The sequence below is a fragment of the Sphingomonas sp. VDB2 genome, assembly GCF_047946695.1.
GTDB classification, from domain to species: domain Bacteria; phylum Pseudomonadota; class Alphaproteobacteria; order Sphingomonadales; family Sphingomonadaceae; genus Sphingobium; species Sphingobium bisphenolicum.
Window position 1 is genome coordinate 113,509 of sequence record NZ_CP159615.1, and the last position, 55,705, is coordinate 169,213.

Consider the following 55,705-nt stretch of genomic DNA (forward strand, 5'->3'; position numbering starts at 1 on the left):
CAACCCTTCGACTTCGGGCATGAGGATTTCGATGCAGCCGTTCATTTCGGTGTCGCGGCGGATTGGCCCGGCGTCACGATGGATTTTCTGTTCCGCGAGGAAGCGGTGCCCGTTTGCGCGCCGGCCTGGCTGGCGGCACATCCGCTGCGCGAACCGGGGGACCTGCTGCGCGCGCCGCTCTTGAGCCAGACGTCGCGTCGCGATGCCTGGACCCGCTGGCTGACGGCGGCGGGCGTGGATGCGTCGGCACTGGCGCCTGGACCGGCCTATGAGCATTTCCTGATGCTGGCGCAGGCCTGCGCAGCCGGGGGCGGGGTGGCGCTGATCCCCAGTTTCCTGATCCAGCCGGAACTGGCGGCGGGCACGCTGGTCGTCCCCTTCGCCCGGCCGCTGTCGAGCGAACAGGCCTATTATCTGGTCTACCCGACCGGGGCGCTGATCGCGGGGGCGCTGGCCCAGTTTCGCGACTGGATGGTGGATCAGGCGCGAGGCGCCTGAACCTTCACATCTTCTTGGGCATGCAGTCCGCGCCGGCGGCCTTGATCGCGCCGCAGAGGCGCGCGGCGTCGTTGCTGCTGGCGAGCGGCCCGGCCTGGAGCCGCGTGACCGCGCCGGCCTTCACCAGATAGGGCTGATAGGCGGACAGGCCGCTGACCTTGCGGCTGAGCTGGCTCCAGAGCGTGCGGGCGCGCGCTTCTTCGCCGAACGCGCCGAGCTGTACGCGCCAGCCGCCCGAAGCGGCGGGGGCAGCGGCCATGGCAGCAGGACGCGCGGGTTCCGGCGCTGGCTTTGGCTTGGCGACAACGACCTGCGGTGCGGGCCGGGGCGGCGCCGGCGCGGGTTTGGGGGCGGGTTGGCTGGGCGTGGAGGGCGGCAATTGGGTGGTGCGGACGGCCGATGGGCCGCTGCGCGGCGGCGGCGGAGCCGCTTGCGCCAGCATGACGCTCTTGTCGCCCTTGTCCAGGCTGGCGGCGAGTGCCAGACCCTGCTTGCGTTGATCTTCTGGGATATATTTGTCCATCTGCTCCAGGCTGGTCGCGGCCTGCGGCAGGCCCGACGCGGAGGCGCGGGTCATCAGCGCATAGGCGCGGACCCAATCCTTGCCGAGCGTGTCGCCGTTGAACAGGGCGGTGCCGACGATATATTGCGCCCGCGGTTCGCCGCGCATCGACGCGCGCTGCAGATAGGGCATGGCGCCGGTGCGGTCGCCTTGCTGGAACATCAGCAGGCCCAGATTATCCTCTGCGCGCAAATGTCCCTGCACCGTCGCCTTGCGATACCAGTCTATGGCGGCGTTGAGGTCGGGCTGGACTCCGCGGCCCAGCTTGTAGGCCTGACCCAGATTAAACTGTGCATCGGGGTCGCCCGATTGCGCCAGCGGCCGCCATTCGGCGATCGCCTTCGCATAATCGCCCTGCTGCCAGGCGTCCACGCCGGCCTTCACATCCGCCAACGCGGGCAACGCAATGCCCAGCATCGCGACCAGCGCCGCGGTTCCCCAGATATGTTTCATATGCACAGGCTCCAGTGCGAAAATCGTCATGGGCAACCGCAATGGTCAAACAAGGTTAAAGTCCTGTTAGCGTAACGGTAAGATGCCGCACAGCAACTTAACCATGATGTCGCACGACCATCAAGTTTCGCGGGCAGTTAACCAAATTTTAGCGGCACTCGTGGCAATCCGGCCCGGAACTGGATTTTCTGGGGGGTGTGCGTGCGGATTTTGGCAATGGCGTCGCAAAAGGGCGGATCGGGCAAGACGACCTTGTCGGGCCATCTGGCCGTGCAGGCGCAGCGTGCCGGCGCCGGCCCGGTCGTGCTCATCGATATCGATCCGCAGGGTTCGCTGGCCGACTGGTGGAACGAGCGCGAGGCGGAGTTTCCGGCCTTTGCCCAAACCACGGTCGCGCGCCTCGCCGCCGACCTCGAGATATTGCGCCAGCAGGGTTTCAAACTGGCCGTCATCGATACGCCGCCTGCCATCACCATGGCGATCCAGAGCGTCATTTCGGTCGCCGAACTGATCGTCGTGCCTACCCGGCCAAGCCCGCACGACCTGCGCGCCGTGGGCGCCACCGTCGACCTTTGCGAACGCGCTGGCAAGCCGCTGATCTTCGTGGTGAACGCCGCCACACCCAAGGCGCGCATTACCTCGGAAGCCGCCGTGGCCCTGTCGCAGCATGGCACGGTCGCACCGGTGACGCTGCATCACCGTACCGATTTCGCCGCATCGATGATCGACGGCCGCACCGTGATGGAGGTCGACCCCAAGGGGCGGTCCGCCGCCGAGGTGGAGGCGCTCTGGTCCTATGTGTCGGACCGGCTGGAGAAGAATTTCCGCCGCACCGTCTTTTCCGTGCCGCAGGGCACCGTCGGCACGATCGCCAGCCGTCCATCGAGCGGGGGCTTCGGCCGCCGCGTGATCGGCCAGTAAGGAAAGCCAGGACCATGGCCGAACCCAAACCGCTTGCTTCGCTGACATCGGGCCTGCTGGCCCGCAAGGGCGCGGCCCAGCCGGCGATGCGCCGCCCGATGCTGGGCTTTGGCCGTGCATCGAGCGCGGCGCTGCAGCAGGATGACCTAGGCTGGAACGACATGGGCTTCGATGTCGAGCCGGTGCATGAACCGATGGAGGAACCGGCTGCGCCGATCGGCCTGACGCCGATGACGCCCGTCGTTCCCGTGCCGCCGGTGGTGGCGGAGCGCAAGGTTCTGGCCAAGCGCCTCGCCGCCAAGCCCGCATCGGTTCAGGCCGTCGCCCGCAACCGCAAGGCGGCGTTCACGCTGCGCCTGGATGCCGACCGGCATCTGAAACTGCGTCTGGCCTGCGCGATCACGGGCCGTTCGGCCCAGCAGATTGTGACGCAGGCGCTGGACGATCTTCTCAATGACCTGCCGGAAATCGACCGGCTGACTCAGCAGCTGCCGCATATGCGCGACGGCCAGTGAATGAAGGGTGGGTAAATTTATGAAACGCACGACATTCGGAAAGGCGGCGCTGTCTTCCCTGCTCGTCGCCACGACCATGGTCGGCTGCACCGGCGCGGCTTTTCGCCCGTCGGCTTCGGCCGTCCAGCAGAAGGGCAATCCGGGCAAGCTCGCCATCGCCGCCGAAAAGGCGCTGGCCGATCGCAACGCCGCCAAGGCGGTGGAAGCCGCTGAAGCCGCGGTGCAGCTTGCGCCGCAGAACGCCGCCTATCGCCAAATTTTGGGCCGTGCCTATGTGCTGGCCGGACGCTTCGCATCGGCCGAAACGGCACTGAGCGACGCCATGACGCTGGGTAATAGCGACGCCAGCACGATCGTCAGCCTGGCGCTGGTGCAGGTGGCGCAGGGTCGCCCCGACGCCGCGCGCAGCTTGCTGGTCGCCAATGCCGGCACGGTTCCAGCGGGCGACTATGGCCTGGCGATGGCGATGGCGGGGGATTCGGCCGAAGGCGTCCGCATCTTGTCCGAAGCCATTCACGATCCGTCGGCGACCGCGCGCACGCGCCAGAACCTGGCCTATGCCTATGCGCTGGCCGGCCGGTGGAAGGATGCGCGCATGATCGTGGGCATGGACCTGGAGCAACTGGCCGCGAACAAACGTATTTCCGACTGGGCGCAGATCGCCGAGCCGTCCCTGGCGCCGATGCGCGTCGCCGCGTTGATGGGCGTGACCATCAACGGGGGCGATGCCGGGCAGCCGGTCGCGCTGGCGCTGGCGCCTGCCGCCGCGTCGGTCGAAATGGCGCAGGCCGTGCCTGAAGTCGCGCCCTTGCCCGAGAGTCAGCCCGAAGCGCCGGTGCAGATGGCGCAAGCCGCCCCCGCGCCGCAGCCGGTGGTCGAGGCCGCGCCCGTCATCAGGGCCGAACGCGCGCCGGTGCGCGTCGCCGCCCGCGATTTCATCGTCGAGGATCGCAACGCCAAGCCGGTTCAGGCCAAGAGCCGCACCGCCAAGGCGCCGCCGGTCGTCGCCGCGCGGATGCAGCAGGCCGCCTTCATCAAGCCGGTCGCCAATGGCGCCAGCAACTGGGTGGTGCAATTGGGCGCCTATGACAATGCGGCGATCGCCAAGGAAAAATGGATGACCATGGCCGGGCGCAGCAGCACGCTGGCCGCTTTCCCGGTCCTCACCAGCCAGGCGACCGTCAAGGGCAAGGCCTATCACCGCCTCGCCATCAGCGGCTTTGGCAGCCGGGCAGACGCCATGACGGCGTGTCGCACGATCCGCGCCCAGAGCGGCCAGTGCTTCGTGCGCGAAGGCGCGCCGGGCGCGACGCCGCAGCGCTGGGCCGTCGCCACCAAGGGCCGCCAATACGCATCGCGCTGAACCTTCCCTCCCAAGCGTGACCCTGAACGCGCGAGGCCCACCGGCTTCGCGCGTTTTTTCTTGGCCAAAGACGGCATGAGGCGATTTGGCGCCAAACCATTGCTGATGCTGGGAAAAATGGCTCCCCGAGTAGGATTCGAACCTACGGCCATTCGATTAACAGTCGAATGCTCTACCGCTGAGCTATCGGGGAACGACCGGCTTTCGCCGGACAGGCCGCGCCTATGCATCGGCTGATTGGAAATGGCAAGAGCGTCGCGCGCCTGAAAATCGAAAAAAGGCTGGTGCAATATGACAGGCGGCAAGATGGCCCGGATGTGACGGGATCGTCGGGCGCGGCTCCGTGAGGGAGCCGCGCCGCGCGATCAGATTTTCCCGGACAGGGAGACGCCGAATACGCGCGGTTCGTTGAACACGGCCGCCATATAGTTTTCGATCACGCCCTTGAGGTTTTTCTCGTTGGTGATGTTGCGGGCGAACGCGGCGATCTCATATTTACCGTCCGGGGCGCTGTAGCCGACCCGCAGTCCGCCTTCGAAATCACCCTTCGAATAGAACTCCTTCGTCCGGTACAGGACGAAGTTGGTATAGCCCTGGATGTTCCAGTCGGTTGCGGCGAAGATCTTGCCGCCATTGCCCAGCGGCACGTCGTAGCGGGCCGAGACGTTGGCGGTATATTTGGGCGCGTTAGGCAGCGGATTGCCATCGATCTGGGCGAAGCTGTTGGCTCCGACCTTGATCGTCGGATCCTCCACCGTGCAGACGACCACGCCGTTCAGGACGCACACTTGAGCGTAGACATTCTTGTCCTTGATCTTGCTGTGCAGCAAGCTGAGGCCGGCCGACAGGGTCAGATTTTCGAACGGACGGGCTTCCAGCTCGGCTTCCATGCCGTACGCGTCGGCCTTGTCGGCGTTGAAGAGGACGCCGTTGCCATTCACATCGTTGCCATTGAGCTGGATATTCTTCACCCGGTATGTGAAACCCGACAGGTTGAAGCGCAACCGGTTGTCGAGCAGGCTGGACTTGAGGCCGGCTTCCCAGGACAGGATGGTTTCGGAGTCCGCGGTGGTGAAATCGCTGTTGAACACGGCGGAGCGGCCCTGGATGGTGGGACCGCGGAAGCCACGCGCGACGCGGGCGTAGACGCTGACGTCCGGGCTGATCTCATAAAGCGCGCTGACGTCCCAGCTGGGTTCTTTGCCGGTCAGCTTCACATAGCGGCGACCGCCATAGGTGACGGCATTTGCGATGGTATTGGCGGTCTTGACCAGCCGGGTTTCCTTGGTGTCCTTTGTGTAGCGGCCACCGGCGGTCAGGGTGAAGCCGGGCGTGATTTCATAGCTTGCCTGGCCGAACACGGCCCAACTGCTATTCTTGTCGCGCAGGCGCACCCAATTGTTGGGATTGTGCGCCGCGGTGGTCAGGAAGAAGGCGCGCTGGTAGAAATCGGTCGTGTCATGCTGGTCGAAATACATGCCGCCAACCTGCCATTTGAACGCCGTGTCGCCGTTGCTGGCGAAGCGGAGTTCCTGGGTCAACTGGTCGAGATCGCGGATATTGCCCTGGCTCTGACCGAAGCCGTTGGGTACGCCAGCGACCGGGAAATTGGCGCCTGCGCCGCCATCGGTATCGCCGCGGCTATAGCCCTGGGTCGTTTCATAGGCGGTGATGGAGGTCAGTGTGACCGGACCGAAGTCGATGCCGATATGCTCGGACGCGCCATAGGTCTTGTACGCCTGGGGGTTGTTGTGCGCTTCATCGAGCGCGACCGAACTACGCAGCGTATTCGCTACGCTGTTGGATCCCTTTGCCAGGCCTGCACGGTGGAAGATGGTCGATGTCCCGTCATAGTCGCGGGCATGGAAGCTGGTCAGCATCGAGAGGGTTTCATTGGGCGTCAACAGCAACTGGACGCGCACGTCCTTCTCGTTGAAGCCGCCCATGGCGTCCTTCCTGGGCGATACCGTGCCGTCGGCGCTGGGGCCGGAATAGCTGTTATCGACCCAGTCGTCGCGATGCTGGTAGAGCGCCGAGATGCGGACGGCGAGCTTGTCCGCCACGATCGGACCGCCGACGCCGCCGTCGAATGTCACGCTGTTATAATTGCCATAGCTGGCCGAAGCCCGGCCCTGCCAGTCCATGGTCGGACGGTTGGTATCGAATTTGATGATACCCGCGGTCGTGTTGCGGCCGAACAGCGAACCCTGCGGGCCGCGCAGCACTTCGACCTGCGCGACGTCGAACAGCGGATTCGATTTCAGCACGACATGCTCCAGCACGACATCGTCCTGGATGATGGATACCGGCTGCGAGGCGCCGAGGTAGAAGTCGATATTGCCCAGGCCGCGAATGTAGAAGCGCGGGAAAATGCGGCCGGTGGTGGTTTCGGCGTAGAGGCCGGGAACGCGCGCGGCCAGTTCCAATATGTCGCCGCCGCCGCTCTGCAACGCGCGCAACTGGTCGCCCTGAACGACGCCGACCGAAACAGGCACCTTTTGCAGATTTTCCGAGCGACGTTCGGCGGTCACGACGATTTCGTCGAGCCGGTCGTCTACCGCGGCTTCCTGCGCATGACTCGCCTGAGCAGATGAGAGCGCGCCAAGCGCTGCCGCCAGCATCAGCGCCGGCCGACCGGATAGGATTTTGGACACGATATTTCCCCGATAATGATATGGTTCTGAAGGCCGGATACGCAATGCAGCCGGACCTGCGTCCGAATGGCTGAAGAAAGGACCGTCGCCCGACCTGTCGTCACCACCCTGTGTGGCTGCCGCTAAGGCGACGACATGTCGATAATGTTACAATATGTTTCTGTGTCTCGGCGGCTCGTCGCAAAGCGGCGGCTTGTGGCATTCGCGTCACAGTGGGAGCGTGCCGCCGGTCTGGACGGACGGCCACGCGCCTTTCATACGGAGCGCTTAGCGCTGCATGCAAGGGGACAAATATCTTGAAAATCGGCTCTTTCGCTCTTGTGGCGATCAGTCTGGCTGCGCTGTCCTGCGCCAACGCTTATGCGCAAACGCCGGGCGACAATGACGGAACGATCATCGTGACCGCTCAATTGCGCGAACAGGATCCGATCGATGTGCCGATGGCCCTGACCGCGATCGGCAGTGAACAACTCGATCGTTTCGGTATCGAGGAATTCGACGAACTGTCCCGTTACGTCCCGGGTTTCGAGGTCCAGAATCAGTCGCCCAACAATCCCGGCTTCGTGATGCGGGGAATCACATCGGACAGCGGCACGGCCTTCAACGAACCGCGCGTGTCGGTGTTTCAGGACGGCGTGTCGATTTCCAAGTCGCGCGGTTCCTATGTCGAACTGTTCGACATCGGCCGGGTCGAGGTCGCCAAAGGGCCGCAGTCGACGCTTTACGGTCGCGGTGCGCTGATCGGTGCGGTCAACATCGTTCAGAACAAGGCGAAGCCGGGCATTTTCGAAGGCGCCGGCAAGGCATCCTATGGCAATTACAACGCCTTTCTCGCCGAAGCCATGGTGAATGCGCCGATCGGGGACGACATGGCCATCCGCCTCGCGGGTCGGATGCGCAAACGTGACGGCTATGTCGAAAATCTGCTGGGGGGCGAGGATTTCAACTCCGCCGACACCTATGCGCTGCGCGGCAGTTTTCATGGAGAAGCCGGGGTTCTGAGCTTCGACCTGATCGGCAATTATCAGAAGGACACGCCCGAAGGCACCGCCTTCAAGTCGATCGCCTACAACCCGACCGATCCGGCGACCGGCACCGTGATCGGGAATCGCGGGCGCAATAGTGGTGCGACGCTATCGCCGGGAGCGGGCTTTGAAGGCGGCAAGCCCCTTGGACTCGATCGGCAAGTCTGGGGCGTGACCGGCATCGCGAAGCTGAAGCTCGACGAAAGCTTCACCCTCACCTCCATTACCGCCTTCCGCAAGTTCGATACGCTGGAAATTTTCGACGCCGACGGCCTGTCGCTGCCGATACTGACTGCCGCAGAGCAGGCGCATGGCGAACAGACGAGCCAGGAATTGCGCCTCACTTATGAAAATGGCCCGCTGACGGCGTTCGTCGGTGCGAGCTATTTCCACGAGACCGGCTTTCAGCGCGCGTCTGCGCAGCTGGACGAACGAGCGCTGCTGGCGCGCCTTGCCGGTGCGCTCAACGGCGGCGGCGCCATTCCCGGACGGCCGGCCAGCGATCCCGTTCCCGCGGCGCTGCTTGCCAGCCCGGCCTTCACAGGCGCGCTGCTGCAGGGCGTAACCGCCGCCTATGGTGCGCCTATGTCGAGTGCGCAGGCGCAGGCGATCGCCGCTAATCTCAAATCCAACCACTTGGAATCCAACAGCAATAGCGCGCAAACCAGGGCGCTCGACCTCTTCGGTGACGTCACGATTCGTCTATCGGACAGGTTCGAGATCGGCGGTGGGCTGCGCTACAGCCATGACGACAAGCGGGGCGGCTATACGGCGTCTGTGCTGAACGGCCGATCAATCCTGGGCGGGGTTATCGGTGCGCTAGGGCAACCCGCGGCGGTGCGAGATGCGCTGCTGGGCGCATTGTCGGTGCCCGGCGCTGCCGCCATTCCGACGTCGGCCGCCTATCCAGTGCCGCTCTTCGGCCTCGGCAGCCAGCCGACCGCAGGCAATGGCGGGGTCGACAGCGCCAGCCACAAGAATGGCGGCTTTTCCTGGCGCCTCACCGCGCGCTTCATGCCCGGCGAAGGCGCCAGCGTCTATGCGACCTATGCCAGGGGCCGACGTCCCGAAATCCTCGCGCCCACCGGCCCGGCTGCGCCCTTCGGCGCGACCAGTTTTACGGTGCTGCCATCGGAGACGGTCGACAGCTACGAACTCGGTGCGAAGACGGCATTCGCCAACCACAGCCTGTTCCTCGACGGATCAGTCTTCTTTTACCAGTATGACAATTTCCAGACGACCGTGCAGCAAGGCACGCAGACCGTCACCACCAATGCCGGAAAGGCCGAAAGCTATGGTTTTGAGGGGCAAGCGCGTTGGGTACCCGATGATCTGATCAGCCTGTATGCAAGTTACGCCTATAATCACAGCCGGTTCAAGGCGGGCATTCGCGACGGCAACCGCTTTCGCCTGTCACCCGATCACAGCGCATCGCTCGGTGCGATACTGAGCGTGCCGGCCGGTCCCGGTCGCGTCGCCTTCTCGCCCAGCGTCACTTGGCAATCGGGGGTCTTCTTTGACGACGACAATGACCGGTCAGACTTGCAGCAGCCGCCAGCGGCGCTGGCCGTCGACAATCTGCAGGACGAAATGCAAAAGGGTTATGCGCTGGCGAATGCGCGGCTGGGCTATGAGGCGGTGGGCGGCGACTGGCGGATCGAGGCCTTTATCGAAAATGCTTTCGACAGGAAATATGTCAAGGATGCCGGCAATGCCGGCGACGCGCTCGGTATGCCGACTTTCATCGCGGGCGAGCCGCGCTTCTACGGCATTTCGGCCAGCTTCCGCTTCGGCAGTGCAAAATGACGGGCGATCGGCGGTCCGCGCCTGATCGACGGCGGCTTTGCTTGTCGGCGACAGTCGCCGGGGCGCGCGAAATCTGGTCGTCGCCAACGTCGAAGGCTAACGTTTCCACACCCAAAAATTGGTCCGAAAGGATTTCGCTACATAGCGCACCGCCAGGCACCAAGCCTGGCGACCTAAGCCGCGTCTCGTGTGTAGGAATGTGGCTCCCATCGAACGATACGTCAAGAACACTTTTGCCGCTATTTTTGCCAGAGTCTCGAAGAACAATATCAAGGTATCGAGCGCTCGTTAAAAGCGCGAAATTCGCTCAGCCTTCTGGGTCCGACGAATTTCTTCGAGATTCAGTATTTTATTTGAAAGCATCTACGGGCGGAGTTCGTAAGCGTGACCGCGACCGTGCCATTCGCATCAGGGCTGAAGGCAGGCCGCGGCCGTCTTTGAGGGAGCGTGCGGTGGCGCTGGCAAAACAAAAGGGAGAGGTTCGCGCCAAGGACCTCACGGCTATCGGAGTTCCTCGTTGCTATCTGACTCCCATGTGTGACGAGGGGCTGCTCACAAAGGTCGGCTACGGCCGTTACCGCGTACCTCTCTCAAAAGGCGACTAATTCGGATCGCTCTTCTGATTTGTCCAGTCTCAAACTGCCGCTAGCGGGCAGTTTGAGCGGTGTTATCGGCATTGATCTTAACAATACGGGCTTTTCCGGCTTCGAAGAAACCGAAACTGAGTGCTACGAGAGCCAGCGCATGAAAGGCACATGAGCTTATCGCCGGCCAAGTGAGAAAAAGTCATTCAACGCGGCGGACATCACGCGGGCTTCCGCGTCGATACCCGTCGAGGGCGCTGATGCTTTCGATCAGGGAACCGGTTCATAGCGATTTTGGTGGCTGTCCGGCTACGCCAAGCTAAGGTCTGATCGTAGTCGCCGAAGGAGGGGCAAATTGTCGACCTATTCCTGCGATCGCGGACAGGCCGAAGCGGTCAAGGGCAAAAGCGTTGCGCATCCGGGCTGGACCATTGCGGCGACCATGCTTGCCTCTAGCCTCGCCTTCATCGACGGATCAGTTACCAATGTCGCCTTGCCCGCGATCGGCAAAGAGCTTGGGGGGGATGCATCCAGCCTGCCTTGGGTCATTAACAGCTATCTGCTGCCGCTGTCCGCTCTTCTGCTTCTCGGTGGGGCTGCCGGCGATCATTTCGGGCGCAAGCGCGCGCTGATCCTCGGCATCATTCTGTTCGCGCTCGCCTCGGTCGGCTGCGCCTTCGCGCCGGACCTGCCGTCCCTGTTCCTCGCACGGGCCGCGCAGGGCGTCGGCGCGGCAATCCTGATGCCCAACAGCCTTGGGATATTGGGCAGTTCGTTCGAGGGAGAAGCCCGCGGGCGTGCGGTCGGCACCTGGGCCGCGGCCGGTGCGATAGCGAGTGCCGTTGGGCCACCGCTCGGCGGTTGGCTGGTCGACAGCGTCGGCTGGCGCGCGATCTTCTATCTGAACATCCCCGTCGCTACGGCCGCGATCATTGTGGCGTGGCACTATGTGGAAGAGAGCGCACAGGGACGAGGACGGCTCGACTGGATGGGCGCACTGCTTGCGACGGCCGCGCTCGGCACGCTGACTTGGGCGCTGACCCTGTGGTCGAGCCGTCATGCCGCATCGTTTGATACCTGGGCCGGCCTTGGCGGCGGCATCATGCTGCTCGTCCTGTTCCTGATCGTCGAGCACCGGCTCGGCGACCGCGCGATGATGCCGCTTGCCCTGTTCGCCTCGCGTCCCTTTGTCGGGCTGACGCTTCTCACGCTGTCGCTCTACGGCGCTCTAGGCGGACTGCTGGTACTGCTGCCTTATCTGCTGATCGTCGGGGGCCAGTACAGCCCGACCCAGGCGGGGCTCGCGCTCCTGCCTTTCTCGATCGTCATCGGAACGGTATCGCGCCTTGCCGGCCGCCTTGCCGAACGGATCGGACCGCGCTGGCCGCTGTCGATCGGGCCGATAGTCACCGGCGCAGGGTTCGCACTCGTGGTCCGCGCCGATCCGAATGCGAGTTATTGGACCAGCATTCTGCCAGGCATGGCCGTGGTCGCGCTCGGCATGGCGGGTGCGGTCGCGCCGCTAACGACCGCTGTGCTGTCCTCGGTGGATGATCGGCACACAGGTACGGCTTCGGGCTTCAACAGCGCGACAGCGCGGACCGGCGGGCTGGTGGCGACAGCAATCGCCGGCGCAGTGATCGCGGTGCCTCGCGCCGACCTGACCGGTGCGTTTCAGGCGGCGGCGATCGTCGCGGCCGTTCTGGCCGTCGCCGCCGGCGTGATCGCGTTCCTTACGCTGGCAAAATCCAGCTAAGCGGCGTGCAGAGCTCTCCTCCTCGGCTAGCTCTTGGGCTTGTCCGACTGCGCTTGCCTCTTGAACCGATTGCGCATTCGATCCATCTGACCGTCGCCCTATTGTCAGATGAGAGATGTACGACCAATGACAGCCGACACCGTGAGCGCCCCTGAAACGCGTGCCTTCGAGGCCGATGTTTCCAAGCTCCTGCACATGATGGTGCACTCGGTCTATTCGGATAAGGATGTGTTCCTGCGCGAGCTCATCTCCAACGCGGCCGACGCGTGCGAGAAGCTGCGCTACGAGGCGATTTCGAATCCGGCCCTCTTCGGCGATGATCCGCAGCCGCGGATCACGCTGATCCTCGACAAGGAAGCCGGCACCATCGTTGTCGAGGATAATGGCATCGGCATGACCGCGGCTGACATGGGTGAGACGCTCGGCACCATTGCGCGCTCGGGGACCAAGGCGTTCATGGACAAGTTGGTGGCCGAAAAGGACGGAGAGGGTCAGCAGCTGATCGGCCAGTTCGGTGTCGGCTTTTACTCGGCCTTCATGGTCGCAGGCCGGGTCGATGTGGTTTCACGGCGCGCTGGTACGGATGAGGCGGCGAGCTGGTCGTCCGCCGGTCAGGGCACCTACACTATCGCGCCGGTCGATGTAGCGGACGCACCCGCGCGCGGCACGCGGGTGACGCTCCATCTGCTCGATGACGCCAAGACCTATGCCGAGCGCTACACAGTGGAGCGGATCGTGAAAGCGCAGTCTGGCCATGTGCCGGTACCCATCTTCGTCAAGGAGCAGGGCAGCGAGGAGGAAGAGCGGCAGGTCGCTGACGGCGCCGCGCTCTGGACCAAGGCGAAGTCGGAGATCAGCGAAGAGGATTATGCCGACTTTTATCGCAGCGTCGCGGGCCAGTTCGACAAGCCGGCGCTGACCCTCCATTACCGGGCGGAGGGTCGCCACGAATATTCGGTGCTGACCTTCATTCCCGAGACCAAGCCGTTCGACCTGTTCGATCCCGACCGCAAGGGTCGGATCAAGCTCTATGTCCGCCGCGTGTTCATCACCGACGAGGCCGATATCCTGCCGCGTTACCTGCGCTTCGTGCGCGGTCTCGTCGATTCTGCCGACCTGCCGCTCAACATGTCGCGCGAGATGATCCAGGACAGCCCTGTGCTGTCCGCCATCCAGAAGGGTGTGAGCAACCGGGTCCTTTCCGAGTTGGATAAGCTCGCGGGCAGCGAGCCTGAGCGGTACGCCGCGATCTGGGAGAATTTCGGGGCCGTCCTCAAGGAAGGTCTCTACGAGGATTTCGAGCGGCGCGAGCAACTGCTGGGTCTCGCCCGGTTCAAGAGCACGACGTCGGACGGGCAATGGCGCTCGCTCAAGGACTATGCCGCCTCGCTCAAGGAAAACCAGACCGCGATCTACTATGCCACCGGCACGGACCTGGAGCGGATCGCGCAGTCGCCGCAGCTCGAAGGGTTCAAGGCTCGTGGCATCGAGGTGCTGTTGCTCCCTGACCAGGTCGACAGTTTCTGGACGACCATAGGCGTCGATTATGAGGGCAAGCCTTTCAAATCCGTGACCCAGGGCGCGACCGACCTCAGCCTCATCCCGCTGGCGGAGGGCGGGGCTGCCTCGGAGGCCCAGGCCAGCGAGGAAGTCAGCGACTTCATTGCCTTTGCCAAGCAAGTCCTGGCGGACCAGGTCTCGGACGTTCGCGTGTCCGATCGGCTGACGACCAGTGCCGTCTGCATCGTCGCGCCCGAGAACGCGATGGATCTGCAGCTGGAGAAGATGCTGGCGTCGGCCGGACGCGCGCCCGAGCGGGCCAAGCCCGTGCTGGAGGTGAATGCGGGCCATGCGCTGATCGCGAAACTGGGCGAGGCCAGCGGGAGTGAAGAAGACCGTAGCGACCTGGCGTTCTTACTGCTCGACGAGGCGCGGATCGCAGAGGGAGAGCCGCCGGCCGATCCACGCGCCTTTGCCGAGCGCCTTGAACGCCTGATGGCGAGGGCGCTCGGCTGACGGCATGTCGGACATCGGTTCCGGCCGGAGCCGATGGCGATCCTCCTATGCTCTCCTTAAAGGTGGCATTAGGCGGTCCGCTTACTCGCGGGATAAAGATCGATGCGATCGGCATCCGGCAGGATCGCGTCGATCAGCAGCGATCGATGGCAACCGCCCGGCTCGCGTTCGAAGCAGAGGAGGGCGGTGGGCCTCTCTTGCGCCATTTCAACCAATTGCGCGCCCTGGACGATCGCTTCGGGCAGGTCGAGCTGGCCGGAATAGACTTCCGCCAGGCGCGCATGATTGCCCTTGCGCGCGGCCTCCCGGCCCTCGGGCGGCGTGCCCAGCGCCTTGAGCCCGATATAGTCGATACCCGCGTCCCTGAGCCCCGCCGCGAGGATATTCTTGGAGAAGCCGGGCCTGCGCGACAGCGGAACGGCGCGAATATCTGCCAGCAACGTGACGCCCGCTTCCTTCAGGGCCGCGATAAGCTCGGCCTGGGTCGCGCCATCATATCCGATTGTGAAGATCTGCATGCGACCCAGATAGGGTGACGGTCTTTCGATTACACGGGCTTCCTCGATCGATTGCGCCCGTCGCGGATACTGGCGGGACCAGTTTCGGCGGCTGCGCGTTGTTTGACCATGACAAACGATATCCGGGAACGGTGCGGCGGATGCGCGTGCGGCGCGCTGCGCTTCGTTGCGAGCGGCGCGGCCGTGCGCGTCGGCCTGTGTCATTGCCTTACCTGTCAGAAGGCGCATGGCGCGCCCTATCTCGCCTTCGCCGTCTTTCCGCTCGGGGCGGTCGACCTGTCGGGCGCGCATGCCGGATGGGAGAGCAGCGCCGGTTATCACAGGCTATATTGTCCGGCGTGCGGATCGCGCTTTGCCAACTTGGCAGGCGACGAGATCGAGCTTCCGGTCGCGAGCTTTCACGATGCGTCAGGGCTCGACCCGCAATATGAGAATTGGACCATCCGGCGGCTATCCTGGGTCGCACCTCTTGCGGTTCCCCAATTTGCGCGCGATCGGGATAGCTGAATGGGCAAGGAGGGGCGCGTGCGGCAAGAGACGACAATCCTTTCAATCGATACGCCGGGCCAGGGGCTGCATGAGGTGACCGATCCGATCCTGCGGTGGGTCCAGGAAGGCGGGATTGCAGAAGGTCTGCTGACGATCTTCTGCCAGCACACGTCCGCATCGCTGCTCATCCAGGAAAATGCCGCGCCGGCCGCGCGCCGCGACCTGGAGGCCTATTTCGCGCGGATCGCGCCCGAGGATCCGGTGCGTTACGATCATGACGATGAGGGACCCGACGACATGCCCGCCCATCTGCGCGCGGCGCTCACGCAGGTGCAGCTTTCCGTCCCCGTGATCGACGGCGCGCTGAGCCTGGGAACATGGCAGGGCATCTACCTGTTCGAACATAGGCGCACGGCGCACGCCCGACGGCTTACCCTCCATCTCATGGGCGAATGACTGGCAGAACCGAAGCTGGAGATAGGATGATGGCCGACACGGGCGATGTACGGAATAACGAGGCGGAGGGGCGCTATGAGCTGGCGGTCGACGGACAGTTGGCGATCGCGGCCTATGACCGGCGGGAAGGTGCGCTGGTTTTCACCCATACGCAGGTGCCCGAAGCGCTTGAGGGACAGGGCGTCGGCAGTCGCCTGGTCAAGGACGCCCTCGCCGACGCCCGCGCGCAAAACCTCAAAGTCGTGCCGCTGTGCGAATTTGTCGCGGCCTATATCGAGCGTCATCCCCAAGAGCAGGATCTGCTGGCGCTCGACGCGCCCGGATGAGCGCTCGGGGCAAGTCGAGACGCCGCAGCGCTAGAGGCCGAGCTTGTCGAGCGCGGCGGTCAGTTCGGCGGCGGCTGCCGTCCCGTCCTTTGGCGTCATGCGGTTCAGAACCGTCTGCACGCGTTTCTGGGCGACCTGGATCGTCTTGTGCCGGACCTCACGGGTTGCATTGGTTCGCCAGGAATGGCTCTGACCAAGCAATGCCGCCCATTTGGCTTCTTCCGCGGCCAGGACAGACAGGGCGAGGCGAAGGCCGTCGCGGCGGCCATGGTCATAGTCGTTGGGCATCAAAGACATCCGGAAGGTAGGCATGCGCCGCTTGAAATGGCGCTGACAAGACAGTTCATGGCGCGCGGCGAAGCGTCAGGCGCGTCAACTCGGACGGACGACGAAGGCGCAGGGCGAAACCGGGCCAGATGCCGGTACCGTTGTTCACATATAGCGTCATGCCATCGACATCGTAAGGACCTGATACGAACCCAGCATTTCCGCGCGCCACCAGCCGATCGAGGCCGGGCATCATCCCACCATGCGTATGCCCGGACAGCTGCGCCGCGACGCCGCGCGCAGCGGCACGACGGGCACCGCGCGGCTGGTGGTCAAGCAGCAGAATGGGGACACCGGGCGGGCCTTCCGCAAGCGCGGCGACGAGGTCCGGCTTGGGCTGCCCCGTCGCGGGCGCTGACACGTCGGTGACGCCGGCGAGCATGAGGTGCGCGCCACGCCGTTCCAGGATCGCGTGGGCGTTGGCGAGGATGCGCATGCCCATATCGGCAAAATGCTGCATCCACTCGCGATAGCCGAGAAAATATTCATGGTTCCCAGGGCTCATATAGACGCCATCCCTGGCGCGCAGCGCGCCCAAAGGCGCCACATCGGTGCGGCGCATCGCAAGCGAACCGTCGATCACGTCGCCCGTCACGACGATGAGATCGACGTCCAGCGTATTGACGCGTTCGACGACCCTTTGTGTCCATGCCTTGGGAAACAGGCGGCTGATGTGGAGATCGGTGAGCTGGACGATGGTGTAACCTTCGAACTCCGGCGGCAGGCCGCGGATATGAAGATCGATGTCCTTGAGCGGCGGAACGCGCACGGCATTGAGAACGCCGATCGCGGCCAGAAGGCTGGCGGCCGCTGCCATCGCATAGCGGACGGCGTTCGGCACCGCAGGCGCCTCGCCCGGTAGCATCCACATGGCCAAAATCGTCACATCGAGCAGCAGCTGGAGCAGCGCGAGGAACAGGATGGCGCCGCTGGCCCAGTTAAAGAGAATGACGATGCCGCGCGGGAATTCGGGCGTGAACACCGAACCCGACGACAATCTGCTCCAAAAGTGAAATTGCGATGCGGCGAGGAGCAAGCCTGCCACCGCGACCTTGGCCAGAACCGGGACCGCCAGGGGCCACAGGAACTGGGTGATGACCAGGATCGCGGGCAACGCAAAAATGAAGTGGACGATGGCAAGGCTCCGATGAGCGGGCTAAGATGGCGTGCGGGCACGCTCCGCTGGTCGAAGGTGGGAAGCCGCCGCCTTGTTCGCAATGGGATGACGCCGCCGGTCGGCGCGAGTTTCATGGTTACGACCCTTCGCGCTTATGAGGGTAAGGCGGCCAGCGCTGTTCGACGGGCAGAGCAAGCCCAGGACGCAAGGTTCAATCTGCGTCATCGATAGCCCTGTCCAGAAGGGGCTCGTCACTTTGATCAGGATCAACGCAATTCTGTCCATTCGTTCAGGATCGTCTGCAGAGCCTGGGACGTTGAGCGCGTAATTCGATCATGAAGGATTTGCATGCCTCATTACCATCTCCTCGCTGACGACTGCGTTGCCGCGCGCAAAGTATCAAGCAAGCGCTCCTGGGTTCTCGCGACAGCGATCTTCTTCGCGTCCACGTCCATGTCCACCGCCTTCGCTCAACAAGGCGACGGAACGCATGTCACGATGTCGACGACCATCTTCAAACCCGCCAAGGTGCCGGCGACGCCCGAACGCATCGCGTCCATCAAGGCGCCCCCGGGCTTTACGGTAACCGCCTTTGCCACCGGCCTCAAAAACGCCCGTGTCCTCGCCGTTTCGGCCGATGGGACGGTCTATCTGACGCGTCGCGATCAGGGCGATGTGCTGATGCTGAAGGACGCCGATGGTGACGGTCGGGCGGACGGCATGCCCGTGACCGTCGCCAATCGGGCAGGTATGCACGGTATCGCGATCCATGGCACGAAAATGTACCTGGTGACGGTCAAGGAGCTCTTCGTCGCCGATATCATGGGCGACGGCACACTCGGGCCGCTGACGATGCTCGCCGGCGATCTTCCCGACGCAGGGCAGCATGCAAACCGCACGATCGCTTGGGGCCCGGACGACATGCTGTATCTCAGCGTTGGTTCGACTTGCAACGTCTGCAACGAAAGCAATCCCGAGAATGCGACGATCCTGCGTATATCGCCCGACGGCAAGAGCCGGACGATCTTCGCAAGCGGCCTGCGCAACACGATCGGTTTCGACTGGGACCCCAGGTCGGGTGAGCTGTGGGGCCTCGACAACGGCATCGATTTTCTGGGCGACGAGGATCAGCCCGAGGAGTTGAACCGCATCGAGGCCGGCAGGGCCTATGGCTGGCCCCATGCCTATGCCGATGGAAAAATCTATCCCCAGTCGACGCCGGTGGGCGGGATCACCAAGGAGCAGTGGAAAGCGCAGAGCGTTCCGATGGTGCTGGGCTACGACGCTCATGCAGCGCCGATGCAGATGCTTTTCTACAAGGGCGCTTCCTTCCCGTCGGACTATAATGGCGACGCCTTCGCGACGATGCGCGGTTCGTGGAACCGGGAACGGCCATCGGGTTACAATATCGTTCGCATCCGCTTCGATCGCGGCACGGCGACGGCAATCGAGCCGTTCGTGACCGGCTTCCTGACCGATGGCGGGCAGACGCATATCGCCAGGCCCATGGGCCTTGCGGTCGCCAAGGACGGCTCGCTGCTGATGGCGGACGACGCCAATGGGGTGATCTACCGCATCGCTTATGGAAAAGGCCGGAAGAATGCGGTGACGACGATGGCGCCGGCGGTTGCGATGGTTCGCCAGACGGGCAAGGGAAGCGATGTGCCGCTGGCCCTCGCGCGACCCGAAACATCGGCGCGGGGAGTAATCGGTATCACATCGGCAACGATCCAGCCTAATGGCGCAATCCCGATGAAGCATAGCGACTATGCCGACGGCGCGTCTCCCGCGCTACGATGGAACGCCGTGCCCGGCGCGCAAAGCTACGCGCTCATCGTCGAAGATCCCGATGCCAAGCCCGCGTCGCCCTTCGTCCACTGGGTCGCCTGGAATATACCGGCCTCCGTTACGGCGCTGCCGGAAGGCGTGCAGGAACAGCCCCGGCTGACCGAGCCGGAAGGCCTGCTTCAGGGGCGAACCACGCGCGGGTCGACCGGCTATTATGGGCCGCGTCCGCCGGTCGGCGATCCGCCGCACCATTATCATTTTCAGATCATGGCGCTCGACCGGATGCTGACGGTGCCAGCGGGCGCAGATCGCGACGCGGTGCTGACGCAGGCGAAAGGTCATGTGATCGCCAAGGGCGAACTCATCGGAACCTATGCCCATACAGTGGCACCACCCAAATGAAGGCGCTGGAAAACCTGACGCAAGAGGGTGCCCGGTTGGTCGATGAACTGGCCGATCGCCACGGCGTCAGCCGTGAGGCCGCAGCGACGCTGCTACAGGCGATGGCGGCAGGTGGCGGTAATCAGGCGCAATTCAACCATGCCGAATTGGGAGGTCTCGGACAATGGTCGCGCGGCGGCATGCTGATGATCGGCAACATGTTTAATCATGGCCTGAAAGCCAGGGTTGCGGCTCTGGCGGAGGACCTTGCGACGGCCTTGCGAGCCGATGTCTCGGCCCTGACGCGCGTTACCGCATCGGACATGTCTGCGTCGAACGAGAGCGGCCGATGGCCGGTTGCACTGGGTAACCCGGCTTCGAGCGGATCGCAGAACGACATGCATTATGCGGTTTTCCCCGCAATGCATCGCCTTGCTATTGAGAGAGGCGGGCAGATCACGCTCTATGATACGGCCGATCACCAGATTATCGGGTTCGGCCAGCAGCAGGGTGACGGTCAGTCGCTCACTCTGACCACTCAATATGGTCTCGTCCGGGTGGACAGCCTTGCGGTGGTGTCGACGGACGGCCGATCGATCGGCGAACTGGCACCTGATGAAGGCGGGCCTTCGGGGGATGGCACAGCCGTCGCCGGGGTTCATGCGAAGCCGCGAGCTGCTGCCGCCGAACCTGACGGCGGCATAGTCGCGACGATCGAAGCGCTCGCCGGACTGCACGCAAAGGGCATACTGACGGACGACGAGTTTTCGGCCAAGAAGGCAGATCTGCTTTCGCGTTTGTGATCCGGCATAGCTTCCTGTCCTTGCGGTGGAACTTCCCGGAACCACTACGCGCTGTGCCGAGAGAATGACCTGAACGAAATCTTGGCGGAGGCCTTCAATTTGAGTGAAGCAAGCTGGAGCGATACGACGAAGACTCCCGCAATCGATTGGTCAATCAGTGCGGGGCTCGAAAATGTCGCGCGTGGCGGACAGGATATTGCCGAGGTCACCAACCTTGAAGGCGCGGTGCGGGCATGGTTGGCGCTCGATCAGGAGCATCAGAAGGAGGCCAGGTTGACGATCGAGCATCCGATCCTGCTCGATGGTGTCGCAATGTCTCACTTCTCGGGTCTGACTATCGCGGCGTTGGCTGAGCACTTGCCCCCTGAAACCAGCCGGGCGTGACGCGGGCGGGCGACCGCGTGGATCCGGAGGAGGCGCCTCGTCTCGACGCCCACCAAGGCGACGGGGTCGTGCGCGCAACGACGCGGATGGAGGCCTTCGCCGACGCGGTGTTCGCCATCGCGTTCACCATCCCGGCGGTCGAGGTGGTTATTCCGCATGCCGACAAATTCTATGGCGCCAAAGCTGCTTGAACTATGGCCCACCTATCTTGGATATGGCCTCTCGGCGCTGGTGGTTGGCATATATTGGGTGAACCATCATTTCGTTGGCGCGATCTACCGCACCGCTGGGCATCGTTTTCTGCTCGCGACCCTGCTATTCCTGGCCGCGGTCGGCTTCATCGCAGTGCCGACGCGTGCCTTTGCCGAGAATATCCTCGACCAGGACGCTCGGATCGCGGGCGCCCATTTCTATGTTTGCGCACTTTCCTTCGCGTCGCTGTGCTGGTGGCTCAAATGGAGGGTCGGTATCGCGCAGGGCGAGATCGACGAGCGTTTGGAAGCTGGCTATGTTCGGCGCCTTAACGGACGCTACGCTGTCGCCACGCTGCTTATGACCGCTGCTATTCCGCTCGTGTTTGTACGTTGGGAGGCGGAACTTGCTCTGGGGGGCATTGTGACGCTCTCCTTCCTGCGAACCCCTGAGACGCCGCAATATCGAAATGCTTCACCTGAAATCGAGGGGGAGGGGTGACAAGGCAACTTGCCTCCCGATGCGAAGTCGAAGCGACAACGCGCGTTGATGCGGATTTCCGTCGTTCATCCTTTGCTATCACCGACAGGTTGTAGGTCGAACAGCTCGGACGGACGCAGTTCATACTGTAGCTGGTCCATGCGGCACTGATGTGGCGCCTTGTCCGGGCGCCACCGCACCAGCGCTGTCCCGTGCCGGAAGCGATCGGCTGTGACCTGATCATACTGTACCTCGACGACAAGCTCAGGGGCGAGCGGATGCCAGGGGCTCTCCTTGCCGTCGTTCCATCGGCTGGGGCCTCCAGGCGCCTTCCCGGTGAAGCCTGGTACTTGGATCAGCGCCTCGAGCCTTTTTGTCAGAACCGCCTTATCCTCATTAGCCAGCGCCGACGTGAAACCGACATGGTTGAGATGTCCGGCATCATCATAAAGTCCCAGCAACAGAGACGCGACCTCTGACCCGCTCTTGCTGCGCCTGAAACCCCCGACGACGCAATCGGCCGTACGGTGCCGCTTCATCTTGCGCATGGCGCGTGCGCCCGGCTGGTACCCTACACCCAATGGCTTGGCGATCACGCCATCAAGCGCGCCGCCGCTCTTTTGAAGCCACCAAGTAGCCTGGCGTTCATCCCCTGTCGCCGGCGAGAGGAGCAATGTCGGATTGACCTCCTGGGCATGGAACCGCTCGATCGCCGCGCGGCGGTCTTCAAGCGGTGCTTCAATCAAGCTGCGCCCGCCCAGCGCCAGGCAATCGAACAACATCAGCTTGGCCGGCGTCTCGACGGAAAGCTTCGTAATTCGACTTTCCGCAGGATGTGGGCGCGCCTGGAGGGCATCGAAGGATAATATCTCGCCAACGGGCAGGATCAGTTCGCCATCGACAACGAAATCGCGTTCATCGGTTGCAGCCAGTACTGCCACGATCTCCGGAAAATAGCGCGCGAGGCTCTTGCCCGACTTCGACATGATCTCGATCGCGTCGCCAAAACGCGAGGCGATTGCGCGGAAGCCATCCCATTTCGGTTCATATTGCCAACCGGGTCCGACCGGAAGCACGTCGACGAGCTTTGCTTCCATCGGCGGCGTGGCCGCAAGCGGGTGCGCCTTGGACATCAACTTTCCCCCGAAATGGGTATCAGCTTTTCAGATAGGCTTCGACAGCCGACGCGCTGTTTTCCGCCAACGCGCTGAGTTCTCATCCGTTGCAGCAACCGAGCAACTATTAGCGGGGAGCGACTGCGAGTGGAACGAGCATACCGGCCGCGGGTTGAGCCACGCATTGGCATAGGAGACGATCATGGCAGCACGACCTTATTGGCGAGGCCAGATCCGGCTGGCGCTGGTTTCGATCCCGGTCGAAATTTACTCAGCGACAAAAAGCGGCGCGACAATCGCCTTCAATCAGATTCACGAACCCTCGGGCAAGCGCATCAAATATGAGAAGGTCGTGCCCGGCATCGGCCCGGTCGACGTTGAAGACATCGTCAAGGGCTTCGAATATGCCAAGGGCGAATATGTCCTCCTCGACGAGAAGGAGATCGAGGGGGTGAAGCTCGAGAGCAAGAAGACGCTCGAGCTCACCCAGTTCGTCGATAGTCACGAGATCGACGCCATCTATTTCGAGAAGCCCTATTATGTCGTGCCCGCCGACGACCTCGCCGAAGAGGCCTTCATCGTCCTGCGCGAGGCACTGCGCCGCAGTCACAAAATCGGTCTTGGACAGCTCGCCATGCGCGGCCGCGAATATGTCGTCAGTATCAAGGCCTGCGGCCGCGGCCTGGTGATGGAAACGCTTCGCTATGCTGACGAGGTCAACAAGGCGGCGAGCTATTTTCGCGAGATCGGCGACGCCGATCCCGACGAGGAACTGCTCGATCTGGCCACCACGCTGATCGACAAGAAGACCGGCAAGTTCGATGCGAGCGAGTTTCACGATCGCTATGTCGACGCGCTGAAGGACCTCATCGAACGCAAGAAAAAAGGCAAGACGCTCAATATCGATGACGACAGCGACGCGGGCTCCGATCCGCGCGGCAGCAATGTCGTTGACCTGATGGCGGCACTCAAGAAATCGATCGGGCCGGCGGGCGGCGCGGCAGGCGCCAAGGCACCGGCCAAGAAGCCGGCCGCCAAAGCTGCCGCGAAGTCCGAGAAAGCGGCGGCGAAAGGCCCTGCCAAGACGCCGGCAAAAAAGCGGGCTTGAGACGTGGTCGATATCGTTCGCGCCTCTAGCAACGACGATGATGATGCTGCCTTTGCGGAGGGCGCCATCACCTTGTGGAGCAATCTGCTCGCGCTGATGGGCACCCATCTTATGGAGGCGGGTACTCCGCGCCAAGACGTCCTCGACATGCTGACCATGCTGCATGAAACCAACGAGGAAACGATACGTTCGCCCCGCGCGCGGGCGATAGCCGGCCGTCACCTGATGTCGGTTTATCGGGTGCTGGGTGAAGCATGAGAATCGTCAGGCATTTGGGCCAAAGCGTCGCCGCTCCGGATCGCGGCGGCACTGGAAACGTCCCTTGATCTGTTCGTTGAAGAAGGCGCCCGCGGAACTGGCTTTGCAGAGCGCCTCGAAGATGGTCGCGGGCACCTCATAATAGAGATATTTGCCCGTCTGCTTGAACGAGACGCTCAGGACGCGCGCATCATCGTCAAATGCGACACGGTCGATCATCGATGAGGTTTTGATACGGCAGGCACGCATGCCGGCTCAGCGTGCGGCGGACTCCGCCGTTCCAGTGCATGCGGCGAAGCGAATCCCTCGCGCGCCCAAGCGAGTCATGGCGAGCCAGCAGCGCCTGCCATGCCGTCTGAACCGGCGCCCCGATTGCGGGTTATGAAGATATGCCCGACGAGACCATCGATCAGAGACTGCGCGAAATGGCGGAGCACCGCGGCTTCAAGCTCGTCAAATCACGCCGGCGCAAGCCCGGCTCGGGAGATTATGGCAAGTTCGGGCTGACGCAGGCGGATGGAAAGGCGCTGCTCGGGATCGGTGAGGCCGGGTTGACGGCATCCGCCAGCGATATCGAATCCTATCTGCGCAAAGGGTCTGTGAGCACGTGGAAGGCCTCGGCTGAAACTGTGCCGGCCCGTGCCGCTTCAAAGCCGGATAGATCGACCGGGCAGGATGACGATGTCGAAAATGCGCCCGTCATCCGGCCTCGGCGCAAGAATGCCGCCACCCGAAAATCAGACGTCGGACATGCAACGTCTGGAAGGCAAGCGCTGCAATCCACCGGGGAGCAGAAGACCGATGTCGAACGGCGAAGCCGTCCGTCGAAGGGCGGCGGCGGGCGGTCGCAGACGGAAGCGAGGCCCAATGTCCGTGCTCACACCGATGCTTTGTCTCCGCCTCCGCCCGCACCTGCGCCGAAGCTCGACATTCGCGTTGTGAGGCCGGGCGACGCCGCCGGGCTGGCAAAGCTGTTGCGGCAGCTGGCACATGTCGACATCGACGAACCTGGAATAGCGCGCAATCTCGAAGCGGCACGCAAAGCCAAGGGTGGCATGGTCGTTGCTGAACTCGGCATGCTGGTTGGATGCTGCGCCTGGGCGTACGTGCCCACGATCCAATACGGGCTGATCGGGCGTATCACGATGATCCTGGTCGACGAGGATCACCGTCGCCGCGGCATTGCGACAGACTTGTTCAAAGCGGCCTCTGGCGACCTCAGCAAAGCGGGATGCACGCGCGTGGAAGCGATGAGCGATATCGAGATCAGGAACGCGCACGGTTTCTTCAGGACCTTGCAGTTCGAGCAAACGAGTTACCGGTTTGCGCGGGACCTCGATCCGGATGCCTGAAACCGATCCGTCAGTTTGACGGTTTGCGGGCGGAACGAGTCCTCCAATCCGCGGATTGAAGCGCAAAGGGATTGGACCGCGTCAGCATGGCAGGCAAGCAGACCAAGACAACAGACGACAGCCTCGCCACCTACCGGGCCAAGCGGGACTTTGCGCGCACCGCCGAGCCTGCGGGTGCGGAGCTGCCAAGCACAGGCAACGGCTTCGTCGTCCAGAAACATGCGGCGAGCCGCCTCCATTATGATTTCCGCCTCGAGCTTGATGGCGTGCTGGTCAGCTGGGCGGTGACGCGGGGCCCGAGCGTCAACCCGGACGATAAGCGCCTTGCTGTCCGGACAGAGGATCACCCCCTCGATTATGCCCGCTTCGAGGGAACGATCCCCAAGGGCGAATATGGCGGCGGGACCGTCATGCTCTGGGATAATGGCACATGGGAATCGATCCCGGGCAAGGACCCGCGCGAGACGCTGCCGGAGGGACATCTTCATTTCATCCTGCACGGCCGGCGCATGCAGGGCGAATGGATATTGTTTCGCCTGAAACCACGGGGAAGGGAGAAGGGCGAGAACTGGATCCTGCGCAAGGTGAACGACGCGTTCGCAGGCGGCTCGGATGATCTTGTGGGTATCCATCTGACCAGCGTCGATACCGGGCGCTCGATGGACGAGATCGCCGCCGGCAAAGCCGTGCGCGAGCGAAAGAGTGCGAAACCGGCGGCGAAATCTGCAAGTCCGGTCAAGTCAGCCAGGAAACGAAAGGCGGTCGGTACGCTTCCCCCGTTTCAACCGGTGCAGCTCGCGGCACTGGTCGACCATGTGCCCCCGGGCGACCGCTGGATCCATGAACTCAAATATGACGGCTATCGCACGCTGCTGGCGATCGGTGGCGGGGAGGGGCGGGCCTATACCCGTTCGGGGCTGGACTGGTCGGACCGCTTTGCCGGACTGATCGGCGATGCCACTGGTCTGGACGCGGAAAGCGCGCTTATCGATGGCGAGGCGGTCGTGATCCTGCCCGACGGGCGCACCAGCTTTCAGGCCCTGCAAGCGGCGCTCAAGGGCGATCCCGGCAAAATCGACTATGTCGCATTCGACCTGCTCGAACTCGACGGAGAAGATCTGACACAGCGCCCGCTGTTGGAACGCAAGGAGATGCTGGCGGCGCTGATTGGCGAGGGCAGGGGCCATCTGCGCTACTCCGATCATATCGTCGGACGCGGCGAGGAACTGTTCAAGAGCTTCTGCGGCGCAGGTCTCGAGGGCGTCATCTCCAAGCGTGTCGATGCGCGCTACTCCGGGTCCCGGTCCGGCTCCTGGGTGAAGACCAAATGCATCCGGCGGCAGGAGTTCGTCATCGTCGGCTGGACGCCTTCGGACAAGCAGCGCGGCTTTCGCGCACTTCTCTTGGGCGTCAACGAGAAGGGCAAGCTACGCTTTGCCGGCAAGGTCGGAACCGGCTTTACCGGCGACGAGATCGAGCGGTTGATGGCATTGATGGCGCCGCTGGAGCAGAAGACAGCGACGGTCGAGGCGCCCCGCGCCGCTGTCCGCGGCGCGCATTGGATCAAGCCGAAGCTGGTCGCCGAGGTGGCCTATATCGAGTTCACGGACGAAGGCGTGCTGCGCCACTCGAGCTATCTGGGGTTACGCGAGGACAAGAAGCCCGAAGCCGTGATACTCGAGGTGGAAGCGCCCGTTGCTGAGGCGCCGGCCGCGACCAGCGGCGTCAAGATCAGCAATCGCGACCGCGTGATCTTCCCCGAGGGCACGCTCACCAAGGGCGAGCTGGCCGACTATTATGTGGCAGTGGCTGAGATCATGCTGCCCTGGGCGGGAAGCCGGCCGATCAGTCTGGTGCGATGCCCACAGGGCCGCGACAAGAAATGCTTTTTCCAGAAGCATGACGCCGGAAGCTTCGGCGATGACGTCAAGCAAGTCGGAATTTTGGAGAAGGACGGGCACGAGGAGCCCTATATGTTTGTCGACACGCCCGCCGGACTTCTCACTTGCGTCCAGATGGGCACCATTGAGTTCCATGGTTGGGGCGCCCGCATCGAGGATGTCGAAAAGGCCGATCGGCTGGTATTCGACCTCGATCCGGACGAGGGCTTGGATTTCAAGGATGTCGTCTCCGCTGCCTTCCATCTCCAGGATGTGCTGGGACAGATGGGACTCGTCACCTTCCCGATGGTCACGGGTGGCAAGGGCGTGCATGTAATTGCGCCGCTGACGCCGACGGCGGAATGGCCGCAGGTCAAGGATTTCGCACATCGTTTTGCGGTGGCGCTGGCCCAAGCCAACCCCGAAAGATTCACCGCGGCACTTGCGAAGGCGAAGCGCACGGGCAAAATCTTCATCGACTATCTGCGCAACCAGCGCGGCGCGACCGCCGTCTTGCCCTACAGTGCGCGTTCCCGGCCCTTTGCACCGATTGCCGTGCCGCTAACCTGGGAGGAGTTGCGGGACCTCGAAAGCCCCGACCGATGGCATATCGGCGACGCTGCCGAGATGCTGAAGCGGGCGGCTTCAAAGGATTTGGCGCATTGGGGCCGCGCCGATCAAGTCTTGCCTGACCTATAGCTTGCGACCTATGACATGAGCGGCTGAAGCCGACGCGCCCCAGTGCGAAAGCACCTTCTCATCCTCCGCCTTTTCATCACGGTCGGGCGTCACTGCGGTCGCCCTCGGGATAGTCTTCGGGTTCCACGGTCCCGACCGAAGGACGGTCTTCGACATCTTCCTGCCGATTGCTTCCCTTCGTCCGGGGATCGAGATCATCCTCGTTCGGGCGGACGTCTCCGGCGGGCCCGCGGCGGGGAAGCTCGTTGGACTGACCATTATGCGGATCGAGCCCATTTTCGTTTCCGGGCATATTCTTTCTCCTTGTGCGCGATACTGGCGGAAAACCTATCCAAGGCGCAGCGTAACAAGCACTACGGTCGCTGATGAGTTTCATCTGAGGTGCGAAGTTGATCTGGATGAGTATGATTTTTCAGGAGCTATTTTAGGGTTGCACGCATTGTCCCCCGCATGACAACTTCGATTGCATTTGTCGGCGCAGGTCCGACAATGATCTACACGCTTCACGCTTTGCTGGAGCAGGAGCCGGGCCCGTTCCGCCTGACCATCTTTGAAAAGCAAGGCAGCGTCGGCCGTGGGACGCCCTACCGTCCGGGATGGAACGATCCGGCCATGCTCTCCAATATCGCCAGCATCGAAATCCCGCCGCTTGAGGAGACGCTGTTCGACTGGTTGAGCCGACAGCCCGACGAGCGCCTGGCCAATCTTCAAATTGCACGCGGTGAGATTAACGAGCGCTCCTTCTATCCACGCGTAGCCCTGGGCGAGTATTTCTGCGATCAGCTCGAGGCCATGATCGCGCGGGCAGAGCGGGCCGGTATCGATGTTACCGTGCGCACGCATTGCGCGGTGGTCGATGCCGTGGGAGGCTCCGACGGCATGACGCTTATTGCTCAATCTGGTCGCGGCGCGGCTTTCGAGGAGCAGTTCGACCATGTGGTCCTAGCCACGGGACATCAGTGGCCCGAAGAGCCGGAGGTTCGACCCGGCTATTTCCTCAGCCCTTGGCCGGCAACGGCGTTGGCTCAGGTTCCGCCCTGCAAGATCGGGATCCGCGGATCATCCCTCAGCGCGATCGATGCCGCCGTTGCGCTGGCTGTGACGCATGGCACCTTCGTAGAGGACGATGCCGGCGACGTCGCCTATTGTCCGTCGCCCGGCACAGATGATTTCCATATGACGATGCTGTCGCGCAAAGGCCTGCTCCCTGAAGCGGACTTCTATTTTCCCATACCCTATGCGCCCTTGTCATTCTGTACGGCAGAAGCAATCGAGGCGCTCGTGGCGGACCAGCGGCCGGATCTTCTCGATCGGGCCTTTGGCCTCTTCAAACGGGAGCTGGAAGTCGCCGATCCGGACTATGCCGACAAGATCGAACTGCATAAGCTCGATATGGAGGCATTTTGCGACAGCTACTTTGCCGACCGGATCGCGACCGATCCCTTCATGTGGGCCAAGGCAAATCTGGAGCAAGCACAGCGCGACTATGCACGGCGCTATACAGTGCCTTGGCGCTACGCGATCCTGCGCATGCATGAGGTGATCCAGGAGTTGGTACCGCATCTGAACGACGAGGAGTTCCGACGCTTCTCGCGCCATTTCAAGCCGATTTTCGTCGATGACTATGCCACTGTTCCCCATGTATCCATCAAGCGCATGCTGGCGCTTCATGCAGCTGGAAAGCTGTCCGTCATGGCAGTGGGCGAGGGGTACCGGATCGACAGTCATAGACCCGAGAGCGGCGCCGTGCTGGATTTAGGTTCCGAACAGACACATTTTCCCGTCTTCATCGAGGCAATGGGACAGAGGGCTTTGTCCACAAAGGATTTTCCCTTTGCGTCACTCCGCGATCAAGGGATCGTTCGCGATGTCGCTCCTGACGATGCGCCTGGTCCGACCAGGGGGATCGTGATCGACGACCAGTTCCACCCGGTTTCGCCAGACATCCCTACCGATCAGCTTTTTTGCCTAAGCCTGCCTTTCCTCATGGGGCGGCATCCCTTTATCCAGGGGATTACCAGCGCTCATGAAATGGGGCTCGTCGTGGGTGAAGAGCTTGCCAAGGCGATCAGGCGCAACGGGGTCGAATTTTACGCTCTTCCCTCGGCAACCGAGGGACGGTCCGCCTGGTGATGAAGCTCTTCGCCATCTATGTCGGTGGGGAGTTTCCCGGCGCCAATATCGAGATCCATGACGTGCGTTTCGTGGTCGCCAACAGGATCGAGGAGACGCACGCCGAACTCAGGCGTCAGTGGTGGGGCATCCCAAAGAGCCTGCACATCGATTGTTGGGCGGAAATCACCCACGCCGATGGTTATGATGTCACGCTCCGTCCGGAGCCTTTCACCGGGATGGAGAGGCTCTATTTCGTTAATCTGGGCGGTTACGAACCGGGAGAATTTGCCGAGCGGCACCGCAATCTCTTCGTGGTCGCCGACAGCGAGCCAAAAGCAAAATCGCGAGCGCTAAAATCGATCAGACACTGGAGCGATCCCCATCGCGACGATCTGTACGAGGCCGAGCAGGCTTTCTGCCTCAGTGCAAGATCGGGTGACACAGGTCTCCACGTTCATCTGATACCCGGTTCTCAACCGCATGGCCCCAATTTTGTCTGCCAATATATTCCGATCAGGAAGAATAGTTGATCCATGTTTCAAATTGGCTGGTTCGACTGTGATCTGTTCCGCATGATCAGTGCGATATAGTCTGCTTTCAATCCTCAAAGCGGAGCAAAACCCCTTCTGATGCGCTTTACACCTGTCATGACCAAGCATGACATATACCGACAGGAGATATTCATGGGCATCAAAGGTGAACTCAAGGAAGCCGCCGGTTACGTGAAGGAAGAAGCTTACGAGCACGGCAATTCGGCCGAAGCGAAGGAAAAGGCTCAGGAAGGTCGCGATCTGCGCAACGAAGGCCGGATCGAAGATGGCAAGGCGCCAAAGACGACCAAGCCGGGCACCGACAACTGACATGAACGCCCCCGCCGTGCGCGGGGGCAATCGTCTTTGAGGGGCAGCTATCTTGCAGGCCGTCGGGCTTAACCTCTTTTCTAGGCATCGCTGTCGCACTGGAAATCCAGTTTTCCTGAAACCAGTTGAATGTTCATGCACTTATGTCGCCGCATTCTCATAGCGGACCCACCAAATTTCTGTCGGAGCCTCCACCATGCTGATCCGTGCCGGCTATGACCTCATGTTCGAGGCTTATGCTCCCACGCCGCTGATTTCGATGATGAGCGTCCGTCCCGAGCGATGGAACGATCTGCAGACGACCCACCGTCTGGTCAGCGATCGTGCCATGGGTATGGAAGACTATCGGGACGTGTTCGGCAACATCTGCACGCGCATGACATTGCCCGCCGGGCGCTCCACCATAGCCTGCGATTTCGTGATCGCAGACCCCGGAACCGTTGATCGCCAAAGCCCGGAGGCCGTGCAGCACCCGATAGCGGAACTTCCCGCGGACATTCTCATGTATCTCGTCGCGAGCCGCTATTGCGACACGGACATCCTATCCAACGAGGCTTGGTGGCTCTTCGGACACATTCCGCCCGGCTGGCAGCGGGTTCAGGCAATCGTCGATTTCGTGCACAGCCATTTGACCTATGGCTATGCCTATGCCCGCTCGACCCGCACCGCCTGGGAAGCCTATCAGGAGAAGGTCGGCGTGTGCCGGGACTTTGCCCATCTGTCAGTGGCGCTGTGCCGGTGCATGAACATACCCGCCCGCTATTGCAGCGGCTATCTGGGCGATATCGGCATAGACCCCGTCGACGTCCCGATGGACTTTCATGCCTGGTTCGAAGTCTATCTGGGCGGGCAATGGCATAGCTTCGACGCGCGGCACCGTGTGCCGCGGATCGGACGGATTCTTATGGCCTGCGGTCGCGATGCAGCCGATACGGCGTTGACGACGGCATTCGGCAATGTGCGCCTTGAAAGCTTCAAGGTGCATACCGACGAGGTGACGCAAGTGCCTTTCGAGCAGAGCCCTGCCGTCAGGCTCGCTGCGTAACCGTGATCGAGGCCCGCGTAGGTCCGTCAGATCACAATCGCATGGCATCAAAAGCCTTCATCCTGAGGGATTCCCGCTGGCATGATGTGGGTACAGCGTTATCTTTGGACACATGTTCGATCGCCGGACCTTCCTGATTGCAAGTGGCGCAGCACTGATCGCGGCGCGCGCGCCAGACCTGCTCGAGCGCGCTATAGCGCGTGCAGGTGGGGACCGGGCTTTGAGACGCGCCAGGATCCTCCAATGGTCGGGGGCTGCAACGGTTACGGCAGGCGGCCGCACGGTGGAGATCGATATGGTGACGCATGTCGAACCCTTTGTGCGCGCCAGGTCCGACAGCTGGCTTACAAGCGAAGGGCCGACGCACAAACGCTCCCTCATCGTCGAGGGCGAGCAAGGCTGGATTGAGCGGAACGGGCAACGCATGGTATGTGGCCGCCATGCTCGCGCACGAGCGGGCGCAATATGCCATCTACGGCTTGATGCGCCTTGTCAGTTTGCAAGATAAGGACGCGTCATGGGCGCCTGGTTTTTTACCCGACCGCCTGATCGCCCGCCATCCCCTGGCTCCTGAAACGATATTGGGATTTGACACGGACGCACGGCTCGCCTGGGCCACCAACCGCATTCCTGCCGTGAACGGGTCTGCCATAGTCGATCAGCGCTTCGAATTTTCCGGGGAAATGGAAAACGGCGGCGTTCGATGGCCGCAGCGGCTCACCATCGCCGAGGGCGGCGAACCGTATTTCGACCTCCGTCTGAAAAGTTTCGCCGTGCAAAGCTGACCGCGTGGTCTGCTGCGCTATAGCTCATCTCTCTTAGAGAGACCCTTTGCCCTGCGACTGCGACCTCTTGTCATGGGATCTGGCTTTTTGGGACGCACCCAGCCCGCTGGCGGGCGTACGCGCTGCTGGCTCGTACCCAGACCCATCGCACCAGGCTGCTGCCGCTTAAGACCCTGTGGGTCGATATCCGTTGCGGGCTGATCGCCGCCGGCCCGCACGAGGCTGATCATGTCGCGCAGACGGGCGGCTTCATCGAAATTCAGCGCCGCGGCAGCTGCGTCCATGGCGTGTCTCAATTCTTCAAGCCGAGTCACGATGATATCTTCCAGGCTGCCCGCTCGATCACGCGCGCAGACTGTCTGGGACGATGCCGCCATTTTCGGCCAGCTTGGCTATGACGGCTCGATGAAGGGCAATATTCTGCTCCGCGCTGCCGTCTTCGCCGGCATGCACATTGAGTTCTGCGGCCAGCTCCTTGCGCGCGACAAGGCTTGAATCGAGGTCCAACAGCTTGAGTAGATCGACGATGGAGCTCTGATAATTGCCTCCGCCACCCTTCATGTCCGCCATCGCCGCAAGCACAGCGCCAACATCTACCGCCGGGGCAGCCGGCGCGGGGGTGGCCGCAGGGGGAGGGGGCGCGGCAACCGTGGGGCTCGGCGACGCAGGATGCGACGGAGGGGCGGGCGGTGGAGGAGAGGCTGGCGCTGCGGCTTTCGCGTCGTGATGGAAAATCTTGTCCATGATCTTGCCGAAGATGCCCATGCTTTGCCTTTCAAATGCAGCGCGATGGCGTGACGTTCACGCACTCTCGCCGTCAACGGCACAATGGAAGGAAAGGTCCCTCGGAACGAGGTAGCGCGACGAATGTTGATGCCCCATCGGTGACCCGCCGACGGGAGACAGATAATGAAGCGCAGCATTCTCATGACCGTGTCGGTGGCCGCGTTGGCGCTGGCATCCTGCGGCAAGAAAGCTGATCCCATCGCCGAGAATAGCAGCACGAACACGGCGAATGCGGTGGCCGCACAAAGCGTGCCCGCGATCAGCCCCGGTCAGGCCTTTGCCAATGCGGCAGCGGCCAGCGACAATTTTGAGATCGAGACGTCCAAGCTGGCTGCCGGCAGCGCCGCGTCGGCCGCGACAAAAGCCTTTGCCCAGTCGATGATCAAGGCCCACACGGACTCGACGGCAAAGCTCAAAGCGGCGGCTGGCGGGGCCGTGCCGGCGATCACGCCCGACCCCGCCCTCACACCAGAGCAGGTTCAGACGCTTGAAGCGCTCAAGGGCAAGGAAGGTGCAGCGTTCGACGCGGCTTATGCCGATGCCCAGATCAGCGCGCATCAGATGACCCTCGACACATTGAAGGCTTATGCTGCGAGCGGCGACGTCGCCTCGCTCAAATCCTTCGCCTCGACACTGGTGCCTATCGTGACAGCGCATGTGAACATGGCCAAAGGTCTGAAGCGCTAGGGGCCATCCACTTCAGCGCCGGTCCCGAGGGCATGTCTTGGCTCCGGCTCGAAATCGCCCAGTTGAAATGCCGGTGCGTACGCTCACCATCGATATGGAGCCTGGCCGAAGTGTTTGCGACATTGATGCCGGGCGCCACCTTGATCGCGAACGAGCCTAGCCGTCAGGAGCTCGACAAGATCGCTTGCGGTCATTCCTCGTCCTCGTCGGTTTCGTCTCCATCCTGGCCCTCATAGGCCTGGCCTGACCAATCGCCCGGGGTGTCGAGATACGCCTCCAGTTCGCGCCAATGGCGGTCCCACCCTGGCCCGCGACGACTAAGGGGAACCTACATCTCTACAACTTGGCGCGCGCGGGAGATGGAATTGCCGGACGGAGAGCGGAGGCGTTCGAGAATGGCCCGCAGTTGATCAACGCGCGGGCCGACCAGAGGAACGGCGTCATCGCTACGCATTCTAGCCGCCCGTTTTAGGCGTCACCCAGACTTCGACTGGCGCCACGAACTTTCCGGGCGCCGGCTTCCCCACATGGACCCGGTCGGCGCTCACGCGTTCGCCGGACGCGAGGTTGAAAATGGCCCAGGGCTTGGGCATTCGCCCGAAGGTCATTTTCTGGATAGGCTGACCGGTAGCCGAGTTCATGATGGTTGCGACGATGCTCATGGCGGTTCGATAGCGGAAGGGTCCCGAAACTGTCCATAGTCGTGATCGATCCCTGATCGCGTGGTGCTTCCCGCCCCTTGCTCCAGTCAAACTCCACCGTCTAAGGGTGTGGACTTGTTTTGTTGAAAGGCACCTCATGAACAATAGTGATCTCGCCGATGCCGTGGCTGGCGAGCTTGGGCTCTCCAAGGCCGACGCGCGCAAGGCCGTCGATACGGTCTTTTCGGCAATTGCCGCGGCGGCGGCCAAGGGCGACGAAGTTTCCTTGAACGGCTTTGGCAAGTTCAAGGTGAAGGAAAGCGCGGCGCGCGAGGGCCGCAATCCCTCGACCGGCGCGACGATCCAGATAGCAGCGTCGAAAAAGCTAGGATTTTCGGCCGCCAAGGCGGTGAAGGATCAACTCAACGGATGAAGGTCGTCGGCCCCGCGATGGCGGGGCCGATCTCCCATTTGAAACTTTCGTCGGCGCTAATCCATCCGTCTTTCGAGGATCGAACGGCCCGCTTGCAGGACATTTGCGCCTTCGCAATGATGAGCAGATCGCGCACGATTCGCATCGGGAGGATGGTTCATGACCTTCGAAGAACGTCTGCTTTCCCTCAAGGGTCTGATGAAGTCGGCTCGGGACGACGATACCCGCTATCTGATTGCGGGCGCACTTCGCGACCTTGGCTATATCGATTTCCAGGATTTCTGTCGCACATCCCCGCCATCGGCTCATATCGAGGTGATCGAGCAGGCCTTCGCAACAAGGGTCGCGCTTTAGCCCCAATCAATGGACCGGATGAGGCCGTCGGCGAGCAGTGCTATTCTTGGCGTCAGAGGATTGCCGCGCTCAGACTGATGAATGGGCGTCGATGGCAATGCATGCCTCGGAGAAATCATCATGTCCGATGAGATGACGGACGACGAAAAAGTCTTTTTTACCCTGGCGCTTGTCGAACAATGCGTTCGGAATACCAGCCTTGAAGATCTCCATGCGGGCTTGGTCCCCGGCAGTAAGACAGGCGATTTCAGCGATGTGAAAGTCGTGACTCCCTTTGGAGAGATCCCTTGGACACGCGTCTCCCGCATATCGGATGAAGAGATGAAATCCTTGATGATCGAGGTAACGAACAGGGTGTTCACGTTCCTGACCCATGCGGAGGATTTGCTGGTGGTGGGGGCTGCCAGCCGGTGGAACCGGCCGCAGCTCGATCCCGCGATGGTGACGTCGGCAAGACGCCGAGCGGCCGAGCGAGAGTGAATTATAACATGCGCCATGCTTGTCGCCGCCCACTTGAGTTGAGGGTGGTTTCGACGATTCACGTGGAGGGGGGATAATGAATTGAGTAAAAGATAAGAGGATCGACGCGAGAGCGTGGTTCTCTGCTGCTTGGAGGCTGAGATGGTTGATATGATCGATGATCAATCCGAGCCTGTCGTCAGTGACGAAGGCCAGCCCTTAGGATTGCGACGTTGGGCATGGGCGCCCTGGTACGCGAAAATCTGGTGGAGCCTGGCGCTGATTTATTGGCTCTTGCGCAGCCTCTCGTACAAGATGGATGTTTTGAGCTGGATGAACGAGCCGGGTCTTGCGGGCTACTTCGTAGTCGCGTTTTTTCCACCCCTCATGCTTTTCATCTTAGCGTTCGGCGTCTTGAGGACCCGGCTCAATGCTGCTGGCACCGATGATCTTCTAACTGAAGACACTGATGCTGATATAGGTCATCTCGATCTGTTTGATCACAGACGAGGGCCGTCCGGCTTACCATATTACATAGATCCACTTGATCCAAGATCGGGCACATTTTGGATTGGAAATCCGTTAAACCCATTGAATGGATCCTATATCAATCGCGGGTCTTGAAAGACCCGTCCCCATCGGAAAGTCCTCCACCTGGATCGTTAGATAGCCGGCCTTTGGACAATACCGAAGACTGTTCATATGATGTGATTGGGGCGTTTATGTCGAAGGTTCCACGACTGTTGTCCGCATCGCGGAGATACCGGTTGCGGAGGCCATCTTTTCCAAGGATTTGCCCAGACAATTCCATCGAGAAGGATCGATGTGGCGAGGCTGATCGAGCTGCTGATCGCTCCGCATTGGCTATCGCCTGACGAACATCGAAGTTTATGACATCGAGGGTAGAAGACGCAGATTCGCTTGTGCTGCCGCTTTCCGCGCTAGGGTCAGGACCCATTGATATGATTGGATTTGTGTGATTCAGGCTCCGTGAGGAGATTGGATTTGAGTGATTTGTATTGGCTGACGGACGAGCAGATGGCGCGGCTGGAGCCTTATTTTCCGAAGAGCCACGGCAAGCCCCGGGTGGATGATCGCCGAGTGTTGAGCGGGATCATCTTCGTCAATCGCAATGGGCTGCGCTGGCGCGATGCACCGAAGGACTATGGGCCACACAAGACGTTGTACAATCGTTGGAAGCGGTGGGGCGACAAGGGCGTATTCCTTCGGATGATGGAAGGGCTGGCTGCGCCGCAGGCTTCCGAACGCAAGACTGTGATGATCGACGCGACCTATTTGAAGGCGCACCGCACGGCATCGAGCCTGCGGGTAAAAAAGGGGATGTGAACCGCGCCGGGTTTGCCGGAGGCTCCAACTCCTGAGAAGGTGGAGCCTGTATGAGCAAGACGACGAACAAGTTTGCACCGGAAGTGCGCGAGCGTGCGGTGCGGATGGTGGCCGATCATGAGCGCGATTATCCCTCCCGCTCGGCAGCTGTGGTGTCGATCGCGGAGAAGATCGGCTGCGTTCCGCAGACGCTGCATGAGTGGGTGAAGAATGCCGAGGTCGATAGCGGCAAGCGCGCTGGTGTCCCGACCGAGGTTGCCGACAAGGTGAAGGCGCTGGAGCGCGAGGTTCGCGAGTTGCGTCAGGCCAACGAGATTCTCCGCAAGGCGTCGGCATATTTTGCGCAGGCGGAGCTCGACCGCCCGTTCAAGCGATGATCGCGTTCATCGATGATCACCGCGATGCCTATGGGGTCGAGCCGATCTGCCGCGTGCTGCCGATCGCCCCATCCACCTACCACGAGCGCGTCGCGCAGCGACAGGATCCAACACGCCTGTCGGCGCGAGCACGGCAGGATGCGGCCCTCAAGCCTGAGGTCGCGCGCGTGTTCGCCGAGAACTTCGCGGTCTACGGCGTGCGCAAGGTCTGGCGGCAGATGGTGCGGGAAGGCTTTCCGGTCGCCCGCTGTACGGTCGCGCGGTTGCTGCGCGAGATGGGCCTGGCAGGGGTGATCCGGGGCAAGCCGGTGCGCACGACCATCAGCGACAAGGCGGCGCCGTGCCCGCTCGATCACGTCAACCGCAGGTTTTACGCGCCAGCGCCGAACATGCTGTGGGTGTCGGACTTCACTTACGTCGCAACCTGGTCGGGGTTCGTCTACGTCGCCTTCGTTATCGACACCTACGCCAGACGGATCGTCGGTTGGCGGGCCAGCAGAACGGCCCATGCCAGCTTTGTCCTCGATGCCTTAGAGCAGGCGCTTCATGATCGCCGGCCGACCCATCGGGGCGGCCTCATCCATCATAGCGACCGTGGATCGCAATACGTGTCCATCAAGTATACCGAGCGCCTCGCCGAGGCCGGGATCGAACCTTCGGTCGGTAGCGTCGGCGACAGCTACGACAACGCTTTGGCCGAGACCATCAATGGCCTCTACAAGGCAGAGGTGATCCACCGGCGCGGGCCGTGGCGCAGCTTCGAAGCCGTTGAATATGCCACGCTCGAGTGGGTCGACTGGTTCAACCATCGTCGGCTGCTGGAACCCATCGGCAACATCCCGCCTGCCGAAGCCGAAGATCAATATTATGCTGCCGCAGACAACATCGATATGGCAGCGTGACTCACAACCCAATGCCTCCGATAGACCCGGCGCGGTTCAGTTCCCGCCGTGCGCGGTATCGTAGTATCTCCTATCTCGCTACTGGTGTGCCAACCGATAATAACCTAATCCAGCCCCAATAATGTTACAGGATGGCTACCTTGCATGGTCAAGGCTGCAAAAGCGAGTGATAGGCCGCGCGAGGTTGTCCGCAACTTCGGGGGGTGATGGGCCGGCGATGGAGGCGGACTCAGGCACAGGGAAAGCTTTCGCCTCGGCGCGCTTTGAAAGTTGAGCTATTTCCGTTGGTTGCTGGCGCAGTCGCGGCCCTTATCATCCTGCTGGCTTGCCAAATTATTCGCTGAGTGTCCAAGAACTGCCGGACGGCGAGGTTATCAGCGACAGGTATCAAGCTGATACTCAGACTGAGTAATTTCGTTCGGAAAAACTGAGCGAGGATTGCCTGCCGATTTCCGGAAGCCAGCAGCCAGTCTGCTCACCTAGCGATTATCGGGGATACACCTTCACGAGATAAGGGGCGGGGCAATTGATTGGCCGATAGCAATGGTAGCTGTTCCTATCATTGCAGAAGCAGGTTCAGCCGAAGAGATCATCGATTGTCTTGGCAATATTGTGTGTCGTGTAAGGCTTTTGCACTACTGTTGCCGAGCGATGCTCCATCGGCAGGTTCGCCTGCTCGCCATAGCCAGAGGCGAAAAAGAAGGGGATGCCCAATTCGTTGAGCCGATCGGCGATGCCGAAGCTGGTCTGGTCGCCTAGATTGATGTCCAATATTGCGAAATCGACGCGCTCCTTGTCGAGGATATCGTGCGCGGCCTCGGGAGTGGATGCGGTCGCGACCGCTGCGCCGAAGCGGTCCAGTATGTCCTCCGCGTCGAGCGCGATGATGAGGCTATCCTCGACCAATAGCACGGTTTTACGTCCCAAAAGGTCGGGATCGACCGGCTGCTGGCTGGAGACAGGCTTGCGCGAGATGCGGATATTGGGCGCATCATAGGATTTGGGTTCGGAAACATGCCGGGCGGGAATGCAGAATTCCGCCCGAACGCCATCGGATGCATAGTCGATGGTCGCATGCCCGCCCAAGTCATAGGGAACGGAGCGATTGACGATCGTGGTGCCGAACCCCTTGCGCCTAGGCGGAGACACGGGCGGCCCGCCCACCTCATGCCAAATCAGGACGAGATCACCTTTGTGATCGCGAGACCAATTGATATGGACCTCGCCCTCACCGGACAGGCTGCCATATTTGGTGGAGTTGGTGACGAGTTCATGGATCACCAACGCCATGGTCGAATAGGCTTGCGGATTCAAAAGGACGGGACTGCCGTTGGATATGATGGCGCTCTGACGCGTGGCGGCGAAGGCGGCGGCCTCCGCCTCGATCAGCGCTTCGAGTGGAGCCGGTCCCCAATGGTCGTCGGTGATCTGGTTGTGGGCGCGGGCGAGGGCATGGATACGGCCATCGACCAGCTTCACGAAGTCGCGGACTTCCTCATTGTCCGGCTGAGACTGGCGGATAAGTCCGCGGATCACGCCGAGGATGTTGCGGACGCGATGGTTGAGTTCGGCGATCAACATCTCCTGGCGCGCCGTCGATTGCCGCCGCTCAGCCGCCGCCTCGTCGGCCAGTCTTAGCACCACCTCGATCAGGGTCGCGCGCAGGGTCTCCGCGACGCGGATTTCTGAAGGCGCGAACGGTTCGGCATGGCCATCGACTTCCTCCTGCCATTCGGCGAAGCTCTCGCGCGGCGTCAGACGTGGCCCGTTCGGGCCATATTCGACGGGCTTGTGCGGATCGCCAGCCCAGCGCACCGATTGTTTCAGCTCCGAACGAAAGAGCACGACATAGTCGCGCGGCGACCGCGAGATGGGGATCGCGAGCAAACCAGCCGCTTCTTTGGCAAAGCCGCGGGCACGCTCGATGAGGCTGCCGATATGATCGGTGGTATAAACCCGTCCCGCCGCCAGTCCGTTGAGCGCGCGAATGATCCGGCGGAAATCCTCGGTAGGCGGAGTCGAGCCGGAAAAGGCATAATTGCCGTTAATCCAGATGCCCACGCCATCCGCAGGAATCGCGCTCGTCAGAATGTCGCCGAGCCAGTCGGGGTCGTTAAGCAGCGTCTCGTCCGACGCCACGGCCCCGAGTAGCTGGTCCGAAATGTCGCGTGCGCGCCGTTCATAGTCGGTGATCAGGCGGCGCTCGCGCGATTCCAGCCGCATGGAAAACATCTCGGCGAACAGTTCGCACACCGAGCGGCGCTCGAACGTGGGCGCGCGGGGCGCATAATTGTGACAGGCGAAGAGACCCCACAGCTCGTCATCGACGATGATCGAGATAGAGAGGGACGCTTCGACACCCATATTCTTGAGATATTCGATATGGATGGGCGAGACGGACCGCAGGATGGACAGGGAGAGGTCGAGGCGCTGACCCGTCGCGTCGATTTCCGGCACGATCCCCACGGGCTCCTGATTGACGTCGCGGATCACACGGACAAGATTGCGCTTGTAGAGCGCCCGGGCCTGCCGGGGGATATCGCTCGCCGGGTAGTGAAGCCCCAGAAAGCTGCCGATGCCTGGCTTGGTGGCTTCGGCGACCACCTCGCCCGCGCCGTTCGAGGCAAATTTGTAGACCATGACCCGGTCATAGCCGAGGAGCGTGCGGACCTGGCGTGCGCCTTCCTTGTAGAAGGTCTTCAAATCCTTGGCGCGATCGAGGCGGGACATCATCGCGCGGACGGCATTGGTGGAATCGCCGCCACCCGGCATGCCGGGTTCGGCTTCGATGACGATCTGGCCCCCGGAAAAATGCATGGCAACGTCATATGGCTGCCCGGAGATGCCGATCTGACAGCCGAAAAGACGCTCCACCATATCGGGGTCCGAAAGATAGGAAATCTTGTTACGCAGGTCGTGCAGCAGCGCGGCGGGCACATAGTCCGGGAGCGGCGTGCCGATCAGTTCCTCTGGGTCATGGCCCAGCAGGTCACGGATGTTTTTCGATACTCTGGCGATGATCCAGTCGGTGCTGACCGCAATCAGGAATCCAGGTGTCTGGATGGCGCCGAGGAGATGGATGGGTTCGCGATCGCAATTTGTCAGATCGACCTTTTCGAATTCAGCCACTTTGATCCTGTGTCATAGGATGGCCAAGCCATCGGAGAGGGGTGCCCCGCTCCCTTCGAAACGTCGCAAATGCATATACAGTTGCGCTTGTGCAACCTGTTCATGAGACTTGCTTCAGAAAATTCGCTCCTGAACCGATAGAGGGTCAACCCCGGCATATGGAGCTGAACCGAACTCCACACAAAACCATAGCAAAGGCTGCAGAAATAAAAATCTAGTAATTCATATCTCTTGTTTCGCTGCTTATACGCGTCTTAATTTAGCAAAACATCAGTAGGATAATGGATACAGGCCTCGCCACCACGTGAGGTCTGTAAGTTAAAAATGATCCATAGTTATTTCGTGCCGTCCGCAATAACCCAACGGTAGGGACGTCGATTTTTTTCTTTTCATTTTTAACTTTGGGTACGTCGATCGTGGTATTTTTTGTCCCCAAGACGACTTATTTGGAGTTTAGATCGACATCGGGAAGTGCGCCGCCTTCAGCCTTCACATCGACCTTTGGCAAAGCGCCGCCCTTGACGTCCGCGCTCCAAAAGCCGGTTACGAAAAGCAGTGCGACGGCAACCGCAGCCAGCGCTAGGACAATGCCGACGATCATGCCCGTGTTGCTGTGGTTTTCGACGTGCACGTTTCGATGGGGTTTGCCCACTGTGTCTGGTGAGCCAGATATCCAGGCCCCGCCCGACTGAGAGAAAATCAAGTTAATGAAGATCAATCGCGGCAATTTTCTTGCGACTTTCGCTGCTGCCCATCGTTGTTGGACCATGTGGCCGTGTCCCTGCGGCGGCATTCCTTTTATCTACGACAGGAAACAGCATGTCCGAGACCAGTCACGAGATATCCACGCTCAACGGCCTGATCGCTACCACGCTAGACAGCGTGGACGGCTATACCGAGGCGGCCAAGGACAGCGAGAACAGCCGTTTCGGTGCGCTGTTCACCAGCCGTGCTGGTGAGCGCCGCGAGATCGCATCTCGTCTGCAGCAGGAGGTAACGGCTCTAGGCGGCGACCCGGAGGACGACGGCACCGTGCTGGCAGGCGCCCATAGGATGTTCCTCAACTTGAAGTCCGCGGTAACGGGCAGCGACGACAAGGCAATCATCAATGAGGTGGAAGCGGGCGAAGACCATATCAAAGCCAAGTTCGAGGATGCCTTGGGCGACATGGAACTGTCGCCTGCCGTGCGCGACCTCATTGAAACCTGCTATACGTCGGTCAAGGCCGGCCATGACGAGATGCGGGACATCAAGCACTCGATGGAAGGCTGACGATCAGCGGCGGGGGAACCCCGCCGTTTTTCGACGGACCCTTATCAGTCGGGCCGGACGCGCGCCTGGGCGACTTCGTCAATAGTGGGCTGACGCAACAGCGTGATCCTGTCGCCCGCACGGGCAATGAGGCCCATCTCCTTAAAAGCCGCAAGCCAGCCCTCCATGGGCCAGACTTTCCAGCGCTGGTAAAACAGGCGAGCGTTCCGGACGATGTCCGCCAGATGCTGCACCGGCGGATCGAAACTATCATGATGTTGGTGGAAGGCGCCGGCGCCACCCATGAACAGCAGTGGCAGGCCGGCCTGTTTTGCGCGGAAACCAAAATCCGTGTCTTCGGCGCCATAGCCAGTAAAAGCTTCGTCAAAACCGCCTAGAGCAGAAAAGCGCGAACGGCGGATGGCAAAGACCAGCGACCAGAAAAGCCCGGCATTCTCCTCCACGCGAAATCCGCGCGCGGGAAATTGACGGACCGGGTGGCCCGTTGCCCGTGCCATCAGGTCGCCCTCATCCCAGTCCTTGCGCGCATCGTCGGGGCCAAGATACAGGACTTCGGCGCAAATCAGCGCGTCCTTATCGAGGGCAAGCGCTGCGATGGTATCTATCAACCGATGCATCGGGATGCAGTCTACATCGAGAAACAGCAGCGTATCGCCGCTTGCTGATCGCGCCGCCGCGTTACGTGCCGCCGCAAGGGGCAGGCCGGCCTGCGTCAGCCGCAGAATATGAACTGGGAAATGCATGCTTTCTACAACGACAGGAACGCGGCTGCCCATATCGACGATGATCAGCTCCCGCGGCGGGACCTGGCTTCGCCCGAGACCTTCGACCAACTGCGCCAGATGGCCCGACCGATCCTTGACGATGGTCAGCACGCTGAGGCTCATGACGCGTGTCGCCAAAGATCGAGGCGATAACGGTCGCGTCGTTCCGCCGCGACGACCAGGAGGGGCGCGTCAAGGGCATCGCGCATTTTCGCCACGGCCTCGTCCCCGCCCTGGGGATAGTCTGTCTCCCCGGTCCAATGGACCAGCAGCAAGTCGCCGCCCTCGGCAAGATGCGTGTCGATCCATTCCGCCGCTCGGCCTATGTCACCATCATCCCAATAATATACCACTTCGGACAGGATGATGAGGTCGAACGCGCTGCCGAGCGGCGCCTCGTCTGGGAAAGCCATGCGAGCAAAGGATATCTGATCGAACGTCTCGCACCGTTCGCGAGCCGCCTTCAACGCCGTTTCGCTAATGTCGATCGCCAGCAGCGCCCGGCAATGCTCGGCCAGTCCCCGTGTCAGCACGCCTTTGGCGCATCCGACTTCGAAGCCCAGTTCATAGTGACGGGAGCCGAGCGCCAGCAATGTGTGCGCATATTTTTCTCGTTCGTAGTCGCTGCTCTCCAGATCCCACGGATCGTCGGTTCCCCGGAACATCCCTTCGAAATAGTCTGCATCCAGGCTCGCCTCATGTCGCGTCACATCGACCTCCTCAGATAAAGCACATCGCTGGCGGGCATGCGGCGACGCTCCGACGGCAAGCGAAAACCGGGACCGTGCGCGGCGGTCAGCTGGCTGCGATGGGCATCCAGGGCATGGCGCCTTTGGCCAATCAGCATCGGCGCTGTGCGAATGGCAAGGCATGCCGGCGCGGCGGGCGCTTCGGCCCAGACCAGATATTCGGCGATCAGAAGGGGGCGTCCGACGATGTCCCGGACGGCATAGGCGAGGCGCGCGGCCGCTTCATGGTCGCAATGCGGTTCGTGCAGGGCTGTGACCGCCAGAGCATCGACCCGGCGGCGGCGGCAAATGGCGGCCAGCGCGCGCGCTGCGCGATCAAATTCCCGGCTGCCCGGCTGGGCGGGTGCGGCGTCCTTCCACCCCAGGTGGATCGGCGGCTGAGCGCGCGTGCCCGTCAGGCGCTGGAGCGCGGCCGCCCCTTCACGCTTGCGCCGATGCACCAGCGCGACGCTCAGGTCGGCATGCGATCCGGACCCGTCCGTCAGATAGACAAGGCCGGCGAACAGGCGCGCCTTAGCGGTCTGCGCGATCAGCGCGCCCGCGCCCAGCGTCTCGTCGTCAGGATGCGGCGCGAGCACGAGCCAGCGCAGTGGCTGTCGGGCGATCCTCACCATAAAGCATCGTCCGCGCCCCAGGCGTCATGGTCGAGCCATGCCAGCGCCGCTTCGTCCCGCGCATGATCGGGGCCGCCCTGCCGGAGATAGAGACTCAAATCCCGGATGATCTTGTCGACGCGCTGCCCATCCATGGCGCTGCGCGTGCCAATAATGCGCGCGGCGAGTTCCATGACGTCGAGCGCGGCACGCTCGACGATGCCGCGGGTCATCCGGGCAAAGGCCGGACCATCGGCATCTTCACGCGCCGCCCGCAACGCGCATTCGCGGACCCAGAGATAGGCGGTGCGCGTCGCCGCCACCGCATCGGCGAATTTTGCGCGTTGCAGCGGATCGCTCCGGGCGGCATCGGACATGGCGAGGCGCGTTTCCGTGAGCAGTGCCTCGACCCCGCCCAACTGGACTGCCGTGAACCGCCAGGCACCGGTGGTGAAACGCGGCTCCAGGTCATAATCGCCCGGCAGACCCAGGCAGTCCGCCGCCCGGACAGGCAGGCGGGTAAGGTCATAGGTGCCGCTTCCGGTCGCGCGCATGCCCCGGACCCGCCAGTGGGACAGGTCGGTGCGAGCGGGATCGTTGGCCGGAACGATCACCAGTCGTCGCTGGCCCTGTTGGGGCTGGGCCGTGACAATCGCATGGGCGAGACCTCCGGCGCCGGTCGCGAAAGATTTGGCGCCTTCGAGCAGTTGCTGGCCGTCCAGCTCCCGCAGCCGCACGCCGGGGGCAGGCTCGGTCGCCCAGACGCCATAGAAAGCGCCGCGGTCCAGTGCACGCCCGAGCGAGGTCTGTTGGTCAACCGAACCGAACCAGTCGAACAGGGCAAGCGCATTGACATGGCCTTCGTACAGTCGCCCTACGCTGAGGTCCGCACGGCCCACGATCCGCAGAACAGTCATCAGGCAGAGTGCGCGGGCGACAGCGTCCGCATAGGCGGCGCCACCGCTTGCATTGGGCGCGAAGCTGCGGTGCAGTCCGGCTGCAGCCAGGCATTGCATGCTGTCGGCCGGAAAGACGGGCGCGGCGTCATAGCGGGCGCCCAGTTCCGCAAGGCGGGGCGCGATGGCGGCGGCGCGGGCGGCCGGGCCGTCCGGGGCGGCCTTCAGATGCGGCGAAGAGATCATGCGGCGTCGGCCCTTTCGCCGATGTAGCGCCCTGCCAGGGCCGCCAGCCAGACCGCTGCCGCCTTGGCGCCCAAAGGATCATGCAGGCGCCGACGCACGTCCGATGGTATGGCCGCCTCTCGCTCGATGAGATCCGGCCACTCCACCGGCTGTGGCGACTGCTTGAGTACAATCGCAGCACCCAGTCTTTCGAGTGCTTGGGCCGTTGCAAACTGCTCGCCGAAGGGCCGGTCTTCAGGCAGGCAGATGAAGGACCGATCAGCCGCCAGCACCGCGCCGACCAGTCCATCGCCCGCCGCGCCTATGACGCAGGCGGCGCGCGCGATCTCGCTCGCCGGATCGTCAACCCATCCCGCGAAGATCAGGTTGGACGGGCAACGGGCTGGCGGCGTCACCGGACCGATCACCCGCCAGGACTTGTGGGGACAGGCACGCGCTGCATCGGCGATCCACGCGCTATTACCCGGAACGCCGCCACGCCCTACAACAATCAATATCCTGTCCGCTTCGACGCCAGCTTTGAAAGGGACAGGCGTGATGCCCGGCAGATAGCGCGTCTTCGCGCGCACCCAATCGGGCGTTTCAGACCGTTCGAACGTCTCGTGAAAGGGCGCCAGCAGCGCATGGGCGCTGGCGAAGGCTTGGGCATGCGGCGGATCGCTCCGATCGCCGTTCAACCGGACATAGACGACGGGCACCGATGCCAATCGCGCGAGCATCGCGATCTCGACCGAGACGTCCACCACCATGAGCGCAGGCCGGGCGACGGCGATCCACTCGCTCACCTTTGCGATTCGTGATCGTATGCCTTCATGATCGAGCGGAGCATAATGGAGCGCTTCTGGCCGGTCACCGGCGCCGTCCAGCCCGTCGAACCCTCCCGGTATCAGCCGATCGTCGCTAAGGTCGATCCCCCTGTCGCCAATGCCGGTACCCAGCAGGACGACCGGCCAGTCGCTCGCCGCCGCGATAGCGTTCGCCCGCGCCAGGTGACCCGCACCATGATGATGGACATAATAACCGATCGGCCGCCGCGTCATGCGGAAAGCTCCAACACCATATCGTGCGGCATGGGCGGAAGGAGCGGTTCGCGCCGGGCGATCAGGGCGTCGCCGTCGGGTCGCCCGCGCAAACGCTTGCGCCAGGCCGCGCGGCCGCGCCAATGATCGAGGGCGGGGGCAAGCGGCGGCGATCCCGTTTCGGCGCTTTCGAACATCTGATGCATGGCGTCGGCCATGCCCCCCTGCGCGCGTCCGTCCCGCCGGGGCGATACGAATGTCCAGACATCGGCAGGATGGGCGAGCCGGGCGCCCGTCTTGAGCGCCGCCGTCACCAGAGCGCGATCCTCGCCCGTCGGCAAAGGTGGCACACCGCCACAGGCGCGATAAAGGCCAGCCCGCATCGCGAGTGAGGCGCCGGTATGATCGCCATGGCGCGGCGCCGGATCCCAGGGCAACGGGTCGATATTGTCTTCGATCGCTCTGACAGTCTCCCAGTAGCGATCCCACGCAGTCCGCAAACGCCATACGGATGCGGGAAGAGGCTCATTCGGATCGACCTCGATCCGTCCACCGATCAGATCGGCTCCACGATCAAAGGCGGCGACGATCCTCGCCAGCCATTCGATCGGCGGCCGCGCATCCGCATCCGTGCTAACAAGGATTGCACCTGGATCGGCGGGCGCTATGGCTAAACCGGCATCCATAGCGAGCTTGCGTGCTGATCCGGCATGCGCCTGCGCGGGCGGAAATTCCGCCTGCACAACCCTGATGTCCAGCCGGCGGGCATGACGTCGTTTCTCCAAGTCAATGACGAGAAGGCTGTCGTCCGTCGTGTTGTTGATGGCCAGGGAAATGGGAATGACACCCGGCCATGTCTGTGCCGCCAGCGCGCCAAACAATATGGGCAGCCGGTTCGCCTCGTTGCGCGCCGGTACGCAGACGCATAGGTCAACCATGCAACGCGGCCCGTTCAGCGCCCAGATGCAAAGGCATGGCAATTGGTCTCGAGACGGTGTGTTGCTCCGCGCGGCCGATTTGCCGCCGGTAGAGAGCTTCGTAGCTGTCGACCATGCGTTCGGCGTCGCACAATGTTTCCGCCCGTCGGCGGCAATCCCGTCGATCGAGCGCCAATGCCGCCAATCCGGCTTCCGCGAGCGAGACGAAGTCATCCGGCACCGCCAGAACGCCGCATCGGGCGTCGAGAATTTCGGGAATGGCGCCCCGCGCGAACGCTGCCACCGGCACCCCGCAGGCCAGGGCTTCGGCCACGACCAGGCCATAGGGCTCGTCCCACATCGGCGTGCAGAGAAATGCTCGCGCTCCGCCGACCAGCTTGGCAAGATCCTCATGGGCCAGATGCCCGACATGCACCGCGTCGGTGCCCAGGGCTGGCGCGATCGAGGTGTTGTAATAATCCTCGTCCAGGATCGGCCCCGCGATCCGGAGCGGGAGGCCGATGCGTCGCGCCGCCTCGATCGCCAGATGCAGGCCTTTTTCCGGAACGATGCGGCCGTACCAGACCAGATAGCCTTGCGGGTCGGCACGATCGCGGAAAGCGAATTTGGCGAGATCGATCCCGTTCAATATGACGGCATCCGTGGGCGTCACATGGTTCCATAGCGTCGCGACCGACTGGGATACCGCCACCACCGCATTGTTGCGGGCCGCGCACAGGCGCAGGCCGCTCTCAAGCCAACAAAAAGGCGGCGTATGCAGCGTCGTGACCATCGGCATCGGCAGGCTGTCGGCCATGGCCACGGGCAGATAGTGAAGCGAATTATTGTGGATGATATCGAAGTCGCGATGCCGCAGGTCGGTCATCAGGCTGAGATAGGCATGATGCTCCCGGAAGAAGGCGACATCGATCGCTTCCGTCGTGCCGACCGCCATCATCGCCGTTTCCGCGCAGATCGCTTCCACGCCGATTGCCGGGTCGGACCGGGAAGAGGCGAATACCGTCACGCGATGACCGCGCTTGCGCAGGGATCGGGCTAGCAAATGGGTATGCATCTCGAGACCGCCAGCAAAAGGTTCGGCAATGGGATGCTTCAAATGTGCGATGATGCCTATCCGCATGCAGCGGGGCGCGCGAATGGGCGAAACGGGGGATGGCCCAAGGCCATCCCCGATTTGTCTGGATCCGTGCACGACGTCAGGCGGCAGGCTGCGCATCGAGATCGACGCCGAGTTCCCTGGGCCAATGGCGCAGCGCGCGGCAGGCGGCAAGGAAGTTCGCCGCATCCTTGACCGCGCCGAGCGGCAGACAGGCATCATCCATGTCGTCGGCGATGCCCGCCTTTTCGAACAACAGATGCGCCTCCGCGGTCAGGGCGATGAACTTGCAATGGGCGAAGGCGTCGGTCACAAAATCCTTGGCCGCTGCATCAATAGCCAGCAGCGCCGCCCCATCCTTCGATGCGACCACGGCGATGGCGTCGTACAGCACCGATGGTCCGCCATCGATTTTCTGCTTGGCCGCAACCATCGTACCGTCCGACAGCGTTACGCCGCTGATCTTGGGCGCTATCACCTCATAGACGGCCGCTTCTTTCTCCAACGCTTTGACGAGCGCATTGAAGATCGCGGCATCCGCGCCGTCCGTCAGCAATATGCCAAGCTTGCGGCCCTTGAAGCTGTCCGGCCCGTTCCTGACGATGCTGAGCGCGTCGGAAGGCGGCAGGTCCATGATCGTTGGCCGCGCGGCCTGCGCCGCTTTTGGCAGTGCAAGGCCAAGGCCGTCCGCGACCGTCGCCGCCAGCGCCTCGTCGATGTTAAGAAGGTGCGAAACGATGCGCGAGCGGATGTCAGGCCGCTCCACCTTGCTCAGTTCGAATACCAACGCGTCGCCGATATGCTTCTGCTCAATCGGCGTCTGGCTGGTGAAGAATTGCCGCGCCTGGCTGTAATGGTCGGCGAAGCTCTCCGATCGGACCCGCTGCCTGGGTCCATCGGCGGCTTCGGCAAAGCTTGTAAAGCCGCGCACCGGGTCCTCGCGCGGGCCGCCCTGCGCGGCGCCCCAGCTATTGGGCTCGTAGTTCGCACGCCCGACGGGGTTACGCATCGCCATATGTCCGTCCTGCTGGAAATGGGCCATTGGGCACTTGGGCGCATTGATCGGGATATGCGTGAAGTTGGGGCCGCCAAGGCGCTTCAATTGCGTATCGAGATAGGAGAAGTTGCGGCCCTGCAGCAGCGGATCGTTGGAGAAATCGACGCCCGGCGGGACATTATGGGTCATGAAGGCGACCTGCTCGGTCTCCGCGAAGAAATTGTCGACGACGCGATCCAGGACGAGGCGGCCGACGATGCGGACCGGCACCAGCTCCTCGGGGATCAACTTCGTCGCATCCAGCACGTCGAAATCGAAACTGTCGGCGAAATCATCGTCGAACAGCTGTACGCCCAGCTCCCACTCGGGAAAATCGCCTGCGTTGATCGCGTCCCACAGATCGCGGCGATGAAAGTCGGGATCGGCACCGTTGATCTTGACCGCCTCGTTCCACGCGACCGATTGCAGGCCCTGCTTGGGCTTCCAGTGGAATTTTACGAAGGTCGATTTTCCCTCCGCATTGACGAGCCGGAACGTGTGGACGCCAAAGCCCTCGATCGTCCGCAGTGAGCGGGGGATTGTCCGGTCGGACATGATCCACATGACCATGTGCATGGATTCCGGGGTCAGGCTGATGAAGTCCCAGAAATTATCGTGCGCCGTCTGCGCCTGCGGGAAATCGCGATCGGGCTCGGGCTTTGCGGCATGGATCAGGTCGGGAAACTTGATCGCGTCCTGGATGAAGAAGACGGGGATGTTGTTGCCAACGATATCCCAATTGCCCTCCTGGGTATAAAGCTTCACCGCGAAACCGCGCACGTCGCGCGCCAGGTCGGCCGAGCCTTTCGATCCCGCCACGGTCGAGAAGCGCACGAAAGCAGGCACGCGCTCGCCCACGCGCTGCAGCACGTCGGCGCGGGTCACGTCGCTCAGCGATTCAGTCAGTTCGAAATAGCCATGGGCACCGTAGCCGCGGGCGTGGACGACGCGCTCGGGAATGCGCTCATGGTCGAAATGGAAAATCTTCTCGCGGAAATGCACATCTTCCAGCAGTGTCGGGCCGCGCGAACCTTGTTTCAGCATATTCTGGTCGTCGGCGACGGGGATGCCCTGCGCGGTCGTCAGCACAGCCACGTCGCCGCCGGCGGTCTGATGAGTCTCGCCTCCCGTTCCCTGCGGCTCTGCAAAACTATCCGAAATGGCATCGGCCGGAGCGGCAGGCGGCGCCTTTGTGGGCGTTTCGCCGGAGATTTTGCCGGGCGCAGAAGCGGATTTTGAAGGCTTTGACATAAATGATCCTTAGGTTTCGGGGCTGCGCAAACCACGCCGGACGCGCAGGTGAAGTCGGCGAAGATATGGATCGAGCCTCCAGCGCAAAAATTGCGCGGATTTGATCCGAGAGGATGTGGAGAGAACAACCGACCAGCCGGCAAGTTGCGGTGGAATGGCGCATGTTAATCTGCGTCATGACGATTTGTTCGGGTCTGTCGGATAGAGCAGGCCGATGAGCCGTTGGCCATATGACGGCTAGCCCGCTATCCGACCCGTTCGACGAGTGAGACCGCGCCCGTGTTTACAGAAAGATTCTTGCGCGGCCGCGCCGGTGTTCATTTGGACCGTGAAGAACGCGTCGCGCTGGAAGGCGCTATATCGGAAGTACGAACGGTCGATGCACGCATGACCATAGTGCATGCTGGAGAAGCCTTGTCGCATAGCAATCTGCTGGTGGAAGGCTTTATGTGCCGGTATCTGGACGACCGCGAGGGCCATCGGCAGCTAGTCGCGATCCATGTACCCGGCGATTTCGTCGATCTCCACGCCTATCCGCTCAAGATACTCGATCATGACGTCGCGACCCTTACAGCAGCCACCTTCGCGATCGTGCCACATCGAACTCTCGATACCATCTTGGAGACTATGCCGGCGCTGTCCCGAAAGCTCTGGTTCTCGACCTTGCTCGACGCGGCTATGCACCGGGCCTGGCTCTTTCGGCTGGGGCGACTGGACGCGGTCGGACGGGTCGCGCATTTTTTGAGCGAAACAAACGTGCGTATGCAATCTGCAGGGCTAAGTGATGGACGGCGTTTCGCTCTGGGGCTGACGCAGACAGATTTATCCGAAGTGTGTGGCATCACCAATGTCCATACCAACCGCGTGCTGCGGCAACTTCGGGAGGACGGCCTTTGCGTTTTCCGCTCTGCTCTGGTCGAGATACAGGATGTTCCCGGCCTGGCCCGCCGCGGACAGTTCGATCCAGACTATCTCTATATCGACGGCGATCTCGCCATATCCCAACAGAAAAGAGCTCTTTCATGATCGCTAAATTCATTCCCGTTGGGACGCAGACAGAAGCAGGGCGGGCCAGCGTGGAGGAAGGCCTGGTCCTGCTGGACGGACCTGATGGCATCGCCGTCACCATGACGGCCTCGGCCGCGCTCGAAACGGGCAAACGTCTCGTCGAAGCCGCCAAGCTGGCCGGCGAGGAGAGCCGTCAGATCTCGCGAGAGTAAGGCCTACCGCGCAAGGAGATTGTCATGGAAGAAAATCGCCCGGGCCAACACCCCGACGCGGATCAGCGACCAGCCGGGCAGGGAGTCCACGAACGTGCCGCGCCGGTATCGCCCGCATCGCCACCAAGCGGCAAGGAGCGGGCGGTGATAGACGAGGCACAATGGCGCGCGGATCAGGATCGCGCAACGTCTCGCGCGACGGGCCATGGCGACCATAAGGGCGAAGACGGCTTTTAATGCCAAGCGTCTCGTGCCAGCTCAGCCGATCAGTAAGAACGTGATGCCATGCTAACACCGCTGGGCCAGCCCTAAAATACTCTGCAAGGCAGTGGGCAGCTTCCGACTGCTTGGGAGAACGCCAGATACTGCCGCAACTGTTTGGCATCGACATCACGGCACCTACCGATCGACCCATGATCTGGCGACAGATCGTCCAGTCTCGCTAAGCCATCAGCCGCGCGCTGAGGGTCAAATATTTGCTCTAGGAGCGGGCCTACGCCGTCGATGCCACGGAGGAGCGTGGCAACATGGCCCTGCAGTTCAAGCCTGTCAGGTGGAGAAAGAAAAGCCCCAAGCGATGGCTCTTATCTGGCCCTGACGCAGTAGGGCCGTGACATCGCCATCGACGCCAACTTCGCTTCACGAACTGAGACCGCGAAGCTTGGTGGCTTGATCAATCCTCGCTGGCGGAACCGGGCTCGGCCATTTTGCGATGCTGCTCCGCCAGGACTGCGGCAGGCGTGACATGCGCCAGGGCCGCTTGCACTTTGTTCTTCCATCCGGACACGATATGCGCCTCGCCCTTCATCAAGGCATCCCAGCCGTCGCGCGCGACGTCAGCCGGATCGCTCTTGCTTTCCGATGCACCGACGCTGGTGTCGAGCATATCGGCGCGATCGAAGAATTCGGTCTCGACCGGGCCGGGCATCAGCGTCGTGATCGTGACCCCCTTACTATCCTTGATCTCATTGCGGATCGCATCGGCGAAGCTGTCCACGAACGCCTTGGAGCCGTTATAGACCGCCTGGAAACTGCCAGGAATGAATCCGGCGATCGATCCGGTGATCAGTATCTTTCCGGCATCGCGGGTCACCATGTCCTTCAGTATCTTCTGAAGTAAATAGAGAGTGCCGGTGATGTTGGTGTCGATGACGCAACGCCAGTCGGCGACCTCCTGATCCAGGAATCCATGACCAAGGCCGCGCCCGGCATTCGCGCAGAGCAGATCGATTTGCCGGCCATTGGTCGCGGTCAGCAACTGGTCGACGCCCTGCAACGTCGACAGGTCCGCCTCCACTGACACGACATTGACGCCGTGCCGCTTGAAGTCCTCGGCCGCGGCATCGATAAGCGGCTCATCGGCGACGACCAACAAGTCATAGCCCTTTTCGGCGGCGATGGAGGCGAGTTCGAAGCCGATGCCGGTCGAAGCACCAGTGATGATCGCGAATTTATTGGCCATGATGTTTTCTCCTATTCCGCGGGACACGCGGCGGGTGCGAAATCGGGCTTGAGCACGATCTTCGTCACTTCGTTCTGGTTGTCGTGGAACATCTTGTAGCCTTTGGGCGCATCCTCCAGCGCCATGCGGTGCGAGATGAGGAATGTCGTATTGATCTTTTTCTCGACGATCGCATTGAGCAGCGCGGGCATATAATGCTGCACGCTGGTCTGGCCGGTCTTGAGGGTCAGGCCCTTTTCCATGAAGGCGCCCAGCGGGAACTTGTCGACGAAGCCGCCATAGACTGCGGGCATCGAGACGCGCCCACCTTTGCGACAGGCATGGATCGCCTGACGGATCGAATGGGTGCGGTCGGTGCCCAGGAACAGCGACGCCTTGATCTGGTCGACCACATTGTCGACGAAGAAGCCATGCGCCTCGAGCCCGACCGCGTCGATGACCGCATCGGGGCCGATGCCGCCCGTCATCTCCATCAGCGCCTCATATGTCTTGGATTCTTCGAAGTTGATTGTCTCGGCGCCGAACTTCTTCGCCAGTTCCAAACGATGCGGGAAATGATCGATGGCGATGACGCGCTGCGCCCCCATGAGGAAAGCCGACTGGACCGCGAACAGCCCGACCGGGCCGCAACCCCAGACCGCGACCGTATCCCCCGGCTCGATGTCGGCATTTTCCGCCGCCTGCCAGCCGGTCGGCAGGATGTCGGAGAGGAACAGCACCTCGTCGTCGTCCATGCCGTCCGGTATGACGATCGGGCCCACATCGCTGAAGGGCACGCGGACATATTCGGCCTGGCCGCCGGCATAGCCGCCGGTCAGATGGCTGTAGCCGAACAGGCCCGACATGGGCTGGCCGTACATTTCCTGGCCGATGTCCTGATTGTCGGCGGGGTTGCCATTGTCGCAGGCGGAATATTGATGCTTGCCGCAATGGTAGCAGCTGCCGCAGGCAATGGTGAACGGCACCACGACCCGCTGGCCCTTCTGCAGGGTTGATCTAGGGCCGGTTTCGACCACTTCGCCCATGAATTCATGGCCGAGAATATCGCCGGCCTGCATGGTCGGTATATAGCCGTCATAGAGATGCAGATCGGAACCGCAGATTGCGGTGGAGGTGACCTTGATGATCGCATCGCGCGGATTGAGGATCTCGGGATCGTCGACCGTATCTACGCGCACGTCATGCTTGCCGTGCCATGTGAGCGCGCGCATCAGGCCTTCTCCTCGTCGAGCTGTTTCTGGGTCCAGGCCGCGGTCGCGACCTCGCCTGTTTCCATCAATTGCTTGAAGCGGCGCAGGTCGCGCCGCGCCTGGATCGCCGGTTCGCGCTGGAACAGCTTGGCGATCACTTGGCCGATGATGCCGGCCGGCGGATCATAGGCGATGATGGCGGTGACGACCGTGCCACGGTCCCCGGC

The 55,705-nt window shown here is 62.2% G+C and carries 58 protein-coding genes, 1 tRNA gene, 1 pseudogene and 1 other annotated feature (2 of these 61 running past the window's edge); of the genes and pseudogenes, 35 read left to right on the forward strand and 25 right to left on the reverse strand.

All coding sequences use genetic code 11. The features are described 5' to 3' along the window. Positions 1 to 498: the 3' portion of a transcriptional regulator GcvA gene (gene gcvA / locus ABT375_RS00570; protein WP_416463685.1), read on the forward strand. The gene continues 402 nt to the left of window position 1, outside the view; 498 of the gene's 900 nt are visible here — the last part of the coding sequence; its start codon lies beyond the left edge, outside the window; its stop codon occupies positions 496 to 498. A 4-nt stretch (positions 499 to 502) separates the two neighbouring features. Here gcvA and ABT375_RS00575 read toward each other — a convergent pair whose 3' ends face one another. Then, a complete protein-coding gene (locus ABT375_RS00575) occupies positions 503 to 1,513 on the reverse strand; it encodes an SPOR domain-containing protein (RefSeq protein ID WP_416464952.1) in 1,011 nt (336 codons plus the stop codon). Positions 1,514 to 1,714: 201 nt separating this feature from the next. Here ABT375_RS00575 and ABT375_RS00580 point away from each other — a divergent pair, with 201 nt between their 5' ends. Genes ABT375_RS00580 through ABT375_RS00590 form a run of 3 tightly spaced genes read left to right on the forward strand, consistent with a single transcriptional unit; the run spans position 1,715 to position 4,312 of the window. Then, the gene (locus ABT375_RS00580; RefSeq protein WP_224551092.1) at positions 1,715 to 2,434 is read left to right on the forward strand and encodes a ParA family protein; all 720 of its coding nucleotides are present in this window, start codon (positions 1,715 to 1,717) and stop codon (positions 2,432 to 2,434) included. Positions 2,435 to 2,448: 14 nt separating this feature from the next. Next, positions 2,449 to 2,949 carry a hypothetical protein gene (locus ABT375_RS00585; RefSeq protein ID WP_224551091.1) on the forward strand — a complete coding sequence of 167 codons (501 nt, stop codon included), beginning with the start codon at positions 2,449 to 2,451 and terminating at the stop codon, positions 2,947 to 2,949. Positions 2,950 to 2,968: 19 nt separating this feature from the next. After that, the gene (locus tag ABT375_RS00590) at positions 2,969 to 4,312 is read left to right on the forward strand and encodes an SPOR domain-containing protein (protein ID WP_416463686.1); all 1,344 of its coding nucleotides are present in this window, start codon (positions 2,969 to 2,971) and stop codon (positions 4,310 to 4,312) included. Positions 4,313 to 4,430: 118 nt separating this feature from the next. Here ABT375_RS00590 and ABT375_RS00595 read toward each other — a convergent pair. After that, a tRNA-Asn gene (locus ABT375_RS00595) sits at positions 4,431 to 4,505 on the reverse strand. A 172-nt stretch (positions 4,506 to 4,677) separates the two neighbouring features. Continuing rightward, positions 4,678 to 6,933: a TonB-dependent receptor gene (locus tag ABT375_RS00600; protein ID WP_416464953.1), complete on the reverse strand. Its 2,256-nt coding sequence runs from the start codon at positions 6,931 to 6,933 to the stop codon at positions 4,678 to 4,680. 329 nt (positions 6,934 to 7,262) lie between these two features. Between ABT375_RS00600 and ABT375_RS00605 the strand changes: the two genes are divergently transcribed. The 3 genes from ABT375_RS00605 to htpG all read left to right on the forward strand — a co-directional run bounded on the left by ABT375_RS00605 (position 7,263) and on the right by htpG (position 14,153). Beyond that, positions 7,263 to 9,797: a TonB-dependent receptor gene (locus tag ABT375_RS00605; protein WP_416463687.1), complete on the forward strand. Its 2,535-nt coding sequence runs from the start codon at positions 7,263 to 7,265 to the stop codon at positions 9,795 to 9,797. 939 nt (positions 9,798 to 10,736) lie between these two features. After that, positions 10,737 to 12,137, forward strand: a complete 1,401-nt coding sequence (locus ABT375_RS00610) for an MFS transporter (protein ID WP_416463688.1) — start codon at positions 10,737 to 10,739, stop codon at positions 12,135 to 12,137. 126 nt (positions 12,138 to 12,263) lie between these two features. Next, on the forward strand, positions 12,264 to 14,153 hold the full coding sequence (gene htpG, locus ABT375_RS00615) for a molecular chaperone HtpG (protein ID WP_416463689.1): 1,890 nt from the start codon (positions 12,264 to 12,266) through the stop codon (positions 14,151 to 14,153). A gap of 68 nt (positions 14,154 to 14,221) precedes the next feature. Here htpG and ABT375_RS00620 read toward each other — a convergent pair whose 3' ends face one another. After that, complete coding sequence (locus ABT375_RS00620) at positions 14,222 to 14,671, reverse strand: DUF488 family protein (protein WP_416463690.1); 450 nt, start codon at positions 14,669 to 14,671, stop codon at positions 14,222 to 14,224. Positions 14,672 to 14,779: 108 nt separating this feature from the next. On the opposite strand from ABT375_RS00620, the gene ABT375_RS00625 reads away from it, so the two are divergent. From ABT375_RS00625 to ABT375_RS00635, 3 genes are read left to right on the forward strand one after another with little or no spacing between them, the layout of a single operon-like run. Then, on the forward strand, positions 14,780 to 15,178 hold the full coding sequence (locus tag ABT375_RS00625) for a GFA family protein (protein ID WP_416463691.1): 399 nt from the start codon (positions 14,780 to 14,782) through the stop codon (positions 15,176 to 15,178). Positions 15,179 to 15,196: 18 nt separating this feature from the next. Beyond that, positions 15,197 to 15,616, forward strand: coding sequence for a secondary thiamine-phosphate synthase enzyme YjbQ (locus ABT375_RS00630; RefSeq protein ID WP_416463692.1), 420 nt, complete (start codon positions 15,197 to 15,199; stop codon positions 15,614 to 15,616). 26 nt (positions 15,617 to 15,642) lie between these two features. Then, positions 15,643 to 15,942 (forward strand): GNAT family N-acetyltransferase, encoded by a 300-nt coding sequence (locus tag ABT375_RS00635; RefSeq protein WP_416463693.1) that lies wholly within the window; start codon positions 15,643 to 15,645, stop codon positions 15,940 to 15,942. Between the two features lie 30 nt (positions 15,943 to 15,972). Here the strand turns inward: ABT375_RS00635 and ABT375_RS00640 are convergent, their stop codons facing one another. Then, positions 15,973 to 16,230, reverse strand: coding sequence for a hypothetical protein (locus ABT375_RS00640; protein WP_416463694.1), 258 nt, complete (start codon positions 16,228 to 16,230; stop codon positions 15,973 to 15,975). 55 nt (positions 16,231 to 16,285) lie between these two features. Further along, a complete protein-coding gene (locus ABT375_RS00645) occupies positions 16,286 to 17,383 on the reverse strand; it encodes a metallophosphoesterase (RefSeq protein WP_416463695.1) in 1,098 nt (365 codons plus the stop codon). A 501-nt stretch (positions 17,384 to 17,884) separates the two neighbouring features. Between ABT375_RS00645 and ABT375_RS00650 the strand changes: the two genes are divergently transcribed. The 5 genes from ABT375_RS00650 to ABT375_RS00670 all read left to right on the forward strand — a co-directional run bounded on the left by ABT375_RS00650 (position 17,885) and on the right by ABT375_RS00670 (position 21,435). Further along, positions 17,885 to 19,576, forward strand: a complete 1,692-nt coding sequence (locus ABT375_RS00650) for a YbhB/YbcL family Raf kinase inhibitor-like protein (protein ID WP_416463696.1) — start codon at positions 17,885 to 17,887, stop codon at positions 19,574 to 19,576. Beyond that, positions 19,573 to 20,358, forward strand: a complete 786-nt coding sequence (locus tag ABT375_RS00655) for an SHOCT domain-containing protein (RefSeq protein WP_416463697.1) — start codon at positions 19,573 to 19,575, stop codon at positions 20,356 to 20,358. The genes ABT375_RS00650 and ABT375_RS00655 overlap by 4 nt, the downstream gene beginning before the upstream one ends. An 81-nt stretch (positions 20,359 to 20,439) precedes the next feature. Then, positions 20,440 to 20,742 carry a hypothetical protein gene (locus tag ABT375_RS00660; RefSeq protein ID WP_224551079.1) on the forward strand — a complete coding sequence of 101 codons (303 nt, stop codon included), beginning with the start codon at positions 20,440 to 20,442 and terminating at the stop codon, positions 20,740 to 20,742. Positions 20,743 to 20,810: 68 nt separating this feature from the next. Then, entirely contained in the window at positions 20,811 to 20,933 is a 123-nt protein-coding gene (locus ABT375_RS00665; RefSeq protein ID WP_416463698.1) for a TMEM175 family protein, read from the forward strand. Then, entirely contained in the window at positions 20,914 to 21,435 is a 522-nt protein-coding gene (locus tag ABT375_RS00670; protein WP_416463699.1) for a TMEM175 family protein, read from the forward strand. The genes ABT375_RS00665 and ABT375_RS00670 overlap by 20 nt, the downstream gene beginning before the upstream one ends. Before the next feature lie 65 nt (positions 21,436 to 21,500). On the opposite strand, the gene ABT375_RS00675 is transcribed toward ABT375_RS00670, so the two are convergent. Next, positions 21,501 to 22,547: an ATP-dependent DNA ligase gene (locus ABT375_RS00675; RefSeq protein ID WP_416463700.1), complete on the reverse strand. Its 1,047-nt coding sequence runs from the start codon at positions 22,545 to 22,547 to the stop codon at positions 21,501 to 21,503. Between the two features lie 184 nt (positions 22,548 to 22,731). On the opposite strand from ABT375_RS00675, the gene ABT375_RS00680 reads away from it, so the two are divergent. Next, complete coding sequence (locus ABT375_RS00680) at positions 22,732 to 23,637, forward strand: Ku protein (RefSeq protein ID WP_416463701.1); 906 nt, start codon at positions 22,732 to 22,734, stop codon at positions 23,635 to 23,637. Between the two features lie 3 nt (positions 23,638 to 23,640). Then, a complete protein-coding gene (locus ABT375_RS00685) occupies positions 23,641 to 23,895 on the forward strand; it encodes a hypothetical protein (RefSeq protein WP_416463702.1) in 255 nt (84 codons plus the stop codon). Positions 23,896 to 23,901: 6 nt separating this feature from the next. Here ABT375_RS00685 and ABT375_RS00690 read toward each other — a convergent pair whose 3' ends face one another. Then, positions 23,902 to 24,114 carry a KTSC domain-containing protein gene (locus tag ABT375_RS00690; RefSeq protein WP_416463703.1) on the reverse strand — a complete coding sequence of 71 codons (213 nt, stop codon included), beginning with the start codon at positions 24,112 to 24,114 and terminating at the stop codon, positions 23,902 to 23,904. Between the two features lie 170 nt (positions 24,115 to 24,284). On the opposite strand from ABT375_RS00690, the gene ABT375_RS00695 reads away from it, so the two are divergent. After that, the gene (locus ABT375_RS00695; protein WP_416463704.1) at positions 24,285 to 25,247 is read left to right on the forward strand and encodes a GNAT family N-acetyltransferase; all 963 of its coding nucleotides are present in this window, start codon (positions 24,285 to 24,287) and stop codon (positions 25,245 to 25,247) included. A gap of 86 nt (positions 25,248 to 25,333) precedes the next feature. Further along, a complete protein-coding gene (gene ligD, locus ABT375_RS00700; RefSeq protein WP_416463705.1) occupies positions 25,334 to 27,826 on the forward strand; it encodes a DNA ligase D in 2,493 nt (830 codons plus the stop codon). A gap of 76 nt (positions 27,827 to 27,902) precedes the next feature. On the opposite strand, the gene ABT375_RS00705 is transcribed toward ligD, so the two are convergent. Continuing rightward, positions 27,903 to 28,118 carry a hypothetical protein gene (locus tag ABT375_RS00705; RefSeq protein WP_416463706.1) on the reverse strand — a complete coding sequence of 72 codons (216 nt, stop codon included), beginning with the start codon at positions 28,116 to 28,118 and terminating at the stop codon, positions 27,903 to 27,905. Between the two features lie 158 nt (positions 28,119 to 28,276). Here ABT375_RS00705 and ABT375_RS00710 point away from each other — a divergent pair, with 158 nt between their 5' ends. The 5 genes from ABT375_RS00710 to ABT375_RS00730 all read left to right on the forward strand — a co-directional run bounded on the left by ABT375_RS00710 (position 28,277) and on the right by ABT375_RS00730 (position 32,631). Further along, complete coding sequence (locus tag ABT375_RS00710) at positions 28,277 to 29,959, forward strand: FAD/NAD(P)-binding protein (protein ID WP_416463707.1); 1,683 nt, start codon at positions 28,277 to 28,279, stop codon at positions 29,957 to 29,959. Beyond that, positions 29,959 to 30,471 (forward strand): DUF1543 domain-containing protein, encoded by a 513-nt coding sequence (locus ABT375_RS00715; RefSeq protein WP_416464954.1) that lies wholly within the window; start codon positions 29,959 to 29,961, stop codon positions 30,469 to 30,471. Before ABT375_RS00710 ends, ABT375_RS00715 begins: the two co-directional genes overlap by 1 nt. A gap of 153 nt (positions 30,472 to 30,624) precedes the next feature. Then, entirely contained in the window at positions 30,625 to 30,801 is a 177-nt protein-coding gene (locus tag ABT375_RS00720; RefSeq protein ID WP_261935126.1) for a hypothetical protein, read from the forward strand. 196 nt (positions 30,802 to 30,997) lie between these two features. Then, entirely contained in the window at positions 30,998 to 31,846 is an 849-nt protein-coding gene (locus tag ABT375_RS00725; protein WP_416463708.1) for a transglutaminase-like domain-containing protein, read from the forward strand. Positions 31,847 to 32,277: 431 nt separating this feature from the next. Then, positions 32,278 to 32,631 (forward strand): hypothetical protein, encoded by a 354-nt coding sequence (locus tag ABT375_RS00730; RefSeq protein WP_416463709.1) that lies wholly within the window; start codon positions 32,278 to 32,280, stop codon positions 32,629 to 32,631. A 17-nt stretch (positions 32,632 to 32,648) separates the two neighbouring features. Here ABT375_RS00730 and ABT375_RS00735 read toward each other — a convergent pair whose 3' ends face one another. Continuing rightward, complete coding sequence (locus ABT375_RS00735; protein ID WP_416463710.1) at positions 32,649 to 32,945, reverse strand: UvrB/UvrC motif-containing protein; 297 nt, start codon at positions 32,943 to 32,945, stop codon at positions 32,649 to 32,651. Between the two features lie 28 nt (positions 32,946 to 32,973). Then, complete coding sequence (locus ABT375_RS00740; RefSeq protein ID WP_416463711.1) at positions 32,974 to 33,396, reverse strand: DUF3597 family protein; 423 nt, start codon at positions 33,394 to 33,396, stop codon at positions 32,974 to 32,976. A 144-nt stretch (positions 33,397 to 33,540) separates the two neighbouring features. On the opposite strand from ABT375_RS00740, the gene ABT375_RS00745 reads away from it, so the two are divergent. Further along, positions 33,541 to 34,104 carry a DUF4142 domain-containing protein gene (locus tag ABT375_RS00745; RefSeq protein WP_416463712.1) on the forward strand — a complete coding sequence of 188 codons (564 nt, stop codon included), beginning with the start codon at positions 33,541 to 33,543 and terminating at the stop codon, positions 34,102 to 34,104. A gap of 455 nt (positions 34,105 to 34,559) precedes the next feature. Here ABT375_RS00745 and ABT375_RS00750 read toward each other — a convergent pair whose 3' ends face one another. Continuing rightward, entirely contained in the window at positions 34,560 to 34,766 is a 207-nt protein-coding gene (locus ABT375_RS00750; protein ID WP_224551076.1) for a hypothetical protein, read from the reverse strand. Positions 34,767 to 34,902: 136 nt separating this feature from the next. Here ABT375_RS00750 and ABT375_RS00755 point away from each other — a divergent pair, with 136 nt between their 5' ends. From ABT375_RS00755 to ABT375_RS00780, 6 genes and pseudogenes are all read left to right on the forward strand, one after another. Further along, positions 34,903 to 35,178 (forward strand): HU family DNA-binding protein, encoded by a 276-nt coding sequence (locus ABT375_RS00755; protein ID WP_416463713.1) that lies wholly within the window; start codon positions 34,903 to 34,905, stop codon positions 35,176 to 35,178. 159 nt (positions 35,179 to 35,337) lie between these two features. Continuing rightward, positions 35,338 to 35,532 (forward strand): hypothetical protein, encoded by a 195-nt coding sequence (locus ABT375_RS00760; RefSeq protein ID WP_416463714.1) that lies wholly within the window; start codon positions 35,338 to 35,340, stop codon positions 35,530 to 35,532. Between the two features lie 120 nt (positions 35,533 to 35,652). Further along, positions 35,653 to 36,012 carry a hypothetical protein gene (locus tag ABT375_RS00765; RefSeq protein ID WP_416463715.1) on the forward strand — a complete coding sequence of 120 codons (360 nt, stop codon included), beginning with the start codon at positions 35,653 to 35,655 and terminating at the stop codon, positions 36,010 to 36,012. Between the two features lie 141 nt (positions 36,013 to 36,153). Then, positions 36,154 to 36,615 carry a hypothetical protein gene (locus ABT375_RS00770; RefSeq protein ID WP_416463716.1) on the forward strand — a complete coding sequence of 154 codons (462 nt, stop codon included), beginning with the start codon at positions 36,154 to 36,156 and terminating at the stop codon, positions 36,613 to 36,615. A 381-nt stretch (positions 36,616 to 36,996) separates the two neighbouring features. Continuing rightward, positions 36,997 to 37,332: pseudogene (locus ABT375_RS00775) on the forward strand (IS5 family transposase); the annotation flags it as partial. A gap of 56 nt (positions 37,333 to 37,388) precedes the next feature. Beyond that, a protein-coding gene (locus tag ABT375_RS00780; protein ID WP_416463717.1) for an IS3 family transposase occupies positions 37,389 to 38,617 on the forward strand; the annotation gives its coding sequence in 2 pieces (ribosomal slippage) (positions 37,389 to 37,677 and positions 37,677 to 38,617; 1,230 coding nt in all). Next, positions 37,670 to 37,786: a sequence feature (AL1L pseudoknot), on the forward strand. It overlaps the preceding gene by 117 nt. Before the next feature lie 576 nt (positions 38,618 to 39,193). Here ABT375_RS00780 and ABT375_RS00785 read toward each other — a convergent pair. Continuing rightward, positions 39,194 to 41,746, reverse strand: coding sequence for an HWE histidine kinase domain-containing protein (locus ABT375_RS00785; protein ID WP_416463718.1), 2,553 nt, complete (start codon positions 41,744 to 41,746; stop codon positions 39,194 to 39,196). Positions 41,747 to 42,188: 442 nt separating this feature from the next. Further along, complete coding sequence (locus ABT375_RS00790) at positions 42,189 to 42,515, reverse strand: hypothetical protein (RefSeq protein ID WP_261935107.1); 327 nt, start codon at positions 42,513 to 42,515, stop codon at positions 42,189 to 42,191. 50 nt (positions 42,516 to 42,565) lie between these two features. On the opposite strand from ABT375_RS00790, the gene ABT375_RS00795 reads away from it, so the two are divergent. Next, on the forward strand, positions 42,566 to 43,018 hold the full coding sequence (locus tag ABT375_RS00795; RefSeq protein WP_416463719.1) for a PA2169 family four-helix-bundle protein: 453 nt from the start codon (positions 42,566 to 42,568) through the stop codon (positions 43,016 to 43,018). Positions 43,019 to 43,062: 44 nt separating this feature from the next. Here the strand turns inward: ABT375_RS00795 and ABT375_RS00800 are convergent, their stop codons facing one another. The 8 genes from ABT375_RS00800 to ABT375_RS00835 all read right to left on the reverse strand — a co-directional run bounded on the left by ABT375_RS00800 (position 43,063) and on the right by ABT375_RS00835 (position 51,606). Beyond that, positions 43,063 to 43,905 carry a glycosyltransferase family 2 protein gene (locus tag ABT375_RS00800; protein ID WP_272799636.1) on the reverse strand — a complete coding sequence of 281 codons (843 nt, stop codon included), beginning with the start codon at positions 43,903 to 43,905 and terminating at the stop codon, positions 43,063 to 43,065. Then, a complete protein-coding gene (locus ABT375_RS00805; RefSeq protein WP_261935104.1) occupies positions 43,902 to 44,492 on the reverse strand; it encodes a class I SAM-dependent DNA methyltransferase in 591 nt (196 codons plus the stop codon). Before ABT375_RS00805 ends, ABT375_RS00800 begins: the two co-directional genes overlap by 4 nt. Continuing rightward, positions 44,489 to 45,145 carry a PIG-L deacetylase family protein gene (locus ABT375_RS00810; protein ID WP_261935103.1) on the reverse strand — a complete coding sequence of 219 codons (657 nt, stop codon included), beginning with the start codon at positions 45,143 to 45,145 and terminating at the stop codon, positions 44,489 to 44,491. The genes ABT375_RS00805 and ABT375_RS00810 overlap by 4 nt, the downstream gene beginning before the upstream one ends. Continuing rightward, positions 45,139 to 46,266: an acyl-CoA dehydrogenase family protein gene (locus ABT375_RS00815; RefSeq protein WP_261935102.1), complete on the reverse strand. Its 1,128-nt coding sequence runs from the start codon at positions 46,264 to 46,266 to the stop codon at positions 45,139 to 45,141. Before ABT375_RS00815 ends, ABT375_RS00810 begins: the two co-directional genes overlap by 7 nt. After that, on the reverse strand, positions 46,263 to 47,306 hold the full coding sequence (locus tag ABT375_RS00820) for a glycosyltransferase (RefSeq protein ID WP_261935101.1): 1,044 nt from the start codon (positions 47,304 to 47,306) through the stop codon (positions 46,263 to 46,265). Before ABT375_RS00820 ends, ABT375_RS00815 begins: the two co-directional genes overlap by 4 nt. Continuing rightward, entirely contained in the window at positions 47,303 to 48,223 is a 921-nt protein-coding gene (locus ABT375_RS00825; RefSeq protein WP_261935100.1) for a glycosyltransferase, read from the reverse strand. The genes ABT375_RS00820 and ABT375_RS00825 overlap by 4 nt, the downstream gene beginning before the upstream one ends. Next, positions 48,216 to 49,343, reverse strand: coding sequence for a glycosyltransferase (locus ABT375_RS00830; RefSeq protein WP_261935099.1), 1,128 nt, complete (start codon positions 49,341 to 49,343; stop codon positions 48,216 to 48,218). Before ABT375_RS00830 ends, ABT375_RS00825 begins: the two co-directional genes overlap by 8 nt. 76 nt (positions 49,344 to 49,419) lie before the next feature. After that, the gene (locus ABT375_RS00835; RefSeq protein ID WP_416463720.1) at positions 49,420 to 51,606 is read right to left on the reverse strand and encodes a catalase; all 2,187 of its coding nucleotides are present in this window, start codon (positions 51,604 to 51,606) and stop codon (positions 49,420 to 49,422) included. A gap of 279 nt (positions 51,607 to 51,885) precedes the next feature. On the opposite strand from ABT375_RS00835, the gene ABT375_RS00840 reads away from it, so the two are divergent. Genes ABT375_RS00840 through ABT375_RS00850 form a run of 3 tightly spaced genes read left to right on the forward strand, consistent with a single transcriptional unit; the run spans position 51,886 to position 53,063 of the window. Then, positions 51,886 to 52,632: a Crp/Fnr family transcriptional regulator gene (locus ABT375_RS00840; protein ID WP_261935097.1), complete on the forward strand. Its 747-nt coding sequence runs from the start codon at positions 51,886 to 51,888 to the stop codon at positions 52,630 to 52,632. Further along, positions 52,629 to 52,826, forward strand: a complete 198-nt coding sequence (locus tag ABT375_RS00845) for a hypothetical protein (RefSeq protein ID WP_261935096.1) — start codon at positions 52,629 to 52,631, stop codon at positions 52,824 to 52,826. Before ABT375_RS00840 ends, ABT375_RS00845 begins: the two co-directional genes overlap by 4 nt. Before the next feature lie 24 nt (positions 52,827 to 52,850). After that, positions 52,851 to 53,063 (forward strand): hypothetical protein, encoded by a 213-nt coding sequence (locus ABT375_RS00850; protein WP_261935095.1) that lies wholly within the window; start codon positions 52,851 to 52,853, stop codon positions 53,061 to 53,063. Positions 53,064 to 53,499: 436 nt separating this feature from the next. Here ABT375_RS00850 and ABT375_RS00855 read toward each other — a convergent pair whose 3' ends face one another. The 3 genes in view from ABT375_RS00855 to ABT375_RS00865 are tightly spaced (at most 11 nt apart) and all read right to left on the reverse strand, a layout consistent with a single transcriptional unit that may run on beyond the window. After that, positions 53,500 to 54,288 carry an SDR family NAD(P)-dependent oxidoreductase gene (locus tag ABT375_RS00855; RefSeq protein ID WP_416463721.1) on the reverse strand — a complete coding sequence of 263 codons (789 nt, stop codon included), beginning with the start codon at positions 54,286 to 54,288 and terminating at the stop codon, positions 53,500 to 53,502. Between the two features lie 11 nt (positions 54,289 to 54,299). Then, entirely contained in the window at positions 54,300 to 55,499 is a 1,200-nt protein-coding gene (locus ABT375_RS00860) for a zinc-dependent alcohol dehydrogenase (RefSeq protein WP_416463722.1), read from the reverse strand. After that, positions 55,499 to 55,705, reverse strand: the final stretch of a protein-coding gene (locus tag ABT375_RS00865) for an SRPBCC family protein (protein ID WP_261935092.1). The gene runs 372 nt beyond the window's last position; 207 of the gene's 579 nt are visible here — the last part of the coding sequence; the start codon falls outside the window, past its right edge; it ends in the stop codon at positions 55,499 to 55,501. The genes ABT375_RS00860 and ABT375_RS00865 overlap by 1 nt, the downstream gene beginning before the upstream one ends.

Coding starts and splice junctions, on each gene's coding strand:
- ABT375_RS00575 (WP_416464952.1), bottom strand. CDS start 1,513: ATGAAACATATCTGGGGAACCGCGGCGCTGGTCGCGATGCTGGGCATT.
- ABT375_RS00585 (WP_224551091.1), top strand. CDS start 2,449: ATGGCCGAACCCAAACCGCTTGCTTCGCTGACATCGGGCCTGCTGGCC.
- ABT375_RS00590 (WP_416463686.1), top strand. CDS start 2,969: ATGAAACGCACGACATTCGGAAAGGCGGCGCTGTCTTCCCTGCTCGTC.
- ABT375_RS00600 (WP_416464953.1), bottom strand. CDS start 6,933: ATGCTGGCGGCAGCGCTTGGCGCGCTCTCATCTGCTCAGGCGAGTCAT.
- htpG (WP_416463689.1), top strand. CDS start 12,264: ATGACAGCCGACACCGTGAGCGCCCCTGAAACGCGTGCCTTCGAGGCC.
- ABT375_RS00620 (WP_416463690.1), bottom strand. CDS start 14,671: ATGCAGATCTTCACAATCGGATATGATGGCGCGACCCAGGCCGAGCTT.
- ABT375_RS00625 (WP_416463691.1), top strand. CDS start 14,780: ATGACAAACGATATCCGGGAACGGTGCGGCGGATGCGCGTGCGGCGCG.
- ABT375_RS00635 (WP_416463693.1), top strand. CDS start 15,643: ATGATGGCCGACACGGGCGATGTACGGAATAACGAGGCGGAGGGGCGC.
- ABT375_RS00640 (WP_416463694.1), bottom strand. CDS start 16,230: ATGCCCAACGACTATGACCATGGCCGCCGCGACGGCCTTCGCCTCGCC.
- ABT375_RS00650 (WP_416463696.1), top strand. CDS start 17,885: ATGTCGACGACCATCTTCAAACCCGCCAAGGTGCCGGCGACGCCCGAA.
- ABT375_RS00655 (WP_416463697.1), top strand. CDS start 19,573: ATGAAGGCGCTGGAAAACCTGACGCAAGAGGGTGCCCGGTTGGTCGAT.
- ABT375_RS00670 (WP_416463699.1), top strand. CDS start 20,914: ATGGCGCCAAAGCTGCTTGAACTATGGCCCACCTATCTTGGATATGGC.
- ABT375_RS00675 (WP_416463700.1), bottom strand. CDS start 22,547: ATGTCCAAGGCGCACCCGCTTGCGGCCACGCCGCCGATGGAAGCAAAG.
- ABT375_RS00680 (WP_416463701.1), top strand. CDS start 22,732: ATGGCAGCACGACCTTATTGGCGAGGCCAGATCCGGCTGGCGCTGGTT.
- ABT375_RS00690 (WP_416463703.1), bottom strand. CDS start 24,114: ATGATCGACCGTGTCGCATTTGACGATGATGCGCGCGTCCTGAGCGTC.
- ABT375_RS00695 (WP_416463704.1), top strand. CDS start 24,285: ATGCCCGACGAGACCATCGATCAGAGACTGCGCGAAATGGCGGAGCAC.
- ligD (WP_416463705.1), top strand. CDS start 25,334: ATGGCAGGCAAGCAGACCAAGACAACAGACGACAGCCTCGCCACCTAC.
- ABT375_RS00705 (WP_416463706.1), bottom strand. CDS start 28,118: ATGCCCGGAAACGAAAATGGGCTCGATCCGCATAATGGTCAGTCCAAC.
- ABT375_RS00710 (WP_416463707.1), top strand. CDS start 28,277: ATGACAACTTCGATTGCATTTGTCGGCGCAGGTCCGACAATGATCTAC.
- ABT375_RS00715 (WP_416464954.1), top strand. CDS start 29,959: ATGAAGCTCTTCGCCATCTATGTCGGTGGGGAGTTTCCCGGCGCCAAT.
- ABT375_RS00720 (WP_261935126.1), top strand. CDS start 30,625: ATGGGCATCAAAGGTGAACTCAAGGAAGCCGCCGGTTACGTGAAGGAA.
- ABT375_RS00725 (WP_416463708.1), top strand. CDS start 30,998: ATGCTGATCCGTGCCGGCTATGACCTCATGTTCGAGGCTTATGCTCCC.
- ABT375_RS00740 (WP_416463711.1), bottom strand. CDS start 33,396: ATGGGCATCTTCGGCAAGATCATGGACAAGATTTTCCATCACGACGCG.
- ABT375_RS00745 (WP_416463712.1), top strand. CDS start 33,541: ATGAAGCGCAGCATTCTCATGACCGTGTCGGTGGCCGCGTTGGCGCTG.
- ABT375_RS00750 (WP_224551076.1), bottom strand. CDS start 34,766: ATGAGCATCGTCGCAACCATCATGAACTCGGCTACCGGTCAGCCTATC.
- ABT375_RS00755 (WP_416463713.1), top strand. CDS start 34,903: ATGAACAATAGTGATCTCGCCGATGCCGTGGCTGGCGAGCTTGGGCTC.
- ABT375_RS00760 (WP_416463714.1), top strand. CDS start 35,338: ATGACCTTCGAAGAACGTCTGCTTTCCCTCAAGGGTCTGATGAAGTCG.
- ABT375_RS00765 (WP_416463715.1), top strand. CDS start 35,653: ATGTCCGATGAGATGACGGACGACGAAAAAGTCTTTTTTACCCTGGCG.
- ABT375_RS00770 (WP_416463716.1), top strand. CDS start 36,154: ATGGTTGATATGATCGATGATCAATCCGAGCCTGTCGTCAGTGACGAA.
- ABT375_RS00790 (WP_261935107.1), bottom strand. CDS start 42,515: ATGGTCCAACAACGATGGGCAGCAGCGAAAGTCGCAAGAAAATTGCCG.
- ABT375_RS00795 (WP_416463719.1), top strand. CDS start 42,566: ATGTCCGAGACCAGTCACGAGATATCCACGCTCAACGGCCTGATCGCT.
- ABT375_RS00800 (WP_272799636.1), bottom strand. CDS start 43,905: ATGAGCCTCAGCGTGCTGACCATCGTCAAGGATCGGTCGGGCCATCTG.
- ABT375_RS00810 (WP_261935103.1), bottom strand. CDS start 45,145: ATGGTGAGGATCGCCCGACAGCCACTGCGCTGGCTCGTGCTCGCGCCG.
- ABT375_RS00815 (WP_261935102.1), bottom strand. CDS start 46,266: ATGATCTCTTCGCCGCATCTGAAGGCCGCCCCGGACGGCCCGGCCGCC.
- ABT375_RS00820 (WP_261935101.1), bottom strand. CDS start 47,306: ATGACGCGGCGGCCGATCGGTTATTATGTCCATCATCATGGTGCGGGT.
- ABT375_RS00825 (WP_261935100.1), bottom strand. CDS start 48,223: ATGGTTGACCTATGCGTCTGCGTACCGGCGCGCAACGAGGCGAACCGG.
- ABT375_RS00830 (WP_261935099.1), bottom strand. CDS start 49,343: ATGCGGATAGGCATCATCGCACATTTGAAGCATCCCATTGCCGAACCT.
- ABT375_RS00835 (WP_416463720.1), bottom strand. CDS start 51,606: ATGTCAAAGCCTTCAAAATCCGCTTCTGCGCCCGGCAAAATCTCCGGC.
- ABT375_RS00845 (WP_261935096.1), top strand. CDS start 52,629: ATGATCGCTAAATTCATTCCCGTTGGGACGCAGACAGAAGCAGGGCGG.
- ABT375_RS00850 (WP_261935095.1), top strand. CDS start 52,851: ATGGAAGAAAATCGCCCGGGCCAACACCCCGACGCGGATCAGCGACCA.
- ABT375_RS00855 (WP_416463721.1), bottom strand. CDS start 54,288: ATGGCCAATAAATTCGCGATCATCACTGGTGCTTCGACCGGCATCGGC.
- ABT375_RS00860 (WP_416463722.1), bottom strand. CDS start 55,499: ATGCGCGCGCTCACATGGCACGGCAAGCATGACGTGCGCGTAGATACG.